Source organism: Martinezella sp. CNPSo 3795 (assembly GCF_057784475.1).
Genome location: NZ_JBXSOQ010000003.1, coordinates 55,803 through 111,543, shown reverse-complemented (window position 1 = coordinate 111,543; position 55,741 = coordinate 55,803). Strand labels below are relative to the sequence as shown.

56 protein-coding genes and 1 pseudogene (2 of these 57 only partly in view) are annotated in these 55,741 nt (G+C 58.9%); 23 read left to right on the top strand and 34 right to left on the bottom strand.

All coding sequences use genetic code 11. The features are described from left to right. Both AC13QY_RS10185 and AC13QY_RS10180 read left to right on the top strand, forming a co-directional pair. Positions 1–795 carry the 3' portion of a hypothetical protein gene (locus AC13QY_RS10185; RefSeq protein ID WP_113351855.1) on the top strand. 666 nt of this gene lie to the left of the window's left edge, so 795 of the gene's 1,461 nt are visible here — the last part of the coding sequence; its start codon lies off the left edge, out of view; its stop codon occupies positions 793–795. A 25-nt stretch (positions 796–820) separates the two neighbouring features. Further along, the gene (locus AC13QY_RS10180) at positions 821–2,056 is read left to right on the top strand and encodes an MFS transporter (RefSeq protein WP_113351856.1); all 1,236 of its coding nucleotides are present in this window, start codon (positions 821–823) and stop codon (positions 2,054–2,056) included. A 14-nt stretch (positions 2,057–2,070) separates the two neighbouring features. On the opposite strand, the gene AC13QY_RS10175 is transcribed toward AC13QY_RS10180, so the two are convergent. The 6 genes from AC13QY_RS10175 to lgt form a co-directional block, all read right to left on the bottom strand. Then, positions 2,071–3,003, bottom strand: a complete 933-nt coding sequence (locus AC13QY_RS10175; protein WP_069612657.1) for a ribose-phosphate pyrophosphokinase — start codon at positions 3,001–3,003, stop codon at positions 2,071–2,073. Positions 3,004–3,107: 104 nt separating this feature from the next. After that, the gene (locus tag AC13QY_RS10170) at positions 3,108–3,986 is read right to left on the bottom strand and encodes a hypothetical protein (protein ID WP_113351857.1); all 879 of its coding nucleotides are present in this window, start codon (positions 3,984–3,986) and stop codon (positions 3,108–3,110) included. Positions 3,987–4,041: 55 nt separating this feature from the next. After that, entirely contained in the window at positions 4,042–5,193 is a 1,152-nt protein-coding gene (locus AC13QY_RS10165) for a M24 family metallopeptidase (RefSeq protein WP_488493428.1), read from the bottom strand. 1 nt (position 5,194) lies between these two features. Beyond that, the gene (pgeF, locus tag AC13QY_RS10160) at positions 5,195–5,977 is read right to left on the bottom strand and encodes a peptidoglycan editing factor PgeF (protein WP_488493427.1); all 783 of its coding nucleotides are present in this window, start codon (positions 5,975–5,977) and stop codon (positions 5,195–5,197) included. Between the two features lie 136 nt (positions 5,978–6,113). Further along, the gene (locus AC13QY_RS10155) at positions 6,114–7,211 is read right to left on the bottom strand and encodes a class I SAM-dependent methyltransferase (protein WP_488493426.1); all 1,098 of its coding nucleotides are present in this window, start codon (positions 7,209–7,211) and stop codon (positions 6,114–6,116) included. Positions 7,212–7,288: 77 nt separating this feature from the next. Then, the gene (gene lgt, locus AC13QY_RS10150; protein WP_069612854.1) at positions 7,289–8,176 is read right to left on the bottom strand and encodes a prolipoprotein diacylglyceryl transferase; all 888 of its coding nucleotides are present in this window, start codon (positions 8,174–8,176) and stop codon (positions 7,289–7,291) included. A 264-nt stretch (positions 8,177–8,440) separates the two neighbouring features. Here lgt and AC13QY_RS10145 point away from each other — a divergent pair, with 264 nt between their 5' ends. The 4 genes from AC13QY_RS10145 to AC13QY_RS10130 all read left to right on the top strand — a co-directional run bounded on the left by AC13QY_RS10145 (position 8,441) and on the right by AC13QY_RS10130 (position 10,896). After that, positions 8,441–8,701, top strand: coding sequence for an accessory factor UbiK family protein (locus AC13QY_RS10145; RefSeq protein ID WP_069612652.1), 261 nt, complete (start codon positions 8,441–8,443; stop codon positions 8,699–8,701). A gap of 390 nt (positions 8,702–9,091) precedes the next feature. Further along, positions 9,092–9,592, top strand: a complete 501-nt coding sequence (locus AC13QY_RS10140) for a type III secretion system chaperone family protein (RefSeq protein WP_069612651.1) — start codon at positions 9,092–9,094, stop codon at positions 9,590–9,592. Position 9,593: 1 nt separating this feature from the next. Next, the gene (proC, locus tag AC13QY_RS10135; protein WP_113388924.1) at positions 9,594–10,433 is read left to right on the top strand and encodes a pyrroline-5-carboxylate reductase; all 840 of its coding nucleotides are present in this window, start codon (positions 9,594–9,596) and stop codon (positions 10,431–10,433) included. 121 nt (positions 10,434–10,554) lie between these two features. After that, the gene (locus AC13QY_RS10130; RefSeq protein ID WP_152096218.1) at positions 10,555–10,896 is read left to right on the top strand and encodes a tRNA-binding protein; all 342 of its coding nucleotides are present in this window, start codon (positions 10,555–10,557) and stop codon (positions 10,894–10,896) included. Between the two features lie 34 nt (positions 10,897–10,930). On the opposite strand, the gene AC13QY_RS10125 is transcribed toward AC13QY_RS10130, so the two are convergent. From AC13QY_RS10125 to AC13QY_RS10100, 6 genes are all read right to left on the bottom strand, one after another. Beyond that, entirely contained in the window at positions 10,931–11,512 is a 582-nt protein-coding gene (locus AC13QY_RS10125) for a DUF1349 domain-containing protein (RefSeq protein ID WP_488493425.1), read from the bottom strand. Between the two features lie 11 nt (positions 11,513–11,523). Then, positions 11,524–12,906, bottom strand: coding sequence for an ATP-binding protein (locus AC13QY_RS10120; protein ID WP_069612647.1), 1,383 nt, complete (start codon positions 12,904–12,906; stop codon positions 11,524–11,526). Between the two features lie 23 nt (positions 12,907–12,929). Continuing rightward, positions 12,930–13,631 carry a response regulator gene (locus AC13QY_RS10115; protein WP_069612646.1) on the bottom strand — a complete coding sequence of 234 codons (702 nt, stop codon included), beginning with the start codon at positions 13,629–13,631 and terminating at the stop codon, positions 12,930–12,932. A gap of 76 nt (positions 13,632–13,707) precedes the next feature. Continuing rightward, positions 13,708–14,178, bottom strand: coding sequence for a MarR family winged helix-turn-helix transcriptional regulator (locus AC13QY_RS10110; RefSeq protein WP_173004631.1), 471 nt, complete (start codon positions 14,176–14,178; stop codon positions 13,708–13,710). A gap of 457 nt (positions 14,179–14,635) precedes the next feature. Then, positions 14,636–14,899, bottom strand: coding sequence for a hypothetical protein (locus AC13QY_RS10105; RefSeq protein ID WP_092711633.1), 264 nt, complete (start codon positions 14,897–14,899; stop codon positions 14,636–14,638). Between the two features lie 247 nt (positions 14,900–15,146). Next, positions 15,147–15,785 carry a DUF1236 domain-containing protein gene (locus AC13QY_RS10100; protein ID WP_113332255.1) on the bottom strand — a complete coding sequence of 213 codons (639 nt, stop codon included), beginning with the start codon at positions 15,783–15,785 and terminating at the stop codon, positions 15,147–15,149. A 244-nt stretch (positions 15,786–16,029) separates the two neighbouring features. Here AC13QY_RS10100 and AC13QY_RS10095 point away from each other — a divergent pair, with 244 nt between their 5' ends. Continuing rightward, positions 16,030–16,674, top strand: coding sequence for an MBL fold metallo-hydrolase (locus tag AC13QY_RS10095; RefSeq protein WP_113332256.1), 645 nt, complete (start codon positions 16,030–16,032; stop codon positions 16,672–16,674). Between the two features lie 11 nt (positions 16,675–16,685). On the opposite strand, the gene AC13QY_RS10090 is transcribed toward AC13QY_RS10095, so the two are convergent. The 5 genes from AC13QY_RS10090 to AC13QY_RS10070 all read right to left on the bottom strand — a co-directional run bounded on the left by AC13QY_RS10090 (position 16,686) and on the right by AC13QY_RS10070 (position 21,002). After that, on the bottom strand, positions 16,686–17,231 hold the full coding sequence (locus tag AC13QY_RS10090) for a DEAD/DEAH box helicase family protein (protein WP_152092632.1): 546 nt from the start codon (positions 17,229–17,231) through the stop codon (positions 16,686–16,688). Positions 17,232–17,552: 321 nt separating this feature from the next. After that, complete coding sequence (locus AC13QY_RS10085) at positions 17,553–17,990, bottom strand: BA14K family protein (RefSeq protein ID WP_152092633.1); 438 nt, start codon at positions 17,988–17,990, stop codon at positions 17,553–17,555. Positions 17,991–18,138: 148 nt separating this feature from the next. Further along, positions 18,139–18,354 (bottom strand): cold-shock protein, encoded by a 216-nt coding sequence (locus AC13QY_RS10080; RefSeq protein WP_004116423.1) that lies wholly within the window; start codon positions 18,352–18,354, stop codon positions 18,139–18,141. Positions 18,355–18,852: 498 nt separating this feature from the next. Next, positions 18,853–19,743: a DMT family transporter gene (locus AC13QY_RS10075; RefSeq protein WP_152092634.1), complete on the bottom strand. Its 891-nt coding sequence runs from the start codon at positions 19,741–19,743 to the stop codon at positions 18,853–18,855. A gap of 98 nt (positions 19,744–19,841) precedes the next feature. After that, the gene (locus AC13QY_RS10070; protein WP_152092635.1) at positions 19,842–21,002 is read right to left on the bottom strand and encodes a PQQ-dependent sugar dehydrogenase; all 1,161 of its coding nucleotides are present in this window, start codon (positions 21,000–21,002) and stop codon (positions 19,842–19,844) included. Positions 21,003–21,519: 517 nt separating this feature from the next. On the opposite strand from AC13QY_RS10070, the gene AC13QY_RS10065 reads away from it, so the two are divergent. Next, positions 21,520–22,722 (top strand): pyridoxal phosphate-dependent aminotransferase, encoded by a 1,203-nt coding sequence (locus AC13QY_RS10065; RefSeq protein ID WP_152092636.1) that lies wholly within the window; start codon positions 21,520–21,522, stop codon positions 22,720–22,722. A 141-nt stretch (positions 22,723–22,863) separates the two neighbouring features. Here AC13QY_RS10065 and AC13QY_RS10060 read toward each other — a convergent pair whose 3' ends face one another. Next, the gene (locus AC13QY_RS10060) at positions 22,864–23,925 is read right to left on the bottom strand and encodes a calcium:cation antiporter (protein ID WP_371864925.1); all 1,062 of its coding nucleotides are present in this window, start codon (positions 23,923–23,925) and stop codon (positions 22,864–22,866) included. A 271-nt stretch (positions 23,926–24,196) separates the two neighbouring features. Between AC13QY_RS10060 and AC13QY_RS10055 the strand changes: the two genes are divergently transcribed. After that, entirely contained in the window at positions 24,197–24,478 is a 282-nt protein-coding gene (locus AC13QY_RS10055; protein ID WP_092711617.1) for a DUF2188 domain-containing protein, read from the top strand. On the opposite strand, the gene AC13QY_RS10050 is transcribed toward AC13QY_RS10055, so the two are convergent. Both AC13QY_RS10050 and AC13QY_RS10045 read right to left on the bottom strand, forming a co-directional pair. Continuing rightward, positions 24,475–24,990 carry a GrpB family protein gene (locus AC13QY_RS10050; RefSeq protein ID WP_113351867.1) on the bottom strand — a complete coding sequence of 172 codons (516 nt, stop codon included), beginning with the start codon at positions 24,988–24,990 and terminating at the stop codon, positions 24,475–24,477. The two genes, AC13QY_RS10055 and AC13QY_RS10050, sit on opposite strands and share 4 nt — an antisense overlap. 2 nt (positions 24,991–24,992) lie before the next feature. Then, complete coding sequence (locus AC13QY_RS10045; protein ID WP_113351868.1) at positions 24,993–25,907, bottom strand: LysR family transcriptional regulator; 915 nt, start codon at positions 25,905–25,907, stop codon at positions 24,993–24,995. Between the two features lie 92 nt (positions 25,908–25,999). Between AC13QY_RS10045 and AC13QY_RS10040 the strand changes: the two genes are divergently transcribed. After that, positions 26,000–26,977, top strand: coding sequence for an SDR family oxidoreductase (locus AC13QY_RS10040; protein ID WP_233789750.1), 978 nt, complete (start codon positions 26,000–26,002; stop codon positions 26,975–26,977). A gap of 137 nt (positions 26,978–27,114) precedes the next feature. Here AC13QY_RS10040 and AC13QY_RS10035 read toward each other — a convergent pair whose 3' ends face one another. From AC13QY_RS10035 to trxB, 4 genes are all read right to left on the bottom strand, one after another. Then, positions 27,115–28,227, bottom strand: coding sequence for an alkene reductase (locus AC13QY_RS10035; protein ID WP_113332265.1), 1,113 nt, complete (start codon positions 28,225–28,227; stop codon positions 27,115–27,117). A 150-nt stretch (positions 28,228–28,377) separates the two neighbouring features. Beyond that, positions 28,378–28,671 carry an ArsR/SmtB family transcription factor gene (locus tag AC13QY_RS10030; protein ID WP_069612851.1) on the bottom strand — a complete coding sequence of 98 codons (294 nt, stop codon included), beginning with the start codon at positions 28,669–28,671 and terminating at the stop codon, positions 28,378–28,380. A gap of 564 nt (positions 28,672–29,235) precedes the next feature. Then, the gene (locus tag AC13QY_RS10025; RefSeq protein WP_092711607.1) at positions 29,236–30,132 is read right to left on the bottom strand and encodes a LysR family transcriptional regulator VtlR; all 897 of its coding nucleotides are present in this window, start codon (positions 30,130–30,132) and stop codon (positions 29,236–29,238) included. A gap of 23 nt (positions 30,133–30,155) precedes the next feature. After that, the gene (gene trxB / locus AC13QY_RS10020; protein ID WP_095435379.1) at positions 30,156–31,130 is read right to left on the bottom strand and encodes a thioredoxin-disulfide reductase; all 975 of its coding nucleotides are present in this window, start codon (positions 31,128–31,130) and stop codon (positions 30,156–30,158) included. Positions 31,131–31,368: 238 nt separating this feature from the next. Between trxB and AC13QY_RS10015 the strand changes: the two genes are divergently transcribed. From AC13QY_RS10015 to AC13QY_RS10005, 3 genes are read left to right on the top strand one after another with little or no spacing between them, the layout of a single operon-like run. Next, positions 31,369–31,836: an Lrp/AsnC family transcriptional regulator gene (locus AC13QY_RS10015; protein WP_015340578.1), complete on the top strand. Its 468-nt coding sequence runs from the start codon at positions 31,369–31,371 to the stop codon at positions 31,834–31,836. A gap of 4 nt (positions 31,837–31,840) precedes the next feature. Then, a complete protein-coding gene (locus AC13QY_RS10010; protein ID WP_113351870.1) occupies positions 31,841–32,749 on the top strand; it encodes a glycosyl transferase in 909 nt (302 codons plus the stop codon). Positions 32,750–32,804: 55 nt separating this feature from the next. Further along, entirely contained in the window at positions 32,805–33,719 is a 915-nt protein-coding gene (locus AC13QY_RS10005) for a glycosyltransferase family 92 protein (RefSeq protein WP_113352041.1), read from the top strand. 9 nt (positions 33,720–33,728) lie between these two features. On the opposite strand, the gene AC13QY_RS10000 is transcribed toward AC13QY_RS10005, so the two are convergent. The 6 genes and pseudogenes from AC13QY_RS10000 to AC13QY_RS09975 form a co-directional block, all read right to left on the bottom strand. Then, positions 33,729–34,808, bottom strand: a complete 1,080-nt coding sequence (locus AC13QY_RS10000; protein WP_113351871.1) for a glycosyltransferase family 4 protein — start codon at positions 34,806–34,808, stop codon at positions 33,729–33,731. Between the two features lie 6 nt (positions 34,809–34,814). After that, positions 34,815–35,291, bottom strand: coding sequence for a transcription elongation factor GreA (gene greA, locus AC13QY_RS09995; protein WP_069612629.1), 477 nt, complete (start codon positions 35,289–35,291; stop codon positions 34,815–34,817). A 254-nt stretch (positions 35,292–35,545) separates the two neighbouring features. Continuing rightward, on the bottom strand, positions 35,546–39,031 hold the full coding sequence (gene carB, locus AC13QY_RS09990; protein ID WP_113351872.1) for a carbamoyl-phosphate synthase large subunit: 3,486 nt from the start codon (positions 39,029–39,031) through the stop codon (positions 35,546–35,548). Between the two features lie 222 nt (positions 39,032–39,253). Beyond that, positions 39,254–40,439 (bottom strand): annotated as a pseudogene (locus tag AC13QY_RS09985) (glutathionylspermidine synthase family protein). Positions 40,440–40,579: 140 nt separating this feature from the next. Next, a complete protein-coding gene (locus AC13QY_RS09980; RefSeq protein ID WP_488493424.1) occupies positions 40,580–41,023 on the bottom strand; it encodes a DUF1190 domain-containing protein in 444 nt (147 codons plus the stop codon). Between the two features lie 366 nt (positions 41,024–41,389). Then, on the bottom strand, positions 41,390–42,211 hold the full coding sequence (locus AC13QY_RS09975; protein ID WP_488493423.1) for a LytTR family DNA-binding domain-containing protein: 822 nt from the start codon (positions 42,209–42,211) through the stop codon (positions 41,390–41,392). Between the two features lie 86 nt (positions 42,212–42,297). Between AC13QY_RS09975 and AC13QY_RS09970 the strand changes: the two genes are divergently transcribed. Both AC13QY_RS09970 and ypfJ read left to right on the top strand, forming a co-directional pair. Beyond that, positions 42,298–42,789: a DUF2306 domain-containing protein gene (locus AC13QY_RS09970; RefSeq protein WP_488493422.1), complete on the top strand. Its 492-nt coding sequence runs from the start codon at positions 42,298–42,300 to the stop codon at positions 42,787–42,789. A gap of 93 nt (positions 42,790–42,882) precedes the next feature. Then, complete coding sequence (gene ypfJ / locus AC13QY_RS09965; RefSeq protein WP_488493421.1) at positions 42,883–43,806, top strand: KPN_02809 family neutral zinc metallopeptidase; 924 nt, start codon at positions 42,883–42,885, stop codon at positions 43,804–43,806. Positions 43,807–43,857: 51 nt separating this feature from the next. On the opposite strand, the gene AC13QY_RS09960 is transcribed toward ypfJ, so the two are convergent. Then, positions 43,858–44,850: an aldo/keto reductase gene (locus AC13QY_RS09960; RefSeq protein WP_488493420.1), complete on the bottom strand. Its 993-nt coding sequence runs from the start codon at positions 44,848–44,850 to the stop codon at positions 43,858–43,860. 121 nt (positions 44,851–44,971) lie between these two features. Here AC13QY_RS09960 and AC13QY_RS09955 point away from each other — a divergent pair, with 121 nt between their 5' ends. From AC13QY_RS09955 to AC13QY_RS09940, 4 genes are all read left to right on the top strand, one after another. Next, positions 44,972–45,883 (top strand): LysR family transcriptional regulator, encoded by a 912-nt coding sequence (locus tag AC13QY_RS09955; RefSeq protein ID WP_488493419.1) that lies wholly within the window; start codon positions 44,972–44,974, stop codon positions 45,881–45,883. 159 nt (positions 45,884–46,042) lie between these two features. Then, entirely contained in the window at positions 46,043–47,299 is a 1,257-nt protein-coding gene (locus tag AC13QY_RS09950) for a TCR/Tet family MFS transporter (RefSeq protein WP_113332327.1), read from the top strand. Positions 47,300–47,447: 148 nt separating this feature from the next. Further along, positions 47,448–48,845, top strand: coding sequence for an MATE family efflux transporter (locus AC13QY_RS09945; RefSeq protein ID WP_488493418.1), 1,398 nt, complete (start codon positions 47,448–47,450; stop codon positions 48,843–48,845). Positions 48,846–48,937: 92 nt separating this feature from the next. Next, positions 48,938–49,510, top strand: coding sequence for an EVE domain-containing protein (locus tag AC13QY_RS09940; RefSeq protein ID WP_488493417.1), 573 nt, complete (start codon positions 48,938–48,940; stop codon positions 49,508–49,510). 115 nt (positions 49,511–49,625) lie between these two features. On the opposite strand, the gene carA is transcribed toward AC13QY_RS09940, so the two are convergent. Further along, on the bottom strand, positions 49,626–50,834 hold the full coding sequence (gene carA, locus AC13QY_RS09935; protein ID WP_113332276.1) for a glutamine-hydrolyzing carbamoyl-phosphate synthase small subunit: 1,209 nt from the start codon (positions 50,832–50,834) through the stop codon (positions 49,626–49,628). Between the two features lie 299 nt (positions 50,835–51,133). Between carA and AC13QY_RS09930 the strand changes: the two genes are divergently transcribed. Continuing rightward, positions 51,134–51,586, top strand: a complete 453-nt coding sequence (locus AC13QY_RS09930; RefSeq protein WP_095435367.1) for a GatB/YqeY domain-containing protein — start codon at positions 51,134–51,136, stop codon at positions 51,584–51,586. Here the strand turns inward: AC13QY_RS09930 and AC13QY_RS09925 are convergent. After that, the gene (locus AC13QY_RS09925) at positions 51,567–52,109 is read right to left on the bottom strand and encodes a hypothetical protein (protein WP_233788718.1); all 543 of its coding nucleotides are present in this window, start codon (positions 52,107–52,109) and stop codon (positions 51,567–51,569) included. The two genes, AC13QY_RS09930 and AC13QY_RS09925, sit on opposite strands and share 20 nt — an antisense overlap. A 126-nt stretch (positions 52,110–52,235) precedes the next feature. On the opposite strand from AC13QY_RS09925, the gene AC13QY_RS09920 reads away from it, so the two are divergent. Continuing rightward, a complete protein-coding gene (locus AC13QY_RS09920; protein ID WP_233788719.1) occupies positions 52,236–52,463 on the top strand; it encodes a hypothetical protein in 228 nt (75 codons plus the stop codon). Positions 52,464–52,818: 355 nt separating this feature from the next. Here AC13QY_RS09920 and AC13QY_RS09915 read toward each other — a convergent pair whose 3' ends face one another. Further along, positions 52,819–53,052 carry a hypothetical protein gene (locus AC13QY_RS09915; protein WP_092711581.1) on the bottom strand — a complete coding sequence of 78 codons (234 nt, stop codon included), beginning with the start codon at positions 53,050–53,052 and terminating at the stop codon, positions 52,819–52,821. A gap of 569 nt (positions 53,053–53,621) precedes the next feature. On the opposite strand from AC13QY_RS09915, the gene dnaG reads away from it, so the two are divergent. Then, positions 53,622–55,607: a DNA primase gene (dnaG, locus tag AC13QY_RS09910; protein WP_113351880.1), complete on the top strand. Its 1,986-nt coding sequence runs from the start codon at positions 53,622–53,624 to the stop codon at positions 55,605–55,607. Between the two features lie 7 nt (positions 55,608–55,614). Continuing rightward, a protein-coding gene (gene recQ, locus AC13QY_RS09905; RefSeq protein WP_488493416.1) for a DNA helicase RecQ crosses the window boundary here: on the top strand, positions 55,615–55,741 show its start. 1,754 nt of this gene lie beyond the right edge of the window; only the first 127 of its 1,881 coding nucleotides appear in the window; the start codon lies at positions 55,615–55,617; its stop codon lies off the right edge, out of view.

The window sequence follows — 55,741 nt, the reverse complement described above, 5'->3', positions numbered from 1 at the left end:
AACGCTGGCGCGACCAGGCTGCCGCTGAAGGCGGTGAATTCCCTGTTGCAGTTCGTCTCCGAACACAAGGATGAGAAGACGCTTTCCGATGCCGACAGCAAGGCGGTCAAGGCCCTGCTGATGGATGCGATGCCGATTGTCGGCTCCTTCGAGGAGTCCGTCGCGATCAAGGACATTGCGGTCACGACGCCATTCGGCAACGGCGGCCTGCAGAAGATGGGCTATTTCTTCAAGGTAGCCGGGCCAGCCAATGCCATGAACGCCGATTTCGGCCTGAATGCCGAGAAGCTTGCCCTGGAAACGGGCCTGATCCCTGAAGACTATGTCGCCTTCATTCCCGATACGGCCGATATACAGGTACAGGTGCCGAACCTGAATTTCTCCGCTCTGGCGGATGTGTTCCAGCAAGCCGATTTGAAGAACCCGGAGAGCGATAAAGCCCTGGACGAGAAGCTGCAGAAGGCCATGTTCCCCGACGGGACGATGACCATCAACTTCCCGAAGATCAGCGCCGTCTCAGGTCTTTATGATGTCGAGGCTTCGGGCAGTATGCGCGGCTGGCTGACTGAAAAGGACCGCGTCGCCATGAAGATGACGGTTCTTGCCCGCGATCTCGATAAGACGATCGCCGCCATCCAGGAGGCCGCAAAGACCAAGGAGGATCTGTCTCAGCTCTCCTTCGGCCTGATGATGGCCAAGGGCTTTGCCAAGACGGATGCCGATGGACGCTCGCGCTGGGATATCGATCTTTCCGACGACGGTCACGTGACGGTCAACGGGCAGGTCATGAAGTAAGCCACTCCGAAATCAGAATGCGATCATGTTCGTCCTGAAGCCGCTGAGCCAGCGCTCGATCTCTCTCTTATGGGCCGGCCAGGTGCTGGCGGCTACAGGCTCCGAATTCTACATGGTCGCAGTCGTCTGGATTGCGGCCGACTTCATCGGCCGCGATGCGGGATATGTCTCCGCATTGCAGTCCGGTGCGCTGCTGTTCGGCAGCCTGTTCGGCGGCATCGTCACGGATCGCTGGCGGCACAGCACGACGATGATTACTGCCGATCTGCTGCGTGCGGCTCTATTGCTGATGCTGTCCCTGGCAGGTCTTCTGCATCTGATGAGCCTGCCGCTGTTGATCGTGCTTGCCGGAAGCATCGCGTTGTTGACGTCGACGTTCGATCCGTCGCTGCAGGCGACTCTGCCGGTGATTGCCGTCGATGCCGAAGTCCGGCATGCGACCAACGGCTTGTTCGATGCCACCCGCCGCATGGCGCGTATTCTCGGCCCGAGCCTGATCGCGCTTGTGAATGGGCTCCTGCCGAAATCTCAGTTCTTCACGGTCACGGCTGCTACCTTCATATTGTCGGCGCTTGCCGTGTGGCTGGCGGTGGCGAAACTTCCAACGCCGCCGCGGCGCCGGGATTTCTCCGGAATGGCGGCCGTGGTGGACGGTGTTCTTGGTGGCTGGCGCGCAGCGCGGGGCCATGCGGCAATCCTCTATGGCCTCTTCACCAACCTGATGGGAAATGTTGCCTGGGCGATGGGCATCCTGCTCGGCATGATCCTGCATTTGCGCGAAACCAGCGTCAACCCGTTGACCGACTATAGCCTGATGATGACGGCCTACGGCATCGGCAACCTGACCACCAACCTGATCCTCGGCAGCGTCAAGCCGCGCCGGCCGGTGGTCTGGATCATCGTGGCGAAGCTCATTTTCGGATCTGGCGTTTTCCTGCTGCCGCTGATGCATGATCGGATCGGGTTGATGATCGTTGCCTGCTTTGCGGCGATCAACGGTCCCTTCGAGAACCTTGCCACGCTGCACCTGATGCAGACGCGCTGCGAGCCGCATCGTTTGGCGCAGGTCTATCGTCTATTAATGTGCGCCATATTCACCGGCCTGCTTCTGGCCTACCTGATGTCGCCAACCCTGTTTGCGTGGTTCGGCATCGGGCCTTCGATTATGGGATCGGGCGCGGCCGTCTTCATCTCGGGGCTGTTGGGCATTGGTCTGCTCGCATGGAAACAGGCGCATCCTGCGGGAGCAAAGGCCACCTGAGGCGGGCCTTAGGCTCAGTCGAACAGGCTTGAAACCGATTCTTCCTGGCTGGTGCGGTTGATGGCTTCGCCGATGAGGGTCGCCGTCGTGATAACGCGGATATTCGGCGCCGAAAGTACGGCGGTCGTCGGCTGGATGGAATCGGTAATTACCAGTTCCTTCAATTTCGAGTTTGCCACGCGGGTCACCGCGCCGCCGGAGAGAACGCCATGAGTGATATAGGCGGTAACGCTTGCCGCACCTTGTGCGAGCAGTGCTTCGGCAGCATTGCAAAGCGTGCCGCCGGAATCGACGATATCGTCGATCAGGATGCAATCCTTCCCGGCCACTTCGCCGATGATGTTCATCACTTCGGACTCACCCGGGCGGTCGCGGCGCTTGTCCACGATCGCCAACAGACAGTCAAGACGTTTTGCCAGGGCGCGGGCGCGCACGACACCGCCGACATCGGGCGAGACAACCATCACGTTGCCAATATCGTAATTCGCCTTGATATCGCGCGTCAGGATCGGAACCGCATAGAGATTGTCCGTGGGAATATCGAAGAAACCCTGGATCTGGCCGGCGTGCAGGTCGAGGGTCAGTACGCGGTCAGCGCCGGCCTCGGTGATCAGATTGGCCACCAGCTTGGCCGAGATCGGGGTGCGGCCCGAGGCGCGACGATCCTGGCGAGCATAGCCGAAATAGGGGATAACCGCGGTTATGCGCCGCGCCGACGAGCGGCGCATCGCATCGATCATGATCAGCAGTTCCATAAGATGATCGTTGGTCGGAAACGACGTCGGCTGCACGAGGAACACATCCTCGCCGCGTACATTTTCCTGGATCTCTACGAAAATCTCTTGGTCGGCGAACCGACGGACGCTAGCTCTTCCCAAGGGAACGTTGAGATAATTGCAGATCGCTTCGGCAAGATGCCGGTTCGAATTGCCTGCGAAAACCTTCATTGTGGCCCGCCTATTACCAACCTGATAGCCGCGCTTTTAACCGCCTTGCTCTCGAATGCAAGAGGGAGAGACACGTTAGCTTCATATTTCTGAAAAGCTTTTAGCTATCCACCGTTGGATTCGCGCCAGGAATTGAATTCCGACATGGTTTTGGTGGCAATTTTCTGCATGACCGTTGGAGGAACGGCCGACCAAGGGTCGCCACGCTTCAGAGGCGCGCTTTCTGAACCCTGGATGCGGTGGACACGGTTGCCGTTGCTATCAAGCACATCCCAAACGTAGGTCACGGAAATCTGCGGCCCGTCTTCAAAGGCGGAAAGATAGCCTTTGAGAATATAGGCGGCACTGGAATCGCTTGAGCTCTTGATCGTCAGGCCAAGCGAACGGGCGTCGGCACCAAGCTGGCGCGACAGCGGAGTGACGGCTTCCACGGGAGCGCCGATGATCGGCAGGAAGCGGACGCTGTTGCCGCCGGCCGCGGCCGTGGGCGGCAGCGACGCCTGTTGATCCGGCTGCTGCTGTTCCGGTTGAGGATCGTCTGCACTCTGTTGCTGCTGCTGTGACGGTGGGTCGTCCGACAGGCGCCGGTCGGCCTCGCGCTGTTCGTCGGCCTCCGAAAACTGATTGTTAGACGGAGCGATGGAGGCGGTCCGGGAGCCGTCGAGCGGGCGGGAGGCATATGGATTGCTGCCGCTCGACCTCAGCGCCGAGGCCTGCTCGTCGAGCGTGCCGCTCCCGCCGTAACTTTGCGGCTGATAGGCTTGCTGGGAGGTCTGCTGCCGATAACCGTAACTGTCCTGCGTGTCCTGATAGACCTGGCGGCGCTGGGGCGCTGAAGCCATGCGCTCGACGTCGCGCTGCGTGACCGGGCTGGAGCTGACATCACCGATGGCTTCGGGCGGCGTCAGGGCGTCCGTGGTATTGCAGGCGGAGAGCGCGAGGCAAAAGCCGGCGACAGTCAACGTTATCCTGACCAGTCCCATAGACGCGATCCTTTCTCCCGACGGTCTTACCGTCCAGGATCGCTATCTTACGCCCCTAACGGTTAAGAAATTCGAGAGGGTGGCGAGAAAGGGCTTTTGGCGCCTGTGAGGTCGTCAAATAGGTTTGTCCGAGGGTCATGGCGGTGCCGCTGTCGGAATCCATGATGATCATATGGACGAAGAGCGACATGTTCTCCTGGATCTCCAAGGGATTGCCCATATGAAACATTTCGTGCTCCATCCATGACGGCGAGAAGCGGGCGCCGAGAGAGTAGCCGCAGGCGTTCAGCCGGTGGCGGGCAAGGCCGCGCTCGTCCATGATCTTCGCATGCATGTCGAAGATGTCGCCGAAAGTATGCCCCGGCATCAGGATCGTTTCGATCGCCTGCAGGGTTTCCAGGCAGGCGCTGTAGAGCTCACGATGGCGATGGCTGGGAGTGCCGATGACGACCGTGCGCATCATAGCAGCGTGATAATGCGCATCCACACCGGCCCATTCGAGCGTCAACTGGTCATTGGCGTCGAGCTTGCGGCGGCCGGACTTATAGCGGCAGAGCAGGGCTTCCGCACCCGAGCCGATGATGAATGCGTTGGCGGGATAATCGCCTCCACCCGAAAAGACGGCGCCCTGCATGGCCGCGAGAATATCCGACTCGTCCGCGCCGGCCTTGACCACAGACAGGGCTGCGTCGAGGGCATCGTCGGCCAGTGCGGCGGCCCGTTCGACATGGGCGATTTCCGCCGGGCTCTTGGTCAGACGCAGACGACTGATAAGATAAGAGGCATCGATGATCTGTCCAAAGCTTGCAAGCTGATGATCGAGCAGGCGAGCGATGCGACCCGTCATGCCGTGAGTGTCGTATTCGACGCCGATACGGGCACCGAGCAGATCGAGATCGGACAAGAGCTCCTTGAGATCGAGCGTCGGATCGGCGTTGACGCGGTCGACCCATATGCGGATGTCGCTGATGACGGAGGTCAGCTGCGCCTGACGCAGATCGGCCGAGCGCGTCAGGAGCGTCAGCGACCCATCCGCCTTGACGACCAGCGTCTGGAAAAAGCAAAAGCCGAACGTGTCGTAGCCCGTCAGCCAATACATGCTTTCCTGTGCGAAGAGCAGCATGGCATCGAGCTTTTCTTCCTGCATTCTCGCCAGCAACCGTGCCAGACGAGCATCGAATTCGCTGCGTTCGAAATGCACGGCCATATCAAGCTGCCTTTCCGATGGCGATGGCGGAAATCTGCCGTCCGTAATCCGGCTCCTTCGCATGCGTCGTGCGCCGATAGGAGAAAAAGCGGTCAGGATCCGGATAGGTGCACAGGTTCAGGCTTTCGGCGGTGACTCCCGCCTTGCGCAGCCGATCGACCGTGAGGGACGGCAGATCGAACATGGCATGACCGTCGCGTTCCGAAGGGGCGAAATATTTGGCATAATCGGGATCATGAGTGATGAAGCGCTCGACGAATTCGGGACCTACCTCATAGCTCGCCTGGCTGATCGACGGGCCGAGGCAGGCAAGGATCGCTTCACGTCGCGCGCCAAGCGCTTCCATCGCATCGATGGTATTTTCCAGCACACCGGTCAGTGCGCCCTTCCACCCCGCATGAGCGGCGCCAATCACCCGATTTTCCGGATCGGCAAAAAGGATGGGGCCACAATCGGCGGCGAGGACGCCGATTGCGATGCCCGGTGTCGCCGTGACCATAGCATCGGCCTGCGGCCGGCTGCCATCGTAAGATGTGCCGATTGTCACGACATCGGGTGAATGGATCTGATGCACGGTAGCGAGCCGTTCGACGGGCAGACCGAACCAGCCGGCCACGCGGCGGCGGTTTTCCTGCACGTGCTCGCGATCGTCATGTGAACCCAAGCCCACGTTCAGCCCGCGATAAAGGCCTTCAGAAACGCCGCCGGCGCGGGTGAAATAGCCATGGCGAATGCCGGCAGCCTCGGCGGCGCTCAGCAGCGTGCTTGCAAGTGGTGTCGGCAACTGCAGTGTCCCTTGATGTCTTGGTTCAGCCTGTCGTGCGATGAATAACGCAGCCGCGGCGAAGCAGTTCGATTTGACTGGGATGTTGGCCCAGTCCGGCGCGCACTGTCAATGCGTAGGGATCGATGGTCACGTTTCAGCCGACGGGACGAAAGGGCAGGAGATCGATCGCCGGGCTGGAGACCGCCAGCACCTTGAAGAGCTCTCCCATCTTGCCTTCGCCGGCGCCGGCCAACCTTTCCACTGCGACACGGATATTCTCCTGGGTCGCCGCATCCTGGTCTCTGCCAAGGGCTGCCGCCCGCTCCAGCAGGCCGAGACCGACGAGGAAATCGCCCTGATGACAGCAGCCGTTGATGTGCATGCCGGAGGCGAGGGCGGTTTGCGCCAGATGCTGGAAATCCACATGGCTGGTGAGATCCGCTTCGCCCGGATGTTCCAGCGGCGGATCGTATTCATGCATGCGCACGGCCTGCAGCGTATCGCCGAAGCCTGTCGCCATGTGGCCGTAGTCGATGGCAAGCGCCGTGCCGCCGTGAGCGGCAAGCCTATCGCAGATCGTCGTCATAACGGCCTGACGGGCGGGTGCGATTTCGAAAATCGTACCGATCGGCGGCAGTCCGCCCTCTGGAAGAAGTGCAGGATCGAGCGTGGCGACGCCCGCCGTGAAGCTCAGCTCGTCGTTGGCGTCGAGGCCGACCGTGCGCTCGCGGAAGCCGTTGGCGGTGCGAACAAACTGGCGGATGGGAATGGCGTCGAAGAGTTCGTTGGCGGCGAGCAGGGTGAAACCTTCAGGCACCTCGCCGAAATCCGTATGCCAGGAGATTTTTGCGCCGTAGGCCTCAAGGGTCTGGCGCTGGAAGCCCTGCAGGCGCTCGCTGGTTTCGACGAGATGGACCGTCATGGCATCATAGAGCGGCGGGGCCAGCTTGCCGATGACGCGCAGCATGTCGGACATCATCGTGCCACGGCCCGGACCGATTTCGACAAGACGCACCTCGGCAGGAGTTCCATGTCGCTGCCAGGCATGCACCATGAAGACGCCGATCATCTCACCGAATAGCTGACTGACTTCGGGCGCGGTGACAAAGTCGCCGGATTGGCCGAAAGGTTCGCGCGTCTTGTAGTAACCATGCACCGGATCGGCGAGACACAGCGAAAAATAATCGGTGATGCTCAATGGCCCGTTGGTGCGGATGATGGCTTTGATTTTTTCCCCGAGCGCCGTCGTCATTCTATGCTTTCGCTAATGCGTGGCCCAGACAGACTGGGAGCGTCTGTCGAGAAGACCACGCGATATTGAACTCCACCTCAAGCCATCTGCCTTGCCGCTGCCTGACGGGCGCGGATAACGGCCCAAAGGCCTATCGCCACCATCGGAAGCGAAAGCACCATCCCCATCGTCAGCCAGTTCGTGCCGAGCAGATAACCGAGCTGCTCGTCAGGCTGACGGAAGAATTCGACAAAAATACGCGAGAAAGCGTAGCCGATGACAAAAATGCCGCTGACCGTGCCCGGTTTCTTCAGCGTCAGCGCCCAGCGCGTAAGCACAAAGAGGATAAGGAAGAGGATGATGCCTTCGATGCCGGCTTCATAAAGCTGACTCGGGTGCCGCGGGTCTGGGCCTGCAGGGCACACGCCGTTATGGGCGGCGATCACATGTGGGCTGCAGAAGACCATCGCCCAGGGAACATCCGTGACGCGACCCCAGAGCTCGCCATTGATGAAATTGGCGATACGGCCGAAGAAAAGCCCGATCGGGGCGACGGCGGCGACGATATCGAACAGGCTCCAGACGGGAATCTTGTTTCGCCTTGCGAACAAAATCATAGCGATGGTGGTGCCTATTAATCCGCCGTGGAAAGACATGCCGCCGTTCCAGACTTCGATGGCACGGATCGGATTGGCCAGGACCGGATCGAGATCGTAGAAAAGGATATAGCCGATGCGGCCGCCGAGAACGATGCCGAAGGCGACCCAGAGAATGAAGTCATCCAGATGCTGGCGCGTCATCGGTGCTGTATCGTTCAGCCAGAGCTTGCCATTGTCGACCAGCCGCCTGGCATAGAACCAGCCGAGCAGAATGCCGGCGACATAGGCAAGCCCGTACCAATGGACTGAAACCGGGCCGAGAGAAACGGCGACCGGATCGATATCCGGAAAAGGCAGGATGGCGGCGAGATTGGCGGATGTCAGCAAGATCGTCAGGCCCGTTGCAGCATGTTCCCGAAAGCACCGTGCCATTTCGGGGCAGGATCATGCTAAATATCCAAAATGTGCGCGGAACATGGCGTTCGCTGTCGAAACGGTCAAGTCGATTGTTGATCTCGCCGAGATGGCAGGTCCGGTTGTCCAGTCCTATCTCAATTTGCTTGCATCGGCCCCTTGGAAATCCTACCTCAGCACTATCTGGCCCATATCGATGCCTGACCGTTGAGGGCCGACGGCCGCAAGGAGATTGCCATGAGCACTGGACCGAACCGAATCTTGGATGAATTCGCCAAGCTGATGACCGATGCCGCCGGTGCTGCCCAGGGCGTGCGCCGCGAAATCGAGACCGCCTTCAATGCCCATGCCGAGCGCTGGCTGAACAGCATGGATATCGTCAAGCGCGAGGAATTCGAGGCCGTTCGCGAAATGGCGATCAAGGCGCGCGACGAAAACGAGGCACTGCTGGCAAGAATCGAAGCGCTCGAAGCCAAGCTCGCTTCAAAGGGCAAATAAGCCTGGACTTCTGTTTGCTGATCGGCGCGGCACCCGTTTGCCGTGCCTTTTTCCTCTGAAAATTTCCGCCAGTTTTTCCACCTGTGGACATAGGCAAAAAAGCCAATCGCCAGAGTCGGTTATGACTCCCTTCTGAATAGGCGTCGGAAGAGCTTTCCACAGTGCCGTTTCCAAAATCACCGTTCAGGGGCTGGCATGCCGGGCATGCCGCTATACACTGATTTTAAATGATGATTCGAAACGGACTTGGTAAGCCCCGGGCATGGTGGAAGCGTTAGTCTGGCAGCCGTTCAACATCATCCCGAGGATGTTTCCGGAGTAAAATTGTTTGCGTTCTTTCAGTGTCGAGCCACGGGAAAACTGCAACCGATCCGGTCAAGAAGGTGCTGCATGAGCCTTATGGAAATGGAAGCCGAACGACAATCGAATCCGGTCGACATGATCGAATTCGTTGCTGCCAACAACGACTGGTCGTTCGAACGGTCGGGCGAAGACGAAATCGCCATGACCGTCGAAGGGCGATGGACCGACTATCACGTCTCGTTCTCCTGGATGGAGGAATTCGAGGCGCTGCACATAGCCTGCGCATTCGATGTCAAGGTTCCGGACCCGCGCGTCAACGAGGTGATCAAGCTCTTGTCCTGCATCAACGGGCAGGTGCTGATGGGCCACTTCGATCTGTGGCGTCAGGAAGACATCGTCATCTTCCGTCAATCGCTGCTCTTGTCGGGCGGGGCGGAACCCACGAACAGGCAGGTGGAAGTGCTGCTTTCCAACGCGCTTGACACATGCGAGGCTTACTATCAGGCTTTCCAATTTGTCGTATGGTCCGGGCTCGATGCAAACCGAGCCATGGAAGCCGTACTCTTCGAAACGGTAGGCGAAGCGTGACATGACAGGTGAACAATCCGCCAATGCATTTGCGTCCTCCGGGCCGATCGTTCTGATCGGCGCGGGCAATATGGGGGGCGCATTGCTGACGGGGTGGCTGAAAAACGGCGTGCCGGGCTCTTCGGTCGTTGTCGTCGATCCCAATCCGGCCGAAGCGATGCGGAAAATGATTGCGGATGCGGGCGCAAGCCATGTCACCGAAGTTCCGAAAGGCTTGACGGCGGGCGTTCTCTTCATCGCCGTCAAGCCGCAACTCATGGACGCGGTTCTGCCGCCGTTCAAACCGCTCGTCGGAGAGACGACCGTCGTCGTCTCCATTGCGGCCGGCAAGACGCTCTCTGCGCTTGAGACGCATCTGGGAGACGCGGCCATGGTACGCGCCATGCCGAATACGCCCGCCATGGTCGGGCGCGGCGTGACCGGCGCTTTTGCCAATGCGCGCGTAAGCGATCGCCAGCGGCAGCTGGTCCAGAACCTGTTGAAGGTATCCGGTCCGGTCGAATGGGTGCCTGGCGAAGCCGATATCGATTCGGTGACTGCGGTTTCGGGCAGCGGGCCTGCCTATGTTTTCTATCTCGTGGAGTGCATGGCGGAGGCGGGCCGAAAGCTTGGCCTGCAGGCGGACCTCGCCATGCGGCTCGCACGGGAAACCGTCGCGGGGGCTGGTGAATTGTTGCACCAGTCTCCCGACGACGCTTCGCGTCTGCGCCAGAATGTGACGTCTCCCGGCGGAACGACTGCAGCGGCGCTCGGCGTGCTAATGGCGGAAGACGGCATGCAGCCATTGTTCGATGCGGCTCTGGAAGCAGCGCGCAAGCGGGCGCAAGAGCTGGCAGGCTAACAATTTCAGGAAAAGTGCATAGCGGTTTTCCGCCTGGAATTGCATAAAAGCCAAGAGCTGGAACGGTTTAGCCGTTCTGCGAAGCGCTAAAGCGTTCCAGGTTTTCGATAAAGGACAGGGCATGACGGAAGAGATCACCTATGGCGATTTCGAGCGGGTGGATATCCGCGTCGGAACGATCATTGAAGCGGAGACTTTTCCGGAAGCACGCAAGCCTGCTTACAAGCTCAGAATCGATTTCGGGCCGGAGATCGGCATCAAGCGTTCCTCCGCACAGATCACCGTACATTATACGCCGGAATCTCTTATCGGCCGGCAGGTGTTGGCCGTGGTCAATTTCCCGCCACGCCAGATCGGACCGGTGCGTTCCGAAGTGCTGACGCTCGGTTTCGAGGATGAGTCCGGCGCAATCGTTCTCGCTGCGGTGACCCAGCCGGTGCCGAACGGTAAGAAGATGATGTGAGCTGTATCCCTTTCGCAATCGAAGGGAAGTGCCCTCAGTGGATGTCCCTCGATAGCGGGTCGCTCAGGCTGAAATCGAGAAATTCCGCTTCGAAGCCTTCGCGTTGCGGCGAACAGAAGGCGGGACCGACCGACACTTCCTCCAGCATCGGATCGAACCAGGCGAGCCTCGCCATGCGCCACTCGCTCATGCAGTCGCTGCGGTATTGGATGAAGAGGGCATCGCCGTTGCGCGTGACCCGTGCCGACATGGCATCGAATTCATGATCGAGCCGGAAGGCCGACCAGTCGGAATTGCCATTGGTGACGACGACGCTGAAATGCCTGGCGCCGTCGGTATATTCGATCCCGCATTTCATCCAGTGCCTGGCATCGTGGCGGATCATCAGGCCGGCTTGATCGTAAAGCTCGCGATAGTGGCCGACAAAGGTGACTGCTGCTGTGAAATCGCCACGGCGCGGCGTGCCGAGAAAATGACCGTTGTCGCGATGGAAGCCGTAATAGGTCTCCTGCCAGAAATCGGTCTTGTCGCCGGAACGGACAAACAATCGTCCTTGGTTCACCTCCCACATCGGCGGCGCATTCAGCCAGTGCATGCCATCGATATCGATCGCCATGTGACGCCTCCTCAGGCAGGAATGCGGATAGTGGCGCGCAGGCCGCCGAGCGGGCTGTCGCCAAGCGTGACGTTGCCGCCATGGCTGCGGGCGATGTCGCGCGCGATGGCAAGGCCGAGGCCTGTGCCCGACTTGTCGAGATTGCGGGCCGAATCCAGCCGGAAGAACGGTTTGAAGACGTCATCGCGCGCCGCGGCTGGAATGCCGGGGCCATCATCATCGAAGATGATCGTCAGCCATTTGGCACTGTGCCTTGCCTCGATACGTAGGCTGTTGGCATAGCGCCGGGCGTTCGTGGCAAGGTTCGTCACCAGGCGGGTAAAGGCATTCGGCCGGACGGAGATTTGATCGTCACCGTCGATGGAGAAGCTCATGGATTTACCGTGCAGCGTGAAGTCCTGCTGGATCTTCTCGAAGATATCGCTGAGCTTGAACTGACCGACATCTTCTTCTGCCTCGCCGCGTGCGAAGGCCATATAGCCCTCTAGCATGCTTTGCATGTCCTCCACATCTTCGCTAAGGCCGGCAAGATCCGGATTTTCACCGACAAGGGCAAGCTGCAGCTTGAAGCGGGTCAGAACGGTTCGCAGGTCATGGCTGACGCCGGAGAGCATCGCCGTGCGCTGCTCGATCTGCCGTTCGATGCGCTCGCGCATCAGAATGAAGGCGAGACCGGCGCGGCGTATTTCGTCGGCGCCCCGAGGGGAATAGTTTTCCAGTCGCTGTCCTTTGCCGAAGCTTTCCGCGGCCTGAGCGAGAGCCAGGATCGGACGGATCTGGCCGCGCAGGAACAGGACGGCGATGCCGATCAGCACCAGTGAGGTGCCGACCATCCACAGGATGAAGATATGGGTATTGGAGGCATAAGTCTGGCTGCGCTTGGCGAAGACGCGCAGCACCTTGTCGGGCAGTTTGATGCGGATTTCGACCAGGCTGGAGTTGCCGACCGTATCGATCCAGAAGGGCAGGTTGATCTGATCTCGGATCTCGTCGCTCAGAATGCCGTCGAGGATCGAAAAGAACGGTTTTTCGGCGGGCGGCGGCAGCTCGCCACCCGGTTCGATCGAAATGGCGAGATCGAGCTTCTGGCGTGCCATTTGGGTGATGGCGGAATAGTCGGCATCCTGCGGATAGGTCTGGATGATGGTGATGATGGCGGCGATGTCGCGCGTTGTCGCCATCGACAGGCGCTGGGTCACCATCTGCCAGTGGCGCTCCATGAAGACGACGGTAACCACCGCCTGCAGGATGATCATCGGCAGAATGAAGATCAGCAATGAGCGGGCATAGAGGCCGGTCGGCAGGATATAGCGACGCATCCAGCGCGAAAGCCACCGCAATCCGTTGGACGGCGTGTGATCCTGGTCGCGTCTGATCGAATCGAATGTCACCATCACCTGGTCCCGCGGAGCCGATCTCAGTCTATGCTAAGGCGGTAGCCGATGCCACGCACCGTCTGCAGCCAGATAGGGTTGGCCGGGTCGTCTTCAATCTTTCGGCGCAGCCGGTTGATCTGCACATCGATCGTTCGTTCGCCCACCTCTGCGTCATTGCCGATGAGCTCGTGACGCGGGATCGTCTCTCCGGCACGCTTGGCAAACAACAGCATGATTTCCTGCTCGCGGTCGGTAAGCCGGATGAGTTCCGCCGCCTTCTTCAGCTCCTTGCGGGTGAGCGAAAACGTGTAAGGTCCGAACATCACAAGCTCGATCTTCGGGGAATCGGCGGGCGCGTTGCGGCGAAGGATATTGTTGACGCGCAATACCAGCTCACGCGGGTCGAAGGGCTTTGGCAGATAGTCGTCCGCGCCGGCCTCAAGGCCTGCTATACGGGAATCGGCTTCAGCCAGTGCCGTCAACATGATGATCGGAATGTTCTTGATCGCCCGCAGGCTCGACGTCAGCGCGATGCCGGATTCGCCGGGCATCATCACATCCATGATGATGAGGTCGAAGTCGAGCCCTTCCAGCTTGCGGCGGGCTTCGGCGCCATCGGCGGCAGACGTGACGCGAAAACCTTTCTCCATGAGATAACGGTTGAGGAGGGCACGGATACGTGTGTCGTCGTCCACCACCAAAAGATGTGCTGCGTCATCCGAGATTGCTGCTTTTGTCGTCATTCGGTCTGTCTCGATCCTGTCCTACCCATCGATTGCATTGAGGCACTCCGCACCGGCACCGCGGGCTGAATCGCCGTCATTTCCCCGTCTGCATTCCCCTCAGGAAACGCTTCACGCTTTCGCGCGTCGCTTCCGACGCGCCTTCGAATGCCCTTTCAATGCGGCGCGATTGCGGCTCGGCCAGTGCCAGCGCCAGATCGCGGCCGGCTTGCGTCGGATACAGCTTGCGCTGCCGCCGGTCCTCCGGACCTGCGACCTGGCGAATATAACCCGAATCGATCAATTGTTTGAGAACCCGCGCCAAACTCTGTTTGGTGATCTGCAATGTTTCCAGAAGGTCCGCAACCGTCATGCCTGGTTCGCGGTTAACGAAATGGACGACACGATGATGGGCCCGGCCGAAACCGCTCTTGACGAGGATCTGGTCCGGATCGGAGACAAAATCACGGTAGGCGAAGAAAAGCAGCTCGATAATCTCGAAATCGATGCTTCCCGCGTTCTGCATCGGTGTGCCCAGCAGCTCCGTTTTTGCCGCATTCTGGCTCATCTGTCGTGGCACCGTGACATTTCCTTTCCTATTATGGAGCATCCGGGAAACTTCCGCAAAAATATGTCAGCTCTGTTGACGCATTTCTACGTCGTTGCCCGCTTTCGCACAATGCCGTGCGGCCCGAACGGGCTGCCCTATCGGGAAATTAAGCGCGGTCCCGCAAAAACTCCAACATATCCTGTATATTAATCCGTCGCCACAGGGGCAGAATATGGCCGATAGCGATCATGCCTTGAGGTGGCGAGATTGTTAGAGAACAATGGAGCGAGAAGCAGGCGCCCTTGCTGAAGGTCGCGCATGTCCGGCCGTCGAACGGCAACCATCGTGAAAGCGGGTATCTTTTCCGCGCCATCCGCTTCAAGGCAGGGGCGAGATGCGCCTGTTGCCAAACGGAATTGATGTTGATCCGCACAAGCCGGGTGTTTGTCGGCCCGGCTTGTGCGATCCGATCTAGTTACGACTTACGGCCGAGAACGGCACCGACGATCGCGGAGAGCACGCCGCCGGCGACCAATGAGGATATGCCTTGCGCGATGAGGCCGGTGAGAGCTTCGCTGCCGATCAGGTTCAGGATCAGGCCGCCGCCAAGGCCACCCACGGCACCGGCGATCGTTCTCGCAATGAGATTGATCCCATCCTGCTTCAAAACGGCGCTCGCGGCGTTGCCACCGATCGCACCGGCAATCAATTGCGTAATGATAGGCCCTAGACTTTCCATGACTGCCCTTCTCCCATAGTTCCGGAGACGCTTCCGGATGCCCTCTCGCGGCGTCCCGGATCGATGCCAGGGAGCGGCGATAATCCTTCATCGATATTAGGATTACATCATGCACGGATCGCTGGAAATAGAAGAGCAACTCAAACGGGAGAATTCCCTAATAATTTCAGGGGAAATCCTCGGTTTGGACATGCGGCCGACCCGCCGCATGTCAATTTCGCCATCTTATGTGGTCCTGCGAGGCGAATCAGCGGTAGACGTAGACGATGCGGCGTGTACCCGGATCGACCAATACGGGTTGGTGGTTTACCTCGACGTAGCTGTATTGGTAGTCTGGAATACGGTGTACTTCCACGCTTTGCGGAATGGTGGCGCCAACCACCAGATCTCCACGCAACTGAACGGTATCGACTGGATTGTCGTCGATATAGGTGCGGACTTCCTCAGGCGGGGTGATTGCGACTACATCGCCACCGCTCTGATCGACGGGCCCCAGCAATTCGTCGCTCGGATCGGGCTGAACGCGCTGGACGCTGCCGGTCTGGATCGGATCGGTCTGTTCATAGGTGATGGTGGGAATGCCCAGGTCATCCCGGTGGTCCTGAACGACGACCGAGGTGCCATTCTGTTCGACGCTCAGATATTGCGCATAGACCCAGCCGCGCATGCCATTGACGTCGACCCGGCACCAGCGGCTACCTTCGACGCAGCCGTCGAGTGTTGCTTCGGACCCGCGAGTGGCGACACCAACGGTCGGGAATTCCGCACCGGGCCCGGAACGAACTTCTATATCCGTGGCGGTGGTTGCGGCCATCTCGGCCTGGGCGAGACCCGCACTGCCGAGAAGGACAAAGCCGGTCAGCAACAGATTTCTCTTCAAGGACATTGGTTTTCTCCTTCTGTCTTGAAAGACCTACCTTCAACGTTTCGAGTGCCTGAGTGTTCCGGTTTGCCGGGCACCAATAGGTCATCGTTCGATGGGAGGATCAAATAAGCACTTGAAAACATGGGTATTATCGAATCTTGAGGTTCGGTTGTCGCGTTTGGACCACTTTGAAGCTTCGGGGGCTGCTTTGTCTGATGTTTGCCGTTATACCGGCAGTACGACGATCAAACAGACGAGGCGCTCCATGGGCATGCTCCAGGCCGGCATCATTCCGGTGACCCCTTTCGAACAGAACTGCACTATCCTGTTCGATCCGGAGACCAAGGAAGGCGTGGTGGTCGACCCGGGCGGCGATGTCGATATCATCCTGCAGACGGTGCGCGAGAACGGCATTACCCTTAAGGCCGTCTGGCTGACACACGGCCATATCGATCATGCCGGCGGTGCCGACGAGGTGCGTGAGGCACTCGGCATCGAGGTGATCGGCCCGCATGAGGACGATCGCTTCCTGCTGGAGGATATCGAAGCCAAAGGCAAGATGTTCAACATCAGCGGCGTGCGCAACGTCACGCCGGACCGCTTCCTGAAGGAGGGCGACAAGGTTTCCTTCGGCGAGCATGAATTCGAGGTTTTCCATTGCCCCGGCCATGCGCCCGGCCATGTCATCTATGTCAACAGGAAGCAGGGCTTTGCACATCTCGGCGACGTGCTGTTCAACGGCTCGATCGGCAGAACCGATCTGCCCGGCGGCAATCATCAGCAGCTTTTGGAATCGATCCGCGACAAGGTTTTCCCGCTTGGCGATGAAGTCGGCTTCATCTGTGGTCACGGGCCGGGGAGCAAGATCGGCGACGAGCGCCGCACCAATCCCTTCCTGCGTGGGCTGTAGGCAAAGCGTTATCAGCGGGCCTTTTGCCCCGCATTCCCGTGGCATCTGGAAAGAATATCGTCGACAACATTGGCGAGCGGCACTGTTGCGTCGCTGCTTATCGCGTTCTTCGGAATGTCCTCCTGCGTCGCGTGTAATCGCACGATGATGTCTCGCTCGGCGGGCTTGCCGCCAAACTCATCTTCCGGTCTGGCGGCAAGCCGGCGGTTTAGTGTGTCCAGATCGACGTTGACCACGAAGACCTCATCGAACAGATCGATAAAGCAATGAAAATTCCTTGAGCCGCCGCAGAAGAAGGTGGTCGGATTGCTTCGATCGGCGACGAGGGATTTGACCTTGCCGACATCCCAAAGGTGATGTCTGTGCCCGAAGGCCACATCGCCAATGTGCTCCCGAAGGACAGAGGCATCCAGCGGTTCACCCGTTTCCGGATCGCCCTTATAGGCCAACTCCCGATCGCCATGGATGACATGGTAGCCGCGCCGCTGCAGTTCGGTGGCGACAGAGGTCTTGCCAGCTCCAGAAACGCCGTCGATCAAGTAATTCCTGACGCCCATTCTCCAACCTCTGAAAAGCTTCTTCGCGCAGCCAGAAATGATGGCAACACGCATAAAATGCCAGTGTGACCATGGCAGGACATTATCACAGAGTGTCTGGATGAGAGTTTTGGGCGCAATGGGGCCGGCGTTCTTATCAGAGACGTTGTTTCAGAGAAGGCGTGGAGCGTTCAGTGTGCGAGAGACGGCAATGCGGGGACGCTGCCGCAAATCCAGGCGGAAAGACGAACGCTTCCCGATAGGAGCTATTCCGCATCAATCAGGCGCCGCTCGGAAGCGGCGCCTTGGTTCCTCGCATTGTCATTAGGGGCACGTCTGAAATCAGTCGGCCGTGCAGAAATGGCGCATGCCGTCAAAGCCGACATAGGTACCGGTGCGGCCATCGAAGCTTCTGTAGCGGTCGTAGCAATAGCGCATCCATGCGGACGACCAGGGACGCAGACCGTATGCCGGCGCTGGCGCATAATAGCTGACGTCGCGTTCGACATAGACGCGGCGCGGTGCTGGGCGATAGTAGTAGCCAGGGGGAGGAGCGTCGTAGCCTGGGTCGACATAGGCCGGGGCCGGTTCGACGTAGCGCGGCTGGCTGGCAATGGCGGAGCCGACGATCAGGCCGGTTGCGAGCCCGGCGGCCCCGAATGCCCAGCCATCTCGGTTATGATGGCGCCAGTATTCGTCGGCGGAAGCGGCACTCACGGAAGTGATCGTCAATGCCGCCGCGACGGCGGACATGACAAGCGTTTTGCCGAGTATGGTCATTGGCCTATCCTCTAACGGAAGCGGGACAAAAGTCATTCCCGCCCTTTCATGGGAGGCAAATTATACGTGGCAAACTGAATGCAGACTGAATGACAAAACCCGGCATTGCTGCCGGGCCTCAACTCGAATTTGAAAGCCGTAAGGTGTCTTAGCCAGCAATCTGCAGATTGACGGCCTTCGGTCCCTTGCCGCGGCGATCCGGTTCCGTGTCGAAGCTTACCTTCTGGTTTTCCGACAATCCTGCCAGACCAGAAGCCTGAACTGCAGAAATGTGTACAAAGATGTCCGCGCCACCCTTGTCCGGTTTGATGAAACCGAAGCCCTTATCGGTATTGAAAAACTTTACAGTGCCAGTCTCGGCCATGCCTCAGGTCCTTTTCTCTCTGCCCACCATCCACACGGGCAGCATTACTTCAGTTGCCCTTGCGGGCGCTTGCAGGCAGTTCTCGAAATTTGAAGGAAAAGGTCCCCGTAACTCGGCATGATCTCGATGCGATGTTTGCCACCCCGCTTCTCGACCAAGCTGACCGGAATATTAGCGTTTCCGGCTCGCAATTCTATTAGGACTTCCCATGCTCTAAAAATGCCCGAACACTGTTGAGAGTGCTGTGTTTATGGGAAATTGGCAAGCAAAAGTTTTTTAACGTGGCACAACAGGCACAATACCGTAACGCGAATATGTTAAGGCGATTCGCAAATTTTCCCACTTTGAAACAACTTTCTAAGGGTTTTACATCGCTCGCGATATAGTTTTGACGAAATTTCCCCAAATCCGCTGGTGTGAACAGCCGTTTTCGATTGTTCGAAAAATTTTGGCGTGCCATGCCGTCAAGCGCCTAAAAGTGCGCATTTCCGGCGTTTTTTATGCTGTGGCGTCGCGCCGCCGAGTCAATTCCGGCACCAATTCCACGGCCAGCATCGCCGTAAACATCAAGGCGCAGCCGGCATAGCCGAGAGGGCCGATGGTTTCGCCGAGCAGCAAGGCTCCCAGCGAAGCCCCGAACAGTGCCTCCGAAGACAGGAAGATCGCGGCTTGGGGAGCAGTCGTATAACGCTGCCCGATGATCTGCAGCGCGAAAGCCAGGCCCGAGGAAAAGATGCCGACATAGAGGATCTCGCCGAGTGCGGCGCTAATATCGGCGATGCTGATTGGTTCGATGGCGGCGGCAACCGCGAGGGCGAGAACGGCGGTGACGGCAAACTGGGTGGCGGAAATACCGAGCGGCCGGCCGGTGTCGTTAACGGCGGAGCCGGCGAGCGTGATTTGCGCTGCCCAGAAGAGTGCGCAGATCACGGTCAGGAAGTCGCCGACGGTGAGGCGCGAGAAGGAGCTACCCGACAGCAGGTAGATGCCGCAAAGCGCCATCAATGCCGCGGGCCAGATGACCCAATGCGGCGAGCGGCGCAGAAAGATAACGGCGATCAGCGGCACGAAGACCACGTAGAGACCGGTGATGAAGCTGGAATTCGTGACCGTCGTTGTCAGTAGGCCGAGCTGCTGCGTTGCCGCTCCGCCGAAGAGAGCGAGGCCAATCAGCAGAAAGAAGAGCCAGTTGCGAGGCGTCAGCGGCTTGGCGGCCTTCCTGTTTTCCATCCACACGAAAGGCAGGACGACCATGGTGGCCACGGCGAATCTGAGGCCGATGAACCAGAAGGGCCCGATCGCCTTCATCGCTGTCGATTGCGCAACGAAACCGCCGCCCCAGATCGCGGCGGCAAGCAACAACAACAAATTCGCCTGTATGCGAGACATCTGCATCCTGCGGGAAGGGGAGGAAAGAATGAGGCCGACCGTTAGCAGCTGCTTTTGCTTGCGGCAAGGCCGAAAGATGCCCAAGCGGCGCGTTGAGCCTAGCTTGCTGCTCTCGAAATCCTCAGAAGCGCACCGTCGCTTTCATCCGTCGTGATCAGCAGCGCACCGTCGGGCGCGACCGTTATGTCGCGTAAGCGGCCGAATTTTCCCCCAAACATGCGTTCCCGCTCGGTGATTTTGCCTTTGCCGTCCTGGCTTAGCCGTGAGAGCAGTTCGAACTTCAGCGCCGTGACGAGGAAATCGCCGTTCCATTCGGGAAACATCTTGCCGCGATAGACTGCAATGGCGCCGGGGGCGATCGAAGGATCCCAATAGAAGCGCGGCTGCTCCATACCTGCCTTTGCGGTGCCGATGCCGATTTTCGTGCCGTTATAATTGACGCCATAGGAGATGACCGGCCAGCCGTAGTTCTTGCCGGCTTCGGGCGTGTTGATCTCATCGCCGCCCCGGGCGCCGTGCTCTGCCGTATAGAGTTTGTTCGTCTGGCTGTCGAAGGTGATGCCCTGAGGATTGCGATGGCCCTTCGTCCAGATTTCGGGAAGGGCACGCTTTCCGTCTCTGAACGGATTATAGGCAGGAATGCTGCCATCGGCGCCGATATGGATGATGGAGCCGGCATCGTCGTGAAAATCCTGTGCGCGATCCTGTTGGAAGCGATCGCCAAGGCTGACGAAAAGGCTACCATCGCGGGCGATCGCGATGCGCGAGCCGTATTGGAGATTTCCGCGCGACAGCTTGTTCATCACGAAAATGCGCTTCACATCGGTCAGCTGCTTTTCGTCAGGAGATAGTGTGGCGCGGAATACGGCCGTACCGCTTCCGCCGTCGCCTGCCACCGAGGCGGTGAAATAAAGGGTGCGGTTGCTGGAGAATTTCGGATCGAGTTCCACATCCAGCAAGCCCCCCTGACCATGGGCATAAACCTTGGGGACGCCTGAGATTGGAGCGGAAATCTTGCCATCACGGATGAGCCGCATGCGGCCTGGCCGTTCGGTCACGAGATAGGCACCATCGGGCAGTACGGCAACCGCCCAGGGATGTTCCAGCCCGGCCGCGATCGTCTCGACCTTGACGTCGACCTTTTGCGTCTGGATGGTCTGTATAGGTTCGGCAAACACCGATGTTGCCGTCAGCAGGGCACAGACCATCAAGGCGATCGCAAATCGGTTTCCGCCTGAATCCGCTTTTGCCTCACGCATCTGTCTGACCTCCCAATAGCCTCGCTTTTGCAAGGTGGGGCCGTTCAGTTGCCATTCAAGGCTGGTTGCGGAGCCGATAACGTCTTTGTGTTCTCGCTTTTGACTGATGGATGCTTTTCGGCTCATTCACGCCTGCTTGCGAGGGAGGCGTTTTGCACGCGAGAGGCATCCGGCCGGCCTCGTGGGAAGCTGATACCGAGGGAAGTATTTGATCTCTATTAGAAATTCCCAGCGTCCTCAGAATCCGATTCAGGCGCTTCGCGTAATGATTCAAGTTTGGATCGAGCGGCGATGCCTGGCTACGATCCATGCGGTCGGGGCAAAACCGGCAAGCGCGCTCGCGGCCTGGCTTCTAGCCGGGTAAGGAAAGCTTATGCACATGGCCCGGAAACCCATGAAATAAAGCCACTGTGACGCCTTTGTGCTTGAAACGTCGGCCCATATTCGACATAGAGCTTAGCGCAGAAATCTGGTCCACAGGCTTTCTGCCATTTTCAACCGAATAGGACCGATCACCATGGCCTTTCTTGCCGACGCTCTTTCCCGTGTAAAGCCTTCTGCCACCATCGCCGTTTCCCAGAAAGCGCGCGAGCTGAAAGCAAAAGGACGCGACGTGATCGGCCTCGGCGCCGGTGAGCCGGATTTCGATACGCCCGATAATATCAAGACGGCGGCCATCGACGCGATCAATCGCGGCGAGACGAAGTACACGCCGGTCGCCGGCATTCCGGAACTGCGCAAGGCGATCGCCGCCAAGTTCAAGCGCGAGAACAATCTGGAATACGCTCCCGAGCAGACCATCGTCGGCACGGGCGGCAAGCAGATCCTGTTCAACGCCTTCATGGCGACGCTGAACCCCGGCGATGAAGTCATCATCCCGACGCCGTACTGGGTTTCCTACCCGGAAATGGTGTCGCTGTGCGGTGGCACGCCGGTTTTCGTTGCCACGACACAGGCCAACAACTTCAAGCTTCAGCCGGCCGATCTTGAGAAGGCGATCACGCCGAAGACCAAGTGGTTCATGTTCAACTCGCCGTCCAACCCGTCGGGCGCGGCCTATTCGCATGCTGAGCTGAAGGCGTTGACGGACGTGCTGGTCAAGCATCCGCATGTCTGGATCCTGACCGACGACATGTACGAGCACCTGACCTATGGCGAGTTCAAGTTTGCCACTCCGGTCGAGGTCGAGCCGAGCCTCTACGACCGCACGCTGACGATGAACGGCGTGTCGAAGGCCTATGCGATGACCGGCTGGCGTATCGGCTATGCTGCCGGCCCGCTGCAGCTCATCAAGGCGATGGACATGATCCAGGGTCAGCAGACCTCGGGTGCGACCTCGATCGCCCAGTGGGCTGCCGTCGAAGCGCTGAACGGTCCGCAGGACTTCATTCCGCGCAACAAGAAGATCTTCGAAGGTCGCCGCGATCTCGTAGTCTCGATGCTGAACCAGGCGAAGGGCATTTCCTGCCCGGTTCCGGAAGGTGCCTTCTACGTCTATCCGTCCTGCGCCGGCCTGATCGGCAAGACGGCTCCGACCGGCAAGGTCATTGAGACGGACGAGGATTTCGTCTCCGAACTGCTGGAATCGGAAGGTGTGGCGGTCGTCCACGGTTCCGCTTTCGGCCTCGGCCCGAACTTCCGCATCTCCTACGCGACTTCGGAGGAGCTGCTCGAGGAAGCTTGCCGCCGCATCCAGCGCTTCTGCGCCGCCTGCAAGTAAGCGACCCATAATCGTTCAATTGAAAAGCCCGCCAGAGATGGTGGGCTTTTTGCATTCAGGTTGATGGTTTCATCTTCATCAACTGATCCAAGCGTTTCGCAATTTGAATCCGCCAGTCGGCGCAAGTCTTTGAAATCGGAATCAAAGACCGAGCGCTGTCAGCATGATGAAAGTGGCGAAGAGAATGAAATGGGTCATACCCTCAATGGCGTTGGTTTCGCCGTCGTTGAGGTTGATGGCGGCGACGATCAGGGTGATCATTACCATGACCGTCTGCACTGGCGACATGGCCATCATGAAGGGCTGGCCGGTATAGAGCGCAATCGCCTCCATGACCGGCACCGTCAGGATGACGGTCGAAAGAGAGGCGCCTAAAGCGATATTCACTGTCGCCTGCATGCGATTTCTGAGCGCCGCCCGCAGAGCAGTCAGAATTTCCGGTGCGGCGGAGATGGCGGCAACGACGATCGCGGCGATGGCGGGCGGAGCGCCCGTGCCCTTGAGGCCGGTATCCATGAAGGCCGACATGAATTCCGCCAGCACGCCGATCAGCACGACGCCGATCAAGATCGTGACGATCGAAGTTGTCGTGGATTCTTCTTCATGATGCTCTTCAGCCTCTCCGGCAGCGAGTTTCTTCTCCGAGCGCGGATAGCTGTAGCTGAAGAAATAGCTGTGCCGGCCGACCTGCATGCGCAGGAACAGCGCATAGAGGGCGATCATCGCGACGATGGTGAAGGCCGAATAGTAGTGCCATTTCGCATCCGGGATGAACTCGGGCACGATCATCGAAATGCCCATAGCGGTCAAGATCATAACGCCATAGGTCCGGCTGGAATCGTCATTATAGGGCTGTTCGCCATGTTTCAGACCGCCGAGAAGAGCAGCAAGACCGAGGATGCCGTTGATATCGAGCATGACGGCGGCATAGATGGTATCGCGCACCAGCGTCGGCGAACTCTCGCCGCTCATCATGATGGCGAGGATGATGACTTCGACCGCAACGGCCGAAAGAGTGAGGATCATCGTGCCGTAGGGATCGCCGACCTTGACGGCGAGGGTCTCTGCGTGGTGGGCGACGCGCATGGATGCTAATACAATCGTCGCGATCAATGCCACGGCGGCGACCATCGCAGTGCCTTGGCCCATTTCCAGTATGGAATGCTCGCCGACATAGGCGACGACAGCAATCGCCAGTGCCACTAGCAGGTTTTTCTCCTGCTTAAACCATTTCGTTATGATCACTTTCCCCACCTTTGCGCCGATTCACGGTTGCACTCTAAAGCAAGGATTTCGCACATCAAGCTTGCGGGGAGGAGGGCGAAATTTGCAGTTAACGCGGTTTAATGGAATACTATGCGGACAGGTCTGCCCAATCACAATGTCGCGGCATCCTCGAACCCGTCTCAGATGCACGCGATTCTGCCGGCAACGTCCGGTTCGAAGGTCTTGGCAGATGAGAAGGAGGGTCTGAATGGTCAAGGTCGTTTACGAAATCGTGCCGCATGACGGTGGGTGGGCTTATCGCTTCCGCGACGTTTATTCGGAAGCGTTTCCAACACATTCCGAGGCGGTGGAGGCCGCGAGGATCGTGGCGGCGGAACAGCAAATCGGGGGAGATTCAGCCGAAATCAGCTGGCAGGACGAGAGCGGCAAATGGCATGAGGAATATGCCGATGGCGGTGACCGACCGGAAACGGAAGTCATCGACGGCCAGATGCATTTTCCGCCGGTGGATACCGCTCCAGGCGCCTAGATCTGCCGCTGGCCGACTGCCTTTTCGATAACCGCGTCGACGAAATGACGTTTCTCGGCAGTGTAGCGATCGCCATCATGTCGATGCATTCCGGCGAGCTCCAATTTCAGCGCGGCATAGGCTGCCGCTTCTGCAGGATGCGCTCGAAGATAATCGCGAAAGATCACCCGGCGCTCGTGGGTCCGGTTGTTCGGCGGGCAGAGATAGACGCGCTCCGGCGGCCTGCCGTCGCGCCGCATGAAGGCCCAGACATCGTCGTCGTAGCGATTGCCACGCGGTTCGTAATTCTCCTGCAGAAGAATCTGGGTCGCCGCAGGCACATCGGCTGAGCTGCGGAAGATGATATCGATGTCGATAAGCGGTTTTGCGGCGATCCCGGGAATGGATGTGCTGCCGATATGTTCGATCGTCACGACATAGGGCGCCAGCAATCGTTCGAGCTTTTCGCGGATGCGTTCGAAATCCCCTGGCCAGCATGGGTCGTACGGCACAAGTTCCACCGCTGTTCCCATGGTCAAAATCCATTCTCCACGTTGTTTTCCTTGATGTAATCAAGCAAACCCGCAACGAGGGCATCGAACGTCACGCGGCAGCGTGGCGACGTCTTCAGATTTTCATGCATGACGATCCAGGTGTCGATCTCCACCTTTATCTCGGACAATATCTGCACGAGGTTCGGATCGCGGCTTGCCAAGGGGATCTGATAGAAACCGATGCCGATGCCGGCGCGCAGCGCATTGTGGAGCGCGATGCTGTGATCGGAACGAAAGCTGAAGGAAGCGCCTTCGAGCATCGGATAACGCTTCAGCATCATGCGTATATAGGCAGTCTGGCGATCGAAGCCGATGAGCTTGTGCCGACGCAGTTCCTCGAGGGTTTCGGGCTTGCCGTACCGCTCGATATAATCGCGATGGGCGAAGAGGCCGAGAGAGATGATGCCGATATGCCGGGCGAGCAGTGCTTCTTGCGCCGGCGCGACCATGCGCACGGCGATATCGGCCTCACGTTGCAGCAGATCTTCCACCGTATCGGAGGCTGAAAGCTCGACGATCAGGTCGGGATAGATTGCCTGCAACTTGGCAAGGATCGGCGGCAGCACTTCCGTGCCGATGACTTCGCTCGCGCTGACGCGCACTGTTCCGCTGACTTTGTCCTTCGAGCCGGAGGCTGCGCGCAACAGTGCGGCGGTCGTGCTCGCCAAAGTCTCGGCATAAGGTCTCAGAACGAGGGCGGTGTCGGTCGGCAACAGCCCTTGTTGCGAACGCGTGAACAGCTCTGCACCGACCGATTGCTCCAATGCGAGGATATGACGCCCCACAGTCGGCTGTGTCAGGCCGAGTTCGCGGGCAGCGGCCGACAGCGAGCCGTGCTCCAGCACGGCAAGAAAGGTGCGATAGAAATCCCAGCTTGGTTCAGATAGCGACGCCATACATTTATATATATCATCTGCAGATTTTTCAGCAATTTCGTTTATCGCCGATACCAAGCATAGTCAGCCCATCGAAACCGATGGAGATGACGATGAGCAACAATAAGGAAAGCACGAAGACGGCCCTGATACTCGGCGCGACCGGCGGCATTGGCGGTGCTGTCGCGCAAGGGCTTACCCTTCGCGGCTGGCGCATTCGGGCGCTGAACCGCAATGCGGCCGAGGCGGCCCGCCGCCAGCCGGAGTTCGACTGGTTCCAGGGCGATGCCATGCAGGCGGATGATGTTCTGAAGGCGGCGCAGGGTGTCGATGTCATCGTGCATGCCGTCAACCCGCCCGGTTATCGCAATTGGGGTAAGGTCGTCCTGCCGATGCTCGATAATACGATTGCCGCCGCGAAGGTGGTCGGTGCGCGGATCGTGCTGCCCGGTACGGTTTACAATTTCGGTCCCGATGTTTTCCCGAATGTCACGGAAGATAGCGCGCAACGGCCGAAGACCCGCAAAGGCGCTATCCGCGTGCAGATGGAACGGCGCCTGCGGGCGGCGGCAGAGCAGGGCGGTACGCCTGTTATCATCGTTCGCGCCGGAGACTTCTTCGGTGGTGCGCGCGCCAACAGCTGGTTCTCGCAGGCGATGGTGACGCCGGGCAAGGCGATTACTTCAATGACCTATCCAGGCAAGCGCGGTGTCGGCCATCAATGGGCCTATCTGCCCGATGTTGCCGAGACCATGATCCGGCTGATCGAGAAGGGCGACGAGCTGCCGGCTTTCGCCGTCTATCATATGCGCGGTCATTGGGATGGAGACGGCAGACAGATGATTGAAGCCGTGCAGCGCGTCGTTGGACACAAGGTGAAGGTGAAATCGTTTCCCTGGTGGATAGTACCGCTGGCTTCTCCCTTCGTGACATTCATGCGGGAACTGCGCGAGATGAGCTATCTCTGGGATGTGCCGCTGCAGATGCGAAACGACAGGCTGGTGGCTGTTCTTGGCGAGGAACCGCATACGCCGATCGATGAGGCGGTGAGGGCAAGTCTTGCATCGATCGGCTGTCTTCCGGCAGCTTGAGCCGCCGGTCAGGCATTCTGTCCAAGGGCACTGGTTACAACAGCGAGTGGAAAAGCCCCGCAACATCTTGGTGCGGGGCTCATCGTTAGCTTTATGCCGGCCTTGCCACTGGGGAAGAGGCCGGTCCGTCAGAGATGTTATGCCGCTTCGTCCAGGGTCGGATAGTCGTCGTAGCCCTTCGCGCCGCCGCCGTAGAGCGTTGCCTGGTCCCATTGGGCGAGCGGTGCGTTTTCCTTCAGGCGGCGGACGAGATCCGGATTGGAGATGAACGGCTTGCCGAAGGCAACGACATCGGCCTTGCCGCTGTCGACGGCTTCGATCGCCATCTCGCGGGTATAGGCATTGTTGACCATCCAGCCGGCCTTGCCGCCTGCAGCCTTGTAGGCCGAGTGGAGAGCGTCATAGTCGAAGGGCAGGAAGTCGCGCTTACCGCCGGTCTGGCCTTCGATGACGTGGATATAGGCGAGGTCATATTTTGCCAGACCTTCGACGACGTAGGTGAAGAGCTGTTGCGGCGCCGGATCGCTGGCATCGCCGGATGGCGTGACAGGCGAGATGCGGATCGCCGTGCGGCCGGCACCGACTTCCTTGGTGACGGCATCGACCACTTCGAACAGGAAACGCGCGCGGTTCTCGATTGCGCCGCCATACTGGTCGGTGCGGTCGTTGACGTTGCCGCGCAGGAACTGGTCGATCAGGTAGCCGTTGGCGCCATGAATCTCGACACCGTCAAAGCCGGCATCGATCGCAGCGCGGGCCGCCTTGCGGTAATCCTCGATGATGCCCGGGATTTCCGAGGTTTCTAGCGCACGCGGTTCGGAAACATCGGCAAAGCCGCCGGTGCCGTCGCTGTTGACCAGATAGGTCTTCGAATTCTCAGCGCGCTTGGAGGTCGACGAGACCGGCTTGCCACCATTCGGCTGCAGGGTCGTATGGGAGATACGACCGACATGCCACATCTGCACGACGATCTTGCCGCCGTTGGCATGCACGGCATCCGTCACCTTCTTCCAGCCATCGAGCGCTTCCTTGCTGTAGAGGCCGGGAACGTTGGCGTAGCCCTGACCCTGATGGGTAATCGCCGTTGCTTCGGTGATGATCAGGCCGGCAGTGGCGCGCTGGGCGTAGTATTTTACGTTCAGTTCATTCGGCACTGCATTCGGCGAGCGATTGCGCGTCAGAGGTGCCATGACGATGCGGTTGGCGATGGAAATATCACCCAGCTTCGTCGGTTCGAATAATTTGGTCATGGATCGTCCTTTCTATAGGGGGCGGGGAAATCAGGACGAGGCGATCGCCAGGTCCGAAGAACTATGGTGGTTAAGGCAGCAGCTTCTCGGGGAAGATTGCGTCGGTGACGGGGGGCATGGGCGCAAATACAGGGAGCGCAGCAGACATTTTCAGAGTTCCTTCTGCATGGCCGCGAGGAATTCGGCGATCGTTTCCTCGTTGCGCTTGTAGAAAATCCACTGGCCAAGGCGCCGCGTCGTCACCAGGCCGGCGCGATGCAGCGTGCCGAGATGCGCTGAGACGGTCGATTGCGACAGGCCACAGCGCTCGAACTGGCTAGCGCAGACGCCGAGCTCCAACGGGTGCTCCTGGGTCGGGAAATGGGTGTGCGGATCTTTGAGGTGATTGAGGATTTCGAGCCGGGCCGGGTGGGCCAGAGCCTTCAATATCTCGTTCTTGTCCATGGCGTTCACCATATGAATATCGAATAATTGCGATTTATGTATCGACGATTTTCGATATATCAAGGGCGACGCTGAAGATTATTTTCGGCAAGGCCGTCGACGTGCGTGCTTAGAAATTAGGCAAAAAAAGAGGGCCACCGGAATGAACCAGGGCCCTTATAGGTGTGAAGGTCAAAACCTCCAGAGGGGAACAGCCAATGCGGTGGAACTGGGAGGAAAAGCCACCGTGTGCATCAGCTGAGTGCGTTATGATGCTAATTTGTGCAGTGCGCAATGCTTTTTTGTGCATGGCAGTTATGCGTTTGCTACGTCGGCGGCAAAAGGGCAAAAAAAAGGGCCTCCGGAGTGAACCAGGGCCCTATAGGTATGAAGGTCAAAAACCTCCAGAGGGGAACAGCCAATGCGGTGGAACTGGGAGGAAAAGCCACCGTGTGCATCAGCTATGTGCGATATGGTAGTTAAATGGGCAGGCTTCAACTCTCATTTGTGCATATCAGCTATGCATCATATGCGTGGCTGATATACTAGCCGTAAAAAGAGTTCGTTATCAGTGACTTACCTTCGTCAGAAGTTCCAGTTACGAGCCTTCGCGACAATAAAATCACGAAAAACCTTGAGCTTGGCCGCGTTCTTCATCTCGTCGGGATAGCAGAAATAAGTGTCGAAGGACGGCACGTCGGCATTGATGGCAAGCTGAATGAGGCCGGGGTCGCGGCCGACGATATAGTCAGGCAATACCGCGATGCCGATACCAAGCAGGCAGGCGCGCTTGATCGACGTCTGGCTGTTGATCTGCAGGTGCGGCACGCGCTTGTTGTCGGAAGACCGGCCGGCGATCTCCAGCCAGTTGACGTCGAGCAGGTAGTTTGGTGCCGGCTCGCCGAAGCTGATGATGCGATGTTCGTCTAGATCCTCCACCGACTGCGGCTCGCCGTAGCGGTTGATATAGGAGGGGGCCGCATAGACGTGCATGTGCACGGTAAAGAGCTTGCGCTGGATGAGATCCGATTGCTGCGGCTGGCGCAGACGGATGGCGCAGTCCGCATGGCGCATGTTCACATCCAGCTCCTCGTTGTCGAGGATCAGCTGAATCTGCATGTCCGGATAGAGCTGCAGGAATTCCTGGATCTTGTCTGTGAGCCAGCCCTGGCCGAGACCGACTGTGGTCGTCACGCGCAGCTTGCCGCTCGGCTTGTCGGTCGTTTCGGTCAATTGCATCTTGACCGTTTCGAGCTTCAGCAAAACGTCATGGGCCGTGCGATAGAGCAGCTCACCCTGTTCGGTCAGGATGAGGCCGCGCGCATGGCGGTGGAAAAGCTTAATGCCAACGTCTTGCTCGAGAGCGCTGACCTGCCGGCTAATGGCGGATTGAGACAAGTGCAACTTGTCGGCCGCATGCGTGAATGAACCCGCTTCGGCAGCCGCGTGAAAGATACGCAGCTTATCCCAATCCAATGGCATGCCGTTTCCCCTCATCGGCTGCATCACTCCGCAGCCACGGCGACGGGCATGTGCCCGGTCAAATAGCGTTCCGCCTCAAGCGCGGCCATGCAGCCCATCCCGGCTGCCGTGATCGCCTGGCGGAATGTATCATCGGTCACATCACCCGCGGCATAGATGCCTTCGACGCTGGTCGCGGTCGAATCAGGAGCGGTCCAGAGATAGCCATTGTCCTTGAGTTTCAATTTGCCCTTGAAGAGCTCGGTCGCCGGCGCATGGCCGATGGCAACGAAGACACCGTCGATCGGCATTTCCGTGATGGCGCCGGTACGCGCATCGCGCAGGCGTGCGCCCGTGACCGATGGCGGCATCGGCGGCTTGGCGGGCGTGCCGGTGATTTCGGCAACCTCAGTATTCCAGAGGATCTTGACGTTTGCCTTGGCGAACAGGCGCTCCTGCAGGATCTTTTCCGAACGGAAAGTATCGCGGCGATGCACCACGGTCACCGATTTGGCGATGTTGGAGAGATAGAGCGCCTCTTCAACGGCGCTGTTACCGCCGCCGACCACGATCACGTCCTTGTTGCGGTAGAAGAAGCCATCGCAGGTGGCGCAGGCGGAGACGCCGAAGCCCTGGAAATGCTGTTCGCTCTCGATACCCAGCCATTTCGCCTTGGCGCCGGTGGCAATGATGAGCGTGTCGGCGGTCCAGACCTGGCCGCTATCTGTATGGGCAACGAAAGGACGCTTGCTGGTATCGACTTCGGTCACGAGGTCGTTGACGATTTCGGCGCCGACATGCTGTGCCTGCTGAAGCATCTGCTCCATCAGCCATGGTCCCTGGATAGGATCGGCAAAGCCCGGATAGTTCTCGACATCGGTCGTGATCATCAGCTGGCCGCCCTGTTCGAGACCAGCGATCAGAACCGGCTGCAGCATCGCGCGCGCGGCGTAAACCGCGGCGGTGTAGCCGGCTGGGCCGGAACCGATGATGAGCACCTTTGTGTGGCGGGCAGGCATAGTCAGTCCTTTCAATTTCGGCGATTGGGAAACCGCGGCTTCAAGCGCGCAAAGCAGGCGATTTCGCGATCCGCGGCTTCATTTATGATTGCCTTATGCATTTATTCAAGGGCAGCCTTGCATTACACACAGAGCAAATCTGCTTTGTGTAAGAATCAACTACGCGAGAGAAACTTTCTTGCGTATTTTCCTGCCTTATATAGAAGCTGGCGAGGGGGAATTAAAGAAAGGCAAGAAAGTGCTTCGCGCTGAGCTCGATGCCATCGATATCAAGATTCTGCGGGAACTCCAGCGGGACGGACGCATGACCAACGTCGAGCTCGCAGACAGGGTCGGCATTTCGGCGCCGCCATGTCTGCGCCGCGTGCGCAAATTGGAAGAAGCCGGCGTTATCGAAGGCTATCACGCCATGTTGAACAGCCCGAAATTGGGCTTCGATCTCGTGGCTTTTTGCATGGTCGGCCTCAAGCATCAGTCGGAAGCGAACCTCAAGGCTTTTGCCAGCGCAACCTCGGCATGGCCGCTGGTTCGGCAGGCATGGATGGTGTCCGGCGACAGTGATTTCCTGCTGCACTGCGTTGCGGAAAATCTCACTCGTTTCCAGGATTTCGTCATCGAAGTTCTGACGGCGAATGAACATGTCGACACCGTGCGCACCATGTTGACCATTCGGCAAGTCAAAAAGCTCGGCCTGGTGGAGCTCTAGGCGAATGGCGGATCGCCCCTGGCATCGGTCGGTGATTAAGTCTGGCGTGCGCCTCTTTCTAGGCGGCTCCCGGGCTCATGTGCAGGACTGGTTCCCGGGGCTCACCATCGTTCGCAGCCAGAATGTCAGCGAGGTGCTTTACCGCGGCGCCAAGGTTGCAAGCCTTGCCGGCATGGATCGTCTGCGCGAACGTTGCGGCGATGCGGTCTACATCGTCGGCTCGGGTCCATCAATTCGCGATTGCGATCTGAGTGGTCTGGAATTCCGCAGTGCCATTCTTTTGAACGGTGCCATCGGCTTGTCTGGCGACCGGATCGGCGAGCCTTTAGCAATTGCCGTCGAGGATGAGCGTTTTGTCTGGCGACATCTCGACATGCTCCGCGAGAAGGTGGCTCCCGGTTCTCTTTGCCTGTTTTCCGTGGCGGTGCTGCGTGCGCTGTGCGAAATCGACAAAAGCTGGCTGGCGGACAAGACCATCATCTTGATCGACGATATCCGCAAGCCCTATGGTGCGCGCCGCCGTTCGGTCGACGACCTCAAGAAACTGCAATATGTGCGATTGAATACCGAGGGGTCGGCGGGTTTTTCGCTCTCACCGGACCGCGGGGTGTTTCTGGGGGGATCCGTCGCGGTATCGGCCCTCCAATTTGCCCTTTACTGTGCAAAGCAGCAGGTCGGCTTTCTGGGGATCGATATATCCAATGCCGGCGAGCCGCGCTTTTATGAGACTCCCAGCGACATGGCGTTCTCCGGCATTGCGCGGGCAGAGAGTCGCATCATCGAGCATCTGGTGCTTGCGCGGCAGATCGCAGCCGAGCGCGGCGTCTCTTTCGTCAACTACTCCCGCATTTCGGCATTGCTCAAATATGATTTTGGTTACGACGACAGGTTTGCATTGAAGCCGCGGGCGTGATGTTCGCCGGCGTTGGCGAGGCTGCTGTGAAATTAGGGTCGATGGAATGAAGCTTATGCGCTGGCTGAAACCCAAGGCGTCCGACGCCAAGAAGCTGTGCATCGAACCGCCTGAGCCGAGGGCAGGGCGCCACGGCATTGCCATTGCCGCCTGCGTGAAGAACGAGGCCCGTTATATCGAAGAATGGGTGCGCTTCCATCAGGCAGTCGGCATTCGCCACTTCTATATCTATGATAATGACTCGACGGACGAGACCTGCTTGCTTCTTCGAAGCCTGCTCTCTGAAGATGCTTTGACGATTATTCCCTGGGCTGGGCGCATGCGCGATGCGGCCACATCGGCAGTACTGAACGGCCAGGTCATCACCTTCGCGCATGCCATTTTGAATTTCGGTGGCGATTACCGCTGGATGGCGTTCATCGATGTCGACGAATTCCTCCTGCCGAAGGAGGCTGCGACGGTCGAGCAGGCGCTGGAGGCCGTCGGCGATTTCCCGAATGTCTCGCTGCCCTGGCATATGTTTGCGACCAGCGGCCATGAGACGCCGCCGGACGGACCTTTGACGTTGAATTATACGATGCGCGGCGCCGATCCGATGACGACGAAGGAAAATGTCAGCAATTTCAAATGCATCGTTGATCCATGCGAAGTCACCGAAGTCAGTGTGCACCAGTTCCAGACGCGTGCCTATGGCGATCTGACAGCCAATGACGCCGGCAAGCGGTTTACTCGGCGCGCACGCAAATCCCCTGAGTTTTATTCAAACCAGTTCCTGCAGCTGAACCACTACTATACGAAATCCCGGCAGGAGCTGATGGAGAAGCTGGCGCGGGGTTGGACCTATGACAGCAGTGCGACCAAATATCGGGACAAGGTCTTGTCCATCGTCAAAAGCATCGAGGAAGACATGATGGAGGATCGTTCGATGATCGAATTCATCGAGCGCAACCATATTGATCTTAGCCGCTGATCGGTCCGTTCACTTGTTGGCGCCAAGCAGCCGCTTGTAGACCTCGCCGATAGCGGTCGCTTCCTTTTCCAAAGCGAACTCGCTGCGCACATGGCGCACGGCATTTTCGCCCTGGCGAAGGGTTTCCTCTGGATTGGCAAGATAGAAGGCGATCGCTCTAGTCAGGGCCTCGCCATCGCCCGCCGGCACCACGGCGCCTGTTTCGCCCGGTACGATCATTTCGGCATAGGCGCCGGCATCAGAGGCGACGACAGCGGTGCGGGAGGCCATGGCTTCCAACGGTGTCAGGCCAAAACCCTCGTTGCGGGAAGGGGCGACATAGAGGGTGGCGCGGCGATACCAGGGTTTGATATCGTCGACTTCGCCCATGAAGCGGATACGATCGGTGAGACCTGCATCGGCCACCATCTTTTCCAGCTGCTCGCCAAAACTGCGGTGCTCAGCTGTCACGCGGCCGCAGACGACGGCGGTCCAGTCCGGATGGCGCGGCAACAGCTCGATCATCGCCTTGACGAAGAGATCCGTGCCCTTCTGATGGCGGACGCGGCCGAAGCAGCCGATCAGATAGGTGCCGGGCAGGCCGGTTGCGGCCATGCGGTCGTCAGGCTTTTCCGGCGGATGGAAGCTGTTGAGGTCGACGCCGTGCTGGATGACGGTGTGCGGCACTTCGAGAAAGCTGCCCGAGCGCGTGCTGGTGGCGATCACGGCATCCATGCGGCGGATCAACCAGCGTGTGTAGCCAGTGTGGCGGCGCTGGGCTGCGGAGGTGAAGACAAGTTTCAGGCGCATGCGCAGAACGGAGCGCAGCAGCAAACCCACAAGCATTTCGTTGTTGCGGCGGGCATGCCAAACGCGGAGGCGATAGCGGCGCGGCTTCATCCAGAGACCGGGCAGGCGGAGCCAACCGAGCCTTGGCAGGTTTTCCGGCAGGCCAGGGCCGAGTGTGGCGATATGATAGCCGAGCTCGACCTGCTTGGGGATGAGCTGCACGATCGTAGACGTAACGCCGGAAAGCCGGCGTTTGAAATTCGTTGCTATGATTTCGATCTCACGGAGATCGCTCGCATGCGCTGTCTCGCGATCGCGCACGGGCGATCAGCCCCAGGAGACGGAGAGGATTTCGTAAGCCTTGGCGCCACCGGGTGCATTGACCTCGATGGAATCGCCGACTTCCTTACCGATCAGGGCGCGGGCGATCGGGGAGGAGATGGAGATGCGGCCGGCCTTCACATCGGCTTCCTGATCGCCGACGATCTGGTAGATCTTTTCTTCCTCGGTGTCTTCGTCGACGAGCTTGACCTTGGCGCCGAACTTGATCTTCGAGCCGGACATCTTGGTGAGATCGATGACTTCGGCACGCGCCGTGAGATCTTCCAGCTCTGTGATGCGGCCTTCATTGTGGCTTTGAGCTTCCTTGGCGGCATGGTACTCGGCATTTTCAGAGAGATCGCCGTGGGCGCGCGCTTCTGCAATTGCCTCGATGATTCGCGGGCGCTCTTCCTGCTGACGCCAGCGCAGCTCTTCCTGCAGCTTGACGAACCCGTTCTGTGTCATCGGTACCTTTTCAACCATTTTTCTTGTCCTTCACTCCCTGTGTTGCTCTGCTGCAGACACAAAAGAAAACAGGTCCCGAAGGGGTACTTCGGAACCATCCAGAGCCGTTATTCTGTCATCTATAGCAGATTGCGACAGACGAATGCCAGAAAATTCGAAGGTTTAAGGAAAAGCTCCTGTTGAAGCTCCCTCACCATTCGATCGGCTGTCGGGGCCGCAACGAACGTGAGCCGGCTATCTTGCTCACGCTCCCCACGGTCGAATTAGCTGCGTCAGAAATAGCTCTGCAGCGGCTGTACCTCGAGGTTTCCGGCCTTCAGCGCCTTGATTGCCATGGCGGCTGCTTCGGCGCCGGCCATGGTCGTGTAGTAGGGCACCTTCTGCATCAGCGTCGCCCGGCGCAGCGACTTCGAATCCGAGATCGCCTTGTTGCTGTCGGTCGTATTGATGACAAGCTGGACCTGGCGGTTGCGGATCGCGTCCTCGATATGCGGCCGTCCCTCAAGGACCTTGTTGATCTTGGTCGCTTCGATGCCGTTTTCAGCAAGGAAACGCTGCGTTCCGCCGGTTGCGAGCACCTTGAAGCCCTGTTCGGCCAGCATGCGGATGGCCGGCAGCACGCGCGGTTTGTCGTCGTCGCGAACCGAGACGAAAACCGTTCCGTCACGCGGCAGTTCCACGCCGGCGCCGAGCTGGGACTTGGCGAAGGCGAGCGCGAAATCCGTATCGAGGCCGATGACTTCGCCGGTCGAGCGCATTTCCGGCCCGAGGAGAGTGTCGACGCCGGGGAAACGCGCGAAGGGGAAGACGGCTTCCTTGACGGCGATATGCTTCAGCTTGCGCGGATCGGGCTTTTCGCCATAGGCGGCAAAGGTCGCATCCAGCTTCTCGCCGGCCATGACGCGCGCGGCGATCTTGGCGATCGGCGCGCCGATGGTCTTGGCGACGAAGGGCACCGTGCGCGAGGCGCGCGGGTTGACTTCGAGCACGTAGACCGTGTCGTCCTTGATGGCGAACTGAACGTTCATCAAGCCGCCGACATTGAGAGCCTTGGCCATTGCTTTCGCCTGGCGCTCGAGTTCGTCGATCATGGCTGCGGAGAGCGTGCGAGGGGGCAGCGAGCAGGCGGAGTCGCCCGAATGGATGCCGGCCTCTTCGATATGTTCCATGATGCCGGCGACATAGACGTCGGTACCGTCGGAGAGGCAGTCGACGTCGACTTCGATGGCGTTGGTCAGATAGCTGTCGAAGAGCAGCGGGTTCTTGCCGAGCAGCGTGTTGATCTGGCCGGTCTTGTCATTTGGGTAGCGCTGCTTGATGTCTTCCGGCACCAGTTCCGGAACGGTATCGAGCAGGTAACCCTGTAGCTGGCCTTCCGAATGGATGATCTGCATAGCGCGGCCGCCGAGAACGTAGGACGGGCGCACGACCAGCGGGAAGCCGATTTCGGAGGCAATGAGGCGTGCCTGCTCGACGGAGTAGGCAATGCCGTTGTTCGGCTGGTTGAGATCGAGCTTCATCAGGAGCTTTTGGAAGCGGTCGCGGTCTTCGGCAAGGTCGATCGCGTCAGGAGCGGTGCCGAGGATCGGGATACCATTCTTTTCCAGGGCTTCGGCGAGCTTCAGCGGGGTCTGGCCGCCGAACTGGACGATGACGCCGACGACTTCGCCCTTTTCCTGCTCCGCGCGCAAGATTTCGATAACATCTTCCGCGGTCAGCGGCTCGAAATAGAGACGGTCCGACGTATCGTAATCGGTCGAAACCGTTTCCGGGTTGCAGTTGATCATGATCGCTTCATAGCCGGCATCCTTCAGCGCGAAGGCGGCATGGCAGCAGCAATAATCGAACTCGATACCCTGTCCGATACGGTTCGGGCCGCCGCCGAGGATGACGACCTTCTTGCGGTCGGAAACCTGCGCTTCGGAACGAGCGGCGCCGACGAAGGGCGTCTCATAGGTCGAGTACATATAGGCCGTCGGTGAGGCGAATTCGGCGGCGCAGGTATCGATGCGCTTGAAGACCGGGCGGACGTTCAGCGAATTGCGGAGTTCGGCTACTTCCTTCGGGCGCTTGCCGGTCAGCGTCGCAAGACGTGCGTCGGAGAAGCCCATGGCCTTCAGCATGCGCAGATTGGCGGCATCCTGCGGCAGGCCGTGCTCGCGGATGCGCTCTTCCATATCGACGATGTTCTTCAGCTGCTCGAGGAACCATGGGTCGATCTTGCAACCTTCATGCACCTCTTCGATGCTCATGCCCTGGCGCAGCGCCTGGGCGACCATACGCAGACGGTCCGGCGTCGGCGTGCCGATGGCGGCGCGAATGGCGTTCTGGCTGCCTTCGCCTTCCTCGATGCCGGGGATCTCGATCTCGTCCAGACCGGTCAGGCCGGTTTCGAGGCCGCGTAGCGCCTTCTGCAGCGATTCCGCGAAGGTACGGCCGATTGCCATGACTTCGCCGACCGACTTCATCGCCGTGGTCAGAACCGGGGAGGCGCCGGGGAATTTTTCAAAGGCGAAGCGCGGGATCTTGGTGACAACGTAGTCGATCGACGGCTCGAAGGATGCCGGGGTTGCACCGCCGGTGATATCGTTTTCGAGTTCGTCCAGCGTGTAGCCGACAGCGAGCTTGGCGGCGACCTTGGCGATCGGGAAGCCGGTTGCCTTCGAGGCAAGCGCAGAGGAGCGCGACACGCGCGGATTCATTTCGATGACGACGAGGCGACCGTCCTTCGGATTGACCGCGAACTGTACGTTCGAGCCGCCGGTTTCGACGCCGATCTCGCGCAGAACCGCGATCGAGGCGTTGCGCATGATCTGGTATTCTTTGTCCGTCAGCGTCAGCGCGGGAGCGACCGTGATCGAGTCGCCGGTGTGAACGCCCATCGGGTCGATGTTTTCGATCGAGCAGATGATGATGCAGTTGTCCGCCTTGTCGCGGACGACTTCCATCTCATACTCTTTCCAGCCGAGGACCGATTCTTCGATCAGCACCTCCGTAGTCGGCGAGGCGTCGAGGCCACCGCCGACGATCTCGAAGAATTCCGAGCGGTTGTATGCAATACCGCCGCCGGTGCCGCCGAGTGTGAAGGACGGACGGATAATGGCGGGCAAGCCGACATGATCGAGCGCCTGCGCGGCAATTGCCATTGCGTGGCTCATATAGCGCTGCTTGCGATCGCTTTCGCCGAGGTTCCACTGGTTTTCCAGTTCGTCGAGCGCCTTGTCGAGCTCAGGACCAGAAAGAGATGCCTTCAGCTTGCTCCGCTCGGCCTCATGCGTCTTGCGGTCGGCGTCCTTGATATCGGTGGCATTTGCCAACATGGAACGCGGCGTTTCGAGGCCGATGCGGGCCATGGCTTCGCGGAAGAGAGCGCGGTCTTCGGCCATGTCGATGGCGGCTGGCTTGGCGCCGATCATCTCGACATTGTAACGGTCGAGCACGCCCATGCGCTTCAGTGACAGCGCGGTATTGAGTGCAGTCTGGCCGCCCATGGTCGGCAGCAGCGCGTCCGGGCGCTCCTTGGCAATGATCTTGGCGACGACCTCGGGCGTAATCGGCTCGACATAGGTCGCATCCGCCAGACCCGGATCGGTCATGATCGTTGCCGGGTTGGAGTTGACGAGGATGACGCGGTAACCTTCCTCTCGCAGCGCCTTGCAGGCCTGCGTGCCCGAATAGTCGAATTCGCAAGCCTGTCCGATAACAATCGGTCCTGCACCGATAATGAGGATCGATTTGATATCTTGGCGCTTCGGCATGGGCTCACATCCGTTTTTTTCGTTGCGCCAAAAACCGGCCAGGGTGGGAGGTCACCGGCCGGGGGCGCTATGGGCAATATTTTCAGGCTAGAAGCGGCTTATAGGCAAATGTATTTGCAAACGGAACCCCATAAATGGCGGAATCGACATGAATTCTGCCGAGATCGTCATGGAGCGGCCAAACGCCGGGTAAGGGCAACCCATACTGATGCTATCGATCAACTAGCTCTCGATATAATGGGGTACGAAGCGTGAGGTGTCGCGCGTGACGGGAGTATCGTCCTCGCGGATGCCGATACCCGCCGGCTGACCGGCAACGATCCAGGATCCGATGACGGTCCAATCATCGCCAAAGCGGGAAGAAGGTGTAATGCCTGTCTGATATATCCTTCTTCACCATAGGGTCCCTCGACGTGATATGTACCGACGCCGGCTTCGTGATTGACGAGCGTCACATTCGCGCCTTCGCGCGAAAGCAACGGTTTACGGACATAACGATCGCCGAGATTGGCGATACGCGGATCGTCCTCGAAATAGGCAGGCAATAGATTTTCATGGCCGGGAAACATTGCCCACAATACCGGCAGCAATCCTTTGTTGGACAGTGTCAGTTTCCATAGCGGTTCGATGACCCGCGTGGGAGTTGAGGGCAGATGGCGGCCGAAGGGCTCGCGCACCATATCTTCGAGCGGATAGAGCTTGAACAGGCAGTCGATGGGCTCGTCTTGAAGATCGATCAGCCGGTGGCCGTCGTCGACGCCGATATCGGGCATGGCGATCAGCTTCGTCTCGCAGCCGGCCTGTGCGGCGCAATCGACAAGATAGTTCAGCGTCACAAGGTCTTCTTCCGATTCCAGCATACCGGCAAAGTGCATGCGACCCGACGGCGCAGCGAGAAGGCGCAGCGCGTCGATCAGGCGTTCATGAATGGAATTGAACTGGTCTGCCGAGGAGGGAAGTTCGCCGCGCCGCTTCATGTCTTCCAGCCATCGCCACTGGAAAACAGCGCTTTCGAACAGGCTGGTCGGCGTGTCGGCGTTGAACTCAAGAAGCTTTGCCGGACCGTTCCCATCATAGGCGAGGTCGAAACGGCCGTAGAGGTCACGTTCCCGATTGTGCCAGGAACGCAGTACGGCGTCATGATAGGCCGGCGGAATGGCCAGCCGGCGCATCAATTCATCGTCCGAAGCGATCCGTTCGACCGCCGCATAGCACATGTCCAGCAACTCGGCGGAGGGTTCTTCGAGTTTCGTCTCTACTTCCTCAAGGGTAAAACTTCCTCAAGGGTAAACGCGTAGGCGTGTCTCTCATCCCAATAGCGTTGACCGTACATGGAATGGATGGTGAAGCCACAGGCTTCGGCGTCGGCCTTCCAATCCGGCCGCTCATTCATGATAATACGTTTCATCCGTTCACCCGTCAGCTCGAAAGGTGGAAGCCGCGAGAGCCCCAGCCGCCGCGTTCCACCGTGCTGGCTGAGCGCGTCGATCGTTCGGAAGACTTCCCCCAGGAACCACCGCCACCACCGCCGCCACTGGAGGAAGACGATTACGTATTGTCGTCCTTTCTTTCCGCATAGACTGTTTTTCCAAGCAACATGCCATTCGCAAGGCTTCGTCCGGCGGCCGTTCGGAAGTCGCTGCTCCCACGCGGTTGGTAAAGTGCTTTGGCGTCAAACGATCTGGCGGCGCTGCCGACGAGATAGCCGGCCAACAAGGGAATAAAGTGACCCGTTCCGGCCTGATGAGCGCTGGTTGCCGGCTGACATCTGCCAACGCCGTAATCCTTTTCGCAATTAGCCGCTGTTTCGTAGGCGGGCGCATTTCGCTGGCGCTCCTCTTCGGCTGCGGCAAATTGGGTTCGGCATTCGTCGGCGGAAAAGACATCCCCCGCGATGCACGCGTCGACGTCCTTATATATCTGGACGGTGTCTTGCTTTTGCCCGCAGCCCGCCAATGCCGCTGTTCCCATGAGCAGCAGAGACACACTCATCGATCGCTTCATAAAACCCCCTGCGCATTGCGCGTTCATGCGCCCGCATATTCAAGGATACCACCGGTCTAGGTCGATCAGCCGCAAACACGCAGGCGCGGTATCGCGGTTGTCCACATATGTAAGGGATACAACGTAAAGAATATAGGCGCGAAGAAAGAGTTAGGTGCCGATCGGCCGCATTTAAAGAACGTAGACGTGCGCTCGGTTGATTTTTTTAAGGCCAACGGTTGTGCTCGTAAAGAATGGCTTTACGGCTTTCGTAAGCCGTGGGGGCATTTGAAAAAAAGCGTCTCTCTTCCTGGGCCTGAATTACCGGGAGGCGCACTACGGGTTGGAATGGGCCTGTCGGCCGCGGTGCCGTCTTCAGCCGAAACGGTGCCGGACGGCTTCGGTATAAGAGCGGCTGACAGGCACTTCCACGCCGTCGCGCGTGATGACGAAAAGCTTGCCGTTGTCGCGTTTCAGCCGGTCGACGTGGTCCGTCGCGATCCAATGGGATCGGTGGAGGCGTATGCCCTCCGTATTGCCGAGTTCCGTAAGCGCATCGCCAAAGCGCAGCAGGATGAGTTCGCGCCCACGGCTTGTGACGACCTCGGTGTAGTGATCGCGAACGGTAAGCCTTATCAGGGCTCCCCGATTTTCCGGCTTTAGGCGCAGGAGAATCGGCGGCTGCGATGCCAGCGGTTGATGCTCAGCCGCGACGGATCGTGTTTTTGTCTCCTCGAGCTCTGCTCCTCCAGCTGCGATCGCTATCTGCCGATGCATGGTCATATAGGCGAGAATACAGAAGAGGGCGCAGAGGGGTATCGATCCGAGGGACTGGTGCAGGCCGCCGACTACCGTGGGCATGGTGCCGAAGAATGCGAAATCGACGAGTGTGATGCCGAAGCCGATCGGCAATGCGGCGGCGATGGAACCGATCATCATTCTTGCGAACATGCTTGCTATTTGCCCGCGCAGCAGAATTTCGGCGACGATGGAGAAGACGATCGCGATCGACCACGCCATGGCATGCAACGCAAGCCAGTAACACAGTCTGGCTCCCGGCATCAGCCTTTCAAGGGTGCCATACGGTCCGGTCAAGGCAAAGATCAGGACGATCGTAACGAAGGTCGCCCAGAAGCGCGGTGAACGCTGGATGACCTGCAATTCGCGAAGCGTGGATTGCAGAAGGGTGTGATCCACGAAGATTTCCCGTTCTTTCGCGCAATTTCGGTTGAGAGAACAGCACTATCGCGGAAAGGCTCGATAAACTCAACCGGATAGAGATCATGACGTTCGAGCCGCTTTTTGATGCCCCAATCGCGATCCAGATCCATGTCGCGGCGGTCGTTCCGGCCGCCTTGCTTGGAGCCTATCTTTTTGTCAGGCCCAAGGGAACGCCAAGACATCGCCTGCTGGGCAAGATTTGGCTGGTCCTGATGGTGGTGACCGCGCTATCGAGCTTTTTCATCCATCAGATCAACATGTTCTACGGCTTCAGTCCCATCCACCTGCTCTCCATATTCGTTCTCTTCGGTTGCTGGGGAGCGATCGCCAATGCCCGCAAGCACAATATTGACGCGCATAAGCGCATCGTCAGAGGCCTTTACTTCGGCGGCATCGTGGGTGCCGGAGCTTTTACCTTTCTTCCGGGGCGGATAATCAACAAGGTGGCCTTCGATGGAGATGAAACAGCGCCATTTCTGGTCGCGGCAGGTATAGCCATCGCGCTTTTATGGCCCATGTCCAAAGAAATATGGCGGCGACGGCGTTTAAGCTGATGTTCTGTCGATAGCCAACTGGCTTTGTTACACATCCTGGATATATAAATGCCTCAAGGGACTTTGATTTTAGGCATCGCCAGGAGGTGCACTATGGATTGGAAGGGGCGTCGGCAATCCGACAATATCGAAGACGAACGCGGCTCATCGCCGATGGGCGGCGGGATGGGTGGCGGCGGCTTCCGGTTTCCGGGCGGAGGGATCGGTGGCGGTGGCTTGAGCTTCCGCACCATTATCGTGCTTATCGTGATCTTCCTGATCCTGAGGGCCATGGGCGTCGATGTCATCGGCCTGCTGCAGCAGAGCGGCATGCTGGAAGGTGGCGGCTCCGGATATCAGCAGAGCACCTCCAACAGCGGTGGAGGCGGGCAGCCGGCCAACGACGAGATGAAGCAGTTCGTCGCGACCGTTCTTGCCGATACGGAAGACACCTGGACCGGCATCTTCAAATCAATGGGTCAGACCTATACCGATCCGAAGCTCGTGCTGTTTTCCGGCAGCTTCCCTTCGGCCTGCGGTCAGGCTTCCGCGGCTACCGGTCCGTTCTATTGCCCGAGCGATCAGAAGGTCTATCTCGACATGGCTTTCTTTCAGCAGATGAAGGATCAGTTCGGCGCGTCCGGCGATTTCGCGCAGGCCTATGTGATCGCACATGAGGTCGGCCACCATGTGCAGGACCTGCTCGGAATTCTGCCGAAATTCAATCAGGCCCGCCGCAACATGAGCGAAGTGGATGCCAACAAGATGTCGGTGCGCATCGAGCTGCAGGCCGACTGCTTCGCCGGCATCTGGGGCAAGTTCACCCAGCAGAAGGGCATCCTGCAGGCCGGCGATCTCGAAGAGGCGCTGAATGCGGCGCAGCAGATCGGCGACGACACACTGCAGAAGCGCACGCAGGGCTATGTCGTTCCCGACAGCTTCAACCACGGCACGTCGGCGCAACGCGTGAAGTGGTTCAAACAGGGCTTTGATTCCGGCAAGCTCTCGGATTGCGATACACTGAATAATCCGGTCTGATCTTGCTTGCCCGCTCCCGTGATACCGGCGAGCGGGCAAGCCTTTGGCGCATTATTTCTCGCTGTCGAGATGCGTCAGCTGTGCTTCCGGATAACGGCCGCCGGCTGCAGCGTCTTTAGGGATCGCGCGTTCGATTGCGGCCATATCGGCTTGTGACAATTCAACCGAGCGCGCGCCCAAGGCTTCCGTCAGGCGATCGCGGCGACGGGCGCCGATGACCGGGACGATGTCTTTGCCCTGAGCTGCGACCCAGGCGATTGCGATCTGTGCAACGCTGGCGCCTTTCGCCTCGGCGATCCCGCGCAAAGCTTCGACCAGTTCCAGGTTCTTTTCGACGTTTCCGGCCTGAAAGCGCGGACTTATCGTGCGGAAATCGCCCTTTTGGACATTATCTTTCTGCCAGTGGCCACTGATGAGACCGCGCGAAAGCACGCCGTAAGCGGTGATGCCGATCCCTAATTCACGGCAGGTCGGCAAGATCTTGTCTTCTATGCCGCGCGATATCAGCGAGTATTCGATCTGCAGGTCAACGATCGGATGGATGGCAGCGGCGCGGCGGATGGTGTCAGCGCCGACTTCCGACAGGCCGATATGCCTGATGTAGCCTGCCTTGATGAGATCCGATATCGCGCCGATCTGATCTTCGATCGGCACGTTCGGGTCGAGACGGGCAGGGCGGTAGATATCGATGTGATCGACCCCGAGCCGCTGCAGCGAATAGGCGACGAAATTCCGGATCGCCGCCGGCCGGGCATCGTAACCGAGCCATGCGCCGGAGGGATCGCGGAGTGCGCCGAACTTGACGCTCAGCAGGAAATCGTCCCGCTTCAATCCTTTGATGGCTTCGCCGATCAGCATCTCATTGTGGCCCATGCCGTAGAAATCACCCGTATCCAGCAGGTTGATCCCGGCGTCGAGCGCGGCATGGATGGTGGCTATGCTTTCTGTGCGCTCGGACGGGCCATACATGCCGGACATGCCCATGCAGCCGAGGCCCAGAGCCGATACCTGCGGGCCGGCCCTACCCAGTTGAGTTTTTTCCATCCTGCTTCTCCTTGGCTAAGGCGTGCGCCATCTCACGATGGCTTCTATTGTCATATTTACTCCATCGATGCCTGTGCGATAATCCAGGTAAATCGAAACGGGTTGTTTGGAATTTCGTACAATGGATGATTTGCCGCTGGCCGATCTGGTCGCCTTTACCGCCGTCGCCCGCGAGCGCAGCTTTCGTGAGGCAGCGCGCAGGCGCGGCGTTTCCGCCTCCTCGTTGAGCGAAGCGGTTCGCCGGCTGGAGGAGCGGCTGGCGGTCCGCCTGCTCAATCGTACGACGAGAAGCGTCACGCCGACGGAGGCGGGAGAGCGGCTGATGGAGCGCCTGACGCCGGCCATGAGCGAGATCGCCGTCGCGCTCGATGACATCAACAGCTTTCGCGACAGCGTCGGCGGAACGTTGCGGCTGAATGTTCCGACGGTTGCTGCCATGGTCGTCATGCCCGATATCATCAGCCGTTTCCTGAGGGAATATCCGGCGATCTCGGTCGAAATCGTTGCCGAGGATAGTTTCATCGACGTCGTGGCGGCTGGCTATGATGCCGGTATTCGCTATGATGAGCGGCTGGAAAAGGACATGATCGCCGTGCCGATCGGGCCGCGGCAACAGTATTATGTTACGGCTGCGGCACCGGCCTACCTCGCGGCAAATGGCACGCCGAGGCATCCGCGCGATATATTGGAGCATCGCTGCATCCGTCATCGCTTCCTGAGCGGATCCGTCGTTCCCTGGGAGTTCGAAAGAAACGGCGAGACGATCTTCATCGCCCCGCCGATGGTCGTTGCGACGAATTCGATCGATATCGAACGCAGCGTGGCCGCGGCCGGCTTGGGTATCATCCGAACCTTCAAGGAATTTCTTGAGCCGCAAATTGCCCGCGGGGAGCTGGTGCCGATCCTCGAAGAATGGGATACCGTCTTTTCCGGTCCGTTTCTCTATTACGCCAGCAGGCGGCACATGCCGACGCCACTCAGAGCCTTCGTCGATTTCCTGAATCGCGAGCAGAAACGCAGTCGCGACAGATAGTCGCTTTGCGCCGAAGATCAAAAAAACCGGTCAATAAATCAATAAGATTGAAGCGTTCACGGATTGTTTCCGCCAAAATCTTTATGTATGGGGGACGCTCCGGTTTTTCGTTCACGTTCTGTCTCTTTCATCGAGACGGAGCCGCCAGAAGGCACCTCCATGATCGATCAGAAATTCGCCCGTCGGGGCCTGTTCCTCGTCTTCCTCATTCTCTTCCTCGACGTCATCGGCATCGCGATCATCATGCCGGTCATGCCGAAATATCTTGAGGAATTGACGGGTGCCTCGGTCAGCACGGCGGCGACCGAGGGTGGCTGGCTGCTGCTGGCCTATGCCGCCATGCAGTTCCTGTTTTCGCCGTTAATCGGTAATCTGAGCGATCGTTTCGGCCGCCGCCCGCTTCTGCTTGCTTCGGTACTGACATTCGCCATCGACAATTTCATCTGCGCGATTGCCGGCTCCTACTGGATGCTGTTCGTTGGCCGCATTCTTGCCGGCATCAGCGGCGCAAGCTTCTCGACCTGCTCGGCCTATATCGCCGATATCAGCAATGACGAAAACCGCGCGAAGAATTTCGGCCTGATCGGCATGGCTTTCGGCGTCGGCTTCGTGCTCGGGCCTGTTATCGGCGGCTTCCTCGGCGAGTTCGGGCCGCGCGTGCCTTTCTACGGCGCGGCGGCTCTGGCCTTCCTGAATTTCGTCGGCGCCTATTTCCTCTTGCCGGAAACGCTGGATGCCAAGCATCGCCGGCCCTTCGAGATCACACGCGCCAATCCGTTCGGCGCGCTCAGACAGATGCGCCGCTACCAGGGCATCGGCTGGGTCTGCGTCGTGATGTTCCTGAACTGGCTGGCGCACGGCGTCTATCCGGCCGTATGGGCTTTCGTCACCTCCTATCGCTATGACTGGAGCGAAGGGCAGATCGGCTTCTCGCTCGCCGTCTATGGAATCGGTGCCGCCATCGCCATGGGTCTGGTACTGCCGCGGCTCGTGCCTGTGCTCGGGGAGTGGAAGACCGCAGTGCTCGGGATGGTGTTTTCCTGTCTTGGTCTGATCGGTTACGCCTTTTCATGGCAAGGATGGATGGTTTACGCGGTTATCGTCCTGACTGTCATCGAAAACGTGGCGGATGCGCCTTTGCGATCGATTGCAGCCAGCAAGGTTCCGCCTTCCGCACAGGGTGAATTGCAGGGGGCGCTCGGTAGCCTGACGAGTATTACTGCCATCATCGGGCCGGTGCTGTTTCCCTATCTGTTTCAGTATTATACCGCGCCGACCGCCCCCGTCGTTTTTGCCGGTGCTCCCTTCATCATGAGCGCAATTCTGGTGGTCGGCGGGCTTGTCGTGCTTGTGATGAAGGTTCGCAAGACGGAACCGAAGGCGGTCGCACAATCACAGGCGGGCGAGGCAGCCTAAAAAATCATCAGATATTTTGATGCTCCGATGAATTCTTTAGCATCATGGGCTTGTCTGCTGGCTTTTTAAGCTAAGTTGCGTTAATGCGGCAGGCTCGCGCACGCATGGGTAGGGCGGTCCGCGCGATTCTAAAGATCGAGTCTTCGCTATGGATATGCCGGTACCTGCGCGCCCTTACGCGCATGACAATGATAATTCGTGGTCTGCACATGTTCGCGCAACGCTTGCGCTGGGCATTCCGCTGATCGGCGCGCAATTGGCGCAGCTCGGCATCAACACCACTGACGTGATGATCGTCGGCCGGCTCGGCGCCGAGCAGCTGGCTGCAATGGTGCTTTCCGCGCAGTTCCTGTTCACGATCCTGGTTTTCGGTTCGGGCTTTTCCATCGCGGTCATGCCGCTGGTGGCACAGGCCTATGGCAGAGGCGACGTTACCTCGGTGCGCCGTGCGCTGCGTATGGGCCTGTGGGTCGTAACGGCCTATTGGTTGTCGGTGCAGCCGGCATTTTTCTATTCCGAACAGATTCTGCTGGCGGCCGGACAAAAGCCTGACGTCGCGAAATTGGCGAGCGGCTATATCGACATCGGCCACTTCGCCGTGTTGCCGGGGCTGCTCTACAATGTCATCCGGGCGTTGGTCAGCGCCATCGGCCGTGCCGGCATCATCCTCAAGGTCACCATCGCCATGTTGGTCATGAATGCCGTGCTGGCCTATATCCTGGTGCTCGGACATTTCGGCTTGCCGGCGATGGGGCTGCATGGCGCGGCCATTGTCTCCGTCGCCGTGCAGACGGCCGGATTTCTCTTCATCGTCGGTTACGTGCAGGCCCACCAGGAAACGCGGCGCTACGAGATCTTCGCTCGATTCTGGCGGCCCGACTGGCATGCTTTGTGGGATGTCATCCGGCTTGGTTTTCCGATCGGTGTGACGGTTCTGGCTGAGGTCAGCCTGTTCACCGCGGCATCGCTGCTGATGGGGCAGATCGGCACGATCGAGCTTGCTGCCCACGGTATCGCGCTGCAGTGGGCTTCGATCGCCTTCATGATCCCGCTCGGCCTCAGCCAGGCGGCGACCGTGCGCGTCGGCGTCGCGCACGGCCAGGGCGATCATTTCGGCCTGAAGCGCGCGGCCATCGTGGTGCTCATCGTTTCGAGCTGCATTGCGGTTTGCGGCAGCATCCTGTTTGCAACCGTGCCATCCTGGTTGGCAAGCTGGTTCCTGGACGTCCATTCGGCCGAGGCCTCGCAGGTGCTTGCCTTTGCCGCGCCGCTGATTGTCGTCGCCGGCTTCTTCCAGCTCGTCGATGGGCTGCAGGCGATTGCGAGCGGCCTGCTGCGTGGTCTGAAGGATGCGCGCGTGCCTATGATCCTGGCGCTGATCGCCTATTGGCCGATCGGCTTCTTCCTCGCCTGGCTGCTGGCGTTTCCGCTCGGCTTCGGCGGCATCGGCATCTGGTTCGGCTTCCTGCTCGGCCTTGCTTCTGCGGCGGCGATGCTTTGTGCCCGGTTCTACATTCTCGTGCGGGCTGAGAAGGCTGCCGCCTGATAGCGACGGTCTTCGTTGCGTTGCGAGACTACTGACAAAACTTGACAGCATGGTCGTCTATATTGGTGACATACCAAAGACGGGAGACGACCATGTTATTCAAGGCAAGCAATCGTAACGATGCCGCGCTTTTCCCGCGGGACGACCAGATCAATCGGGGGGCGGCTGTACGCCTCCTGCCGCACGCCAACACGTCGTCCCGGCGACCGGAGCCCGAGCAGAAGTCCTATTGGTTGGCTGTGGCCAGTGCTGAGCATGTACGCATTGGGCGCGCACATGGCTTCATGCAAGTGAATCATGGCAAGCGGGCTCCCTTGAAGCGCATCAAGCCGGGCGACGGCATCGTCTACTACTCCCCATCCGTCAAGATGGGCGAGAGGGACGGTTTTCAGAGTTTCACTGCTATCGGCTTTGTCCGTGAAGGCGAGCCCTATATGGCTGAAATGGGCTGCGGAAAAGCCTATCGCAAGGATGTGGATTGGCTTGATGCGCCCGAACAGCCGCTCCGTCCTCTCCTGGGCTGGCTTGATTTCACCCAGGACAAGAATTGGGGTTACAAGCTGAGATTCGGCTTCGTTGAATTCGGACAATCGGATTTCGAGTTCCTCGAAGAAATCCTGATGAGCGAGCTCGAAGTGGTCAAGCAGCGCCGCCTGCAAGCCTGAGCTCGGGCAAGCATGAACATATGTGACGAAAGACCTCCCAAGTTGACGCACAAAAAGAAAGCCTCGGATTGGTACCAATCCGAGGCTTTCTCATGCGATTGGATGGTCGGCTTTATCAGGCGCGTTCGGCCAGGGCTTCTTCGCCCTTCTTCTCGCGCACCAGGTTGATGAAGCGGCGGAAAAGATAGTGGCTATCCTGCGGGCCGGGTGACGCTTCAGGGTGATGCTGCACCGAGAAGACCGGCTTGCCCGATACGCGCAGGCCGCAATTGCTGCCGTCGAAGAGCGAAATATGAGTCTCCTCAACACCTTCCGGCAGCGAGTTGGAGTCGACTGCGAAGCCGTGGTTCATCGAAACGATTTCGACCTTACCCGTCGTGTGGTCCTTCACCGGATGGTTGGCGCCGTGATGGCCCTGATGCATTTTCGCAGTCCTGGCGCCGAGCGCCAGACCAAGCATCTGATGGCCGAGGCAGATGCCGAAGAGCGGGATTTCGGTCTTCAGCAGGTCCTTGATGACCGGTACGGCATATTCGCCCGTCGCAGCCGGGTCGCCAGGACCGTTGGACAGGAAGATGCCGTCCGGTTTGAGACCAAGCACGTCATCCGTCGAAGCCGTCGCCGGCAGGACGGTGACCTTGCAATCGAGGCCGGCAAACAGGCGCAGGATGTTGCGCTTGACCCCGTAATCCAGGCAGACGACATGGTATTTGGCATCGTCGGCGCCGAGTTCGCCATAGCCTTCGTTCCAGACCCAGGGCGTCTGCGACCATTGCGAGGACTGACCCGAGGAGGCGACCTTGGCGAGATCGAGACCTTCGAGACCGCTCCACGCCTTGGCGTCCGCCTTCAGCTGCTCGATGTCGAAGACGCCGTTCGGATCGTGAGCGATCACGCCATTCGGCATGCCGTTCTCGCGGATCCAGGCGGTCAGCGCACGGGTGTCGATGCCGCAGAGACCGATGATACCGCGCGCCTTCAGCCACTGGTCGAGGTGCTTGGCGGCACGGTAGTTCGAGGGATCGGTGATATCAGCCTTGAAGATGACGCCGACAGCGCCGTGACGGGCGGCTGGTGTCAAGTCTTCGATATCTTCATCGTTGGTGCCGACATTGCCGATATGAGGGAAGGTGAAGGTGACGATCTGGCCGAGATAGGAGGGGTCGGTGAGGATCTCTTCATAACCCGTCAGCGCCGTGTTGAAGCAGACTTCGGCCTGGACCTTGCCGGTCGCGCCGATACCCTTGCCTTCGATCACGGTGCCATCCGCGAGAACGAGGAGGGCGGTCGGCTTTTCAGTGGTCCATGGGGCTGTGGCGGTCATAGTCATCCCGTTTCCGGCGTCGGGCGCGGCCTTGAAGAGACCGGCGGTTCCGCCATGTTTGTAGCAAGGTGCAGCCGTCGACCGAGGTCGCGGCTTGAGATCTTCCTATCGATCTAATGTGCAGGTGATGGACATAGCTAAACAAGGCGAGCCGGTCAATGCGCGCTTTCGCTTTCCTGATAGGGAATTCGGGCTTCCGGGCGCAATTGCGTTGATCGGCACTGTTGGTTTAAGAGACAGCAACATGACATAAGTGGCCGGGGCGATCGTCGCCGGCCTGCTTCAAGGAGTTTAGAGACATGATCCGCGAAACCCTTTCCAATGCCCAGAAGGACGCCATGAAGGCAAAGGATACGGCGAGGCTTTCGACCGTCCGTCTCATCCTTGCTGCGATCAAGGACAAGGACATTGCCAATCGCGGTCTCGGCAAGGAACAGGCGAGCGAGGATGAGATCCTGCAGTTGCTCGCCAAGATGATCAAGCAGCGCGAGGAATCGGTGAAGATCTACATCGACGGCGGCCGCCCGGAGCTCGCCGACAAGGAGCGCGAAGAGATCGCCGTCATCCAGGGCTTCATGCCCGAGCAGCTTTCCGAAGAAAAGGTGCGTGAGATCTGCGTTGCGATTGTCGCAGAACTCGGCGCGCAGAGCCTGAAGGATATGGGCAAGTGTGTGGCCGCCCTGCGCGAGCGCTATGCCGGCCAGATGGATTTCGCAAAAGCCTCGGCCATCCTTAAGGAACTGCTGAAGTAAAACTCTGTTTCACCCTCGGCATGCGGACCGGCCGCGTGCCGAGGACAGTTTGCCAGGCGGCGTCTATGATGGCGAGCTTCCCCGCCTGATAATTCCGATATTCCTCAATGAAAGCGGTGGAGAGCCAAAGCTGGCTCCGCCCCGGCGATCCCGTCCATCCGACGCTTTGCATCTTTATGGCCTTGTTCATGAGTCGCTTTGCATTGGTCCTGGAGATGAGAAACCGGTTGCAGATATCCGTAAAGGCCACCGGCCCGATGACCGCTTTCTGAGTCGTCGTGTTGATCGTGACGATGCGAGAGATCAGATAATCCATGATGATGCCGCCTGAATTTGCCCAGGTGAACAGATCGAACGTTTCTCCCGGATTGCGCAGGTCGTCATTTTCTATGATGCCGACCGAGATCGGGGGCTGTAGCAGACCAATGAGCTCCGGTTTTTTGCTGAACAGGGCGTTGCGCTTGCCGCCATCCAATCGATCCAGCACGGAAAGATGGATGCTCATCCATTTCGCAAGCTGCATTGCTGCCTCTTCCGTGGGCTGCATCGGCCGCGCGCGCCTGTCGCTCGTGACCGGCAGATAGCGCAGAAAACCGAGAGCCAGCATCTCCTGAATGAAGCTGAGCGCGGTGTTGTGGCTGGCGATTTCATGTTCGACGATATAGTTGGCGAAGCGATTGGCATGAATGCCGGGCGGTTCTCCATCGATGCCGCCGCAATAAAGGGCGAAGCCGGCGAGCGCCATCAGCCAGCGTTGCTGCGAAGCAAAGACAGAGCATACGCGCTGATTCTCATCATAAGTGGATATAATCTCTCGTGTATAATCGAGGATTTCCGTGAAAAATTTGGGGTCTTGAACAAGTTCCTTCGCGGATAAAGACATGCAACCGTCTCCGATCAGCTGAACAAAGTTTCAAATTGTCTGACGAGATAATTACTAAGATCGCATATACGTAGATAATAAAAGATATCGATCGAGGTCGTTGCGTCAAGATACTTGCGCCGACGAACCAAAGATGGTCCGCAGCCTATGTTCAATGCTCGTGTTGTCGCGAAATTGAGATGGCCCAAAATTAGAGAAGGCAGGAGCTGGGGGAGCTCCTGCCTTCTTGCGCTTTGCTGACGTTCGATGACGCAGGGTGGGGCCCAAAAATCAAACGTCTTTTGCAAAGGCACTCAGGTGGGGCGGCGCCGGGGGTAGGGATGGTGCCCCACCTGAGTATCTGCTGAACTTATCTGAAGATCCTAATCTGCTGGGGCAAAGCCAATGCCTGCGGCGGCAGTTCGGACATTTGAACCTTTACGCCTGCCGTAAGGGCAGGAACTTTCATATTCGCCGGCAACTGATATCCCGCACCGGCATAGAGCACATTCTTTTCGCTGGCGCCGCTGTCCATCGTGGCCGAGCTGTAGGTCGCTGTGGCGAAGATGGCCGCTGCTGCCAAGGGTACGATCAGAATGCGCATTTCCCTCTCCTAAACTGAAAGCCCGTACCTGGTGGCTTCCGGTTCGTCAGGGCGTCTCGGCATGTCGCGTCGCAAAGAAGTTTCTTCGCCGGCTTGTCTCGCCCTGTGAGAAGAACGCTATTGCGGCGCACACGAACAATCAAATTACAAAAAAATAATGTTTGGCTTACAAACCTTGCCGCAAATGCGCCGTCAGAGAGTGTCCCACGGGCGGCATTGCTTTGCACCCATTGATTGTCCATTGCAGTGCTCTTGTTCGCGTTTGTCTGCAATAGGCTGCGCAAGCCTTTGCTTTTTGGCGGATTTTCGCGGACGAAATAGTTACTCCTATGGACATAACCTACCAGTTTCGGTCACGCCGAGGCGATTTTTGAGCGTTTCAGGCCTGTCGAACGCAGCCGTGGATTTCGACACGAATGCGGATAAATGTGTCGCCGTGTTCACGGAGTTGTGATCGAATGGCGACGATGCAATCGCCGACAAAGGGCTGTGAATAGCGTGGGAGGCGGTCGGGGTCATCGTGGCAATGCCTGGTATTCCTGTTTATATGGGATGAGCCAGAGGTAGCCATGCGATTTTCCAATACGTTTCTCGACGAGATTCGCGACCGCGTCTTGATTTCGGACGTGATCGGTCGTCGTGTGACCTGGGACAGGCGCAAGACGAATGTGCCGCGCGGCGATTACTGGGCTTGCTGCCCCTTCCACGGCGAGAAGTCGCCGAGCTTCCACTGCGAGGACCGCAAGGGGCGTTATCATTGCTTCGGCTGCGGCGTAACGGGCGATCATTTTCGCTTTCTCACCGAATTGGAAGGCTTGAGCTTTCCGGAAGCGGTGCAGCAGATCGCCGATATGGCCGGCGTTCCCATGCCTGTTGCGGATCCGATGGAGGCGAAGCGCGAGAAGGAACGCACGTCGCTACTCGATGTTATGGAGATGGCGACTCAGTTTTTCCAAGATCAGCTGCAGACCGCCAATGGTGCACGGGCGAGGGCTTATCTGCGTGATCGCGGCCTCAGCGGCCGCACCATCGAAACCTTCCGCCTAGGATATTCGCCCGATAGCCGCAACGCGCTGAAAGAGCATCTTGCCAGCAAGGGTGTGCTGAAGGAACAGATGGAGGCCTGTGGCCTTGTCGTGCACGAGAATGTGCCGGTTTCCTATGACCGGTTTCGTGACCGCATCATGTTTCCGATTCTCTCTTCCAGGGAAAAGGTGATTGCCTTTGGCGGCCGCGCCATGTCGCCGGATGCACCAGCGAAATATCTGAATTCCAACGAGACAGAGCTCTTTCACAAGGGCAACGTGCTCTACAATTTCACGCGTGCGCGCCGCGCTGCTCAGGGTGCCGACGGCGCTGGCACGATTATAGCAGTCGAAGGTTATATGGATGTCATCGCGCTGCATCAGGCCGGCGTCGAGAATGCGGTTGCGCCGCTCGGCACGGCACTGACGGAGAGCCAGCTCGATCTCCTGTGGAAGATGACGCCGGAGCCGGTGCTCTGCTTCGATGGCGATGGTGCCGGCATCCGTGCCGCCAATCGTGCTGCCGATCTGGCGCTGCCGCACATCAAACCGAACCGCACCGTGCGCTTTGCGCTATTGCCCGATGGCAAGGACCCTGACGATCTCGTGCGGCAGGATGGGCGTGCGCCGTTCGACAAGGTGCTGGCGCAGGCAAAGCCGCTTGCTGAGCTCATCTGGACGAGGGAAGCCGGCAGCGGCACCTTCGAGACGCCGGAGGCGCGTGCGGAGCTGGAAGCGCGATTGCGGCGCATTGTTTCGGTCATCGGCGATGAAGATGTGCGCCGTCATTATCAGCAGAATATGCGCGAGCGGCTGAACGGGCTGTTCCAGCCGCAGTTCCAGCGGGGCGGCCAGCGGGGACGTGGTTTTTCCCGTGACGGCAATGGCCGCAACTTCGCAGGTCGAGGCGGGCAGGCACGTGTTGGGGCCGCAATGATAACGACGGCATCCGACCGCCTGCAGCGCTCGGCCATGATTAAGGGACATCAGGATATCCCGAGCCTTCGCGAAAGCGTGCTCGCTTTGACCATCGTCAACCATCCGGCACTCCTGCAGGACGAATATGACGAGATTGCCGCGATCGATTATGACAGTCGTGAGTTGCAGCGGCTCTGGTCCGCGGTTCTCGGGGCAGCCGCAACTCTGGTCGGGCCTCAGCTCGTCCGCGAGCGGCTGGTCGAGCAATTGGAAGAACAGGATTTCGGCGCCTTGCTGAAGGGTCTGGAGCAGCAGATTCGCAATGCCCGTCTGTGGACGGCGACCGAGGAGGCCGCCATGGAGGATGCGCGCGAGGGGTATCGCCAGGCGCTCGCGCTCCACAAGCGTTCGAAAGCATTGCGCTGGCATAAGATCGAGCTGGAGGGTGCTATTGCCGAGGCGACGGAAGAAGGCGACGGTGAAGCGATCGAGCCATTGATTCGCGCCTTGCAGGAAGTGCAGCTCGAGGCGCTGCGGCTGGAAAACCAGGAAGCGATCATCGATGGCTTCGGCGTGCTCTCCGGTCGCGTCAAAGGTGCCGCTGGAAAATAGGGAATAGATGCCTCAGCCTGAAAGACAAGAGCCGCGATTTTCCGCAGACGACGCGTTGTTCGCCGAGCATACCGGTGCGCCAGCGCCGCTCGATGTCCTGAAGCGCGTTTATGGCTATTCCGCCTTTCGCGGCA

Bases quoted from the DNA above. Each gene is read 5' to 3' on its own strand.
- AC13QY_RS10180 (WP_113351856.1), top strand. From the start codon at position 821: ATGTTCGTCCTGAAGCCGCTGAGCCAGCGCTCGATCTCTCTCTTATGG.
- AC13QY_RS10175 (WP_069612657.1), bottom strand. From the start codon at position 3,003: ATGAAGGTTTTCGCAGGCAATTCGAACCGGCATCTTGCCGAAGCGATC.
- AC13QY_RS10170 (WP_113351857.1), bottom strand. From the start codon at position 3,986: ATGGGACTGGTCAGGATAACGTTGACTGTCGCCGGCTTTTGCCTCGCG.
- AC13QY_RS10165 (WP_488493428.1), bottom strand. From the start codon at position 5,193: ATGGCCGTGCATTTCGAACGCAGCGAATTCGATGCTCGTCTGGCACGG.
- AC13QY_RS10155 (WP_488493426.1), bottom strand. From the start codon at position 7,211: ATGACGACGGCGCTCGGGGAAAAAATCAAAGCCATCATCCGCACCAAC.
- AC13QY_RS10145 (WP_069612652.1), top strand. From the start codon at position 8,441: ATGAGCACTGGACCGAACCGAATCTTGGATGAATTCGCCAAGCTGATG.
- AC13QY_RS10140 (WP_069612651.1), top strand. From the start codon at position 9,092: ATGAGCCTTATGGAAATGGAAGCCGAACGACAATCGAATCCGGTCGAC.
- proC (WP_113388924.1), top strand. From the start codon at position 9,594: ATGACAGGTGAACAATCCGCCAATGCATTTGCGTCCTCCGGGCCGATC.
- AC13QY_RS10130 (WP_152096218.1), top strand. From the start codon at position 10,555: ATGACGGAAGAGATCACCTATGGCGATTTCGAGCGGGTGGATATCCGC.
- AC13QY_RS10125 (WP_488493425.1), bottom strand. From the start codon at position 11,512: ATGGCGATCGATATCGATGGCATGCACTGGCTGAATGCGCCGCCGATG.
- AC13QY_RS10120 (WP_069612647.1), bottom strand. From the start codon at position 12,906: ATGGTGACATTCGATTCGATCAGACGCGACCAGGATCACACGCCGTCC.
- AC13QY_RS10115 (WP_069612646.1), bottom strand. From the start codon at position 13,631: ATGACGACAAAAGCAGCAATCTCGGATGACGCAGCACATCTTTTGGTG.
- AC13QY_RS10110 (WP_173004631.1), bottom strand. From the start codon at position 14,178: ATGAGCCAGAATGCGGCAAAAACGGAGCTGCTGGGCACACCGATGCAG.
- AC13QY_RS10105 (WP_092711633.1), bottom strand. From the start codon at position 14,899: ATGGAAAGTCTAGGGCCTATCATTACGCAATTGATTGCCGGTGCGATC.
- AC13QY_RS10100 (WP_113332255.1), bottom strand. From the start codon at position 15,785: ATGTCCTTGAAGAGAAATCTGTTGCTGACCGGCTTTGTCCTTCTCGGC.
- AC13QY_RS10095 (WP_113332256.1), top strand. From the start codon at position 16,030: ATGGGCATGCTCCAGGCCGGCATCATTCCGGTGACCCCTTTCGAACAG.
- AC13QY_RS10090 (WP_152092632.1), bottom strand. From the start codon at position 17,231: ATGGGCGTCAGGAATTACTTGATCGACGGCGTTTCTGGAGCTGGCAAG.
- AC13QY_RS10085 (WP_152092633.1), bottom strand. From the start codon at position 17,990: ATGACCATACTCGGCAAAACGCTTGTCATGTCCGCCGTCGCGGCGGCA.
- AC13QY_RS10080 (WP_004116423.1), bottom strand. From the start codon at position 18,354: ATGGCCGAGACTGGCACTGTAAAGTTTTTCAATACCGATAAGGGCTTC.
- AC13QY_RS10075 (WP_152092634.1), bottom strand. From the start codon at position 19,743: ATGTCTCGCATACAGGCGAATTTGTTGTTGTTGCTTGCCGCCGCGATC.
- AC13QY_RS10070 (WP_152092635.1), bottom strand. From the start codon at position 21,002: ATGCGTGAGGCAAAAGCGGATTCAGGCGGAAACCGATTTGCGATCGCC.
- AC13QY_RS10065 (WP_152092636.1), top strand. From the start codon at position 21,520: ATGGCCTTTCTTGCCGACGCTCTTTCCCGTGTAAAGCCTTCTGCCACC.
- AC13QY_RS10055 (WP_092711617.1), top strand. From the start codon at position 24,197: ATGGTCAAGGTCGTTTACGAAATCGTGCCGCATGACGGTGGGTGGGCT.
- AC13QY_RS10050 (WP_113351867.1), bottom strand. From the start codon at position 24,990: ATGGGAACAGCGGTGGAACTTGTGCCGTACGACCCATGCTGGCCAGGG.
- AC13QY_RS10045 (WP_113351868.1), bottom strand. From the start codon at position 25,907: ATGGCGTCGCTATCTGAACCAAGCTGGGATTTCTATCGCACCTTTCTT.
- AC13QY_RS10040 (WP_233789750.1), top strand. From the start codon at position 26,000: ATGAGCAACAATAAGGAAAGCACGAAGACGGCCCTGATACTCGGCGCG.
- AC13QY_RS10035 (WP_113332265.1), bottom strand. From the start codon at position 28,227: ATGACCAAATTATTCGAACCGACGAAGCTGGGTGATATTTCCATCGCC.
- AC13QY_RS10030 (WP_069612851.1), bottom strand. From the start codon at position 28,671: ATGGACAAGAACGAGATATTGAAGGCTCTGGCCCACCCGGCCCGGCTC.
- AC13QY_RS10025 (WP_092711607.1), bottom strand. From the start codon at position 30,132: ATGCCATTGGATTGGGATAAGCTGCGTATCTTTCACGCGGCTGCCGAA.
- trxB (WP_095435379.1), bottom strand. From the start codon at position 31,130: ATGCCTGCCCGCCACACAAAGGTGCTCATCATCGGTTCCGGCCCAGCC.
- AC13QY_RS10010 (WP_113351870.1), top strand. From the start codon at position 31,841: ATGGCGGATCGCCCCTGGCATCGGTCGGTGATTAAGTCTGGCGTGCGC.
- AC13QY_RS10005 (WP_113352041.1), top strand. From the start codon at position 32,805: ATGCGCTGGCTGAAACCCAAGGCGTCCGACGCCAAGAAGCTGTGCATC.
- greA (WP_069612629.1), bottom strand. From the start codon at position 35,291: ATGGTTGAAAAGGTACCGATGACACAGAACGGGTTCGTCAAGCTGCAG.
- carB (WP_113351872.1), bottom strand. From the start codon at position 39,031: ATGCCGAAGCGCCAAGATATCAAATCGATCCTCATTATCGGTGCAGGA.
- AC13QY_RS09980 (WP_488493424.1), bottom strand. From the start codon at position 41,023: ATGAGTGTGTCTCTGCTGCTCATGGGAACAGCGGCATTGGCGGGCTGC.
- AC13QY_RS09970 (WP_488493422.1), top strand. From the start codon at position 42,298: ATGACGTTCGAGCCGCTTTTTGATGCCCCAATCGCGATCCAGATCCAT.
- ypfJ (WP_488493421.1), top strand. From the start codon at position 42,883: ATGGATTGGAAGGGGCGTCGGCAATCCGACAATATCGAAGACGAACGC.
- AC13QY_RS09960 (WP_488493420.1), bottom strand. From the start codon at position 44,850: ATGGAAAAAACTCAACTGGGTAGGGCCGGCCCGCAGGTATCGGCTCTG.
- AC13QY_RS09955 (WP_488493419.1), top strand. From the start codon at position 44,972: ATGGATGATTTGCCGCTGGCCGATCTGGTCGCCTTTACCGCCGTCGCC.
- AC13QY_RS09950 (WP_113332327.1), top strand. From the start codon at position 46,043: ATGATCGATCAGAAATTCGCCCGTCGGGGCCTGTTCCTCGTCTTCCTC.
- AC13QY_RS09945 (WP_488493418.1), top strand. From the start codon at position 47,448: ATGGATATGCCGGTACCTGCGCGCCCTTACGCGCATGACAATGATAAT.
- AC13QY_RS09940 (WP_488493417.1), top strand. From the start codon at position 48,938: ATGTTATTCAAGGCAAGCAATCGTAACGATGCCGCGCTTTTCCCGCGG.
- carA (WP_113332276.1), bottom strand. From the start codon at position 50,834: ATGACCGCCACAGCCCCATGGACCACTGAAAAGCCGACCGCCCTCCTC.
- AC13QY_RS09930 (WP_095435367.1), top strand. From the start codon at position 51,134: ATGATCCGCGAAACCCTTTCCAATGCCCAGAAGGACGCCATGAAGGCA.
- AC13QY_RS09925 (WP_233788718.1), bottom strand. From the start codon at position 52,109: ATGCAGCTTGCGAAATGGATGAGCATCCATCTTTCCGTGCTGGATCGA.
- AC13QY_RS09920 (WP_233788719.1), top strand. From the start codon at position 52,236: ATGTTCGACGATATAGTTGGCGAAGCGATTGGCATGAATGCCGGGCGG.
- AC13QY_RS09915 (WP_092711581.1), bottom strand. From the start codon at position 53,052: ATGCGCATTCTGATCGTACCCTTGGCAGCAGCGGCCATCTTCGCCACA.
- dnaG (WP_113351880.1), top strand. From the start codon at position 53,622: ATGCGATTTTCCAATACGTTTCTCGACGAGATTCGCGACCGCGTCTTG.